The sequence below is a fragment of the Streptomyces sp. NPDC005393 genome, assembly GCF_040606675.1.
Taxonomy (GTDB): domain Bacteria; phylum Actinomycetota; class Actinomycetes; order Streptomycetales; family Streptomycetaceae; genus Streptomyces.
This window is the reverse complement of sequence record NZ_JBEXFG010000002.1, coordinates 379151-436589: the sequence shown is the minus strand read 5'-3', so window position 1 is coordinate 436589 and position 57439 is coordinate 379151. Positions and strand designations below refer to the sequence as shown.

The window sequence follows — 57439 nt, the reverse complement described above, 5'->3', positions numbered from 1 at the left end:
AGGGTTCCGAGGAACCCCTCACGGAACTGGGGCAAATGATCGAGGAGTACGTTCATCGATTCTCCGCGGTAGCGGTCAGGTCAGCGGCGTGCGGAGCGCACCGGCTTCGAGGGCGAACGGGGAACCTGCTCAGTAGCGGGGCAGGGGGGTCTTCGGCGCGACGTAGGAGGAGCCGGACTTGCCGAGCGTGCCTTCGTACGCCTTCTTGTAGTCACCGTTCTTGATGTGCTTCTCGAGCGAGTCGGTGATCGCGTTCCGCAGCGCCTTGTCGTTCTTGTTCATGCCGACGCCGTAGGGCTCCTCGGTGAACGGCTTGCCGACCACCTTGAGCTTGCTCGGACGCTGGGCCGCGTAGCCCTTGAGGATCGCGTCATCGGTGGTGACCGCGTCGACCTGGCCGTCGAGCAGCTGCTTGACGCAGAGCGAGTACTTGCTCAGCTCGGTGGTCTTGGCGCCGTACTTCGGCTTCTTGATCTCCTGGAGCGGAGTGGAGCCGACGATGGAGCAGACCTTCTTGCCCTTGAGGCTGTCCGGACCCGTGATGCCCTTCTCGTCCTTGCGGATCAGCAGATCGGCGCCGGCCTGGTAGTACGGGCCCGCGAAGCCGACCTGCTTCTTGCGCTCGTCGTTGATGGTGTAGGTGCCGACGTAGTAGTCGACCTGGCCCTTGGAGATGGAGGTCTCGCGGACGTTGGAGTCGACCGTCTTGAAGGTGATCTGGTCCGCGGAGAAGCCGAGGTCGGCGGCGACCATCTTGGCGATCTCGATGTCGAAGCCGGAGCGCTTGCCCTCGGTGTCCACGAAACCGAGGTAGGGCTGGTCGGCCTTGGCGCCGATGACGATCTTGCCGCGCTTCTGCGCCGCCTTCAGGGTCGGCGAGTCCAGCTTCACGTCCTTGGCGACGGTGTACTTGCCGCTGTGGACTTCGCCGCCCTTCGGCTTGTCGCCGGCGGCGCCCTTCTCGCCGCCACAGGCGGTCGCCGTCGCGGTCAGCGCGAGAATCACCGTGGCCGCCGCGGCCGTCTTACGAATGCTCATGGTGCCCATCCCTCTTGGTTCGGTACGTAGTGGCGGAACGTGGTGGCGGCCCGCTGAGCCACCGCGGGCTCAGTGGTGAAGGATCTTCGACAGGAAGTCCTTGGCCCGGTCACTGCGGGGGTTGTTGAAGAACTGGTCAGGCTCGGCCTCTTCGACGATCCGGCCGTCGGCCATGAAGACCACCCGGTTCGCGGCGGAGCGCGCGAAGCCCATCTCATGGGTGACGACGATCATCGTCATGCCGTCTCGGGCGAGCTGCTGCATGACCTCCAGCACCTCGTTGATCATCTCCGGGTCGAGCGCTGAGGTCGGCTCGTCGAAGAGCATCACCTTCGGGTCCATGGCCAGGGCACGGGCGATGGCCACGCGCTGCTGCTGGCCGCCGGACAGCTGGGCGGGGTACTTGTCCGCCTGGGCGCCCACGCCCACCCGGTCGAGCAGCGTGCGGGCCTTCTCCTCGGCGGCCTTCTTGTCCGCCTTACGGACCTTGACCTGGCTCAGCACCACGTTCTCGAGCACCGTCTTGTGCGCGAAGAGGTTGAAGGACTGGAAGACCATGCCGACATCCGCGCGCAGCCGGGCGAGCTCCTTGCCCTCCTGGGGCAGCGGCTTGCCGTCGATCGTGATGCTGCCGGCGTCGATCGTTTCCAGCCGGTTGATGGTGCGGCACAGCGTGGACTTGCCGGATCCGGACGGCCCGATGACGACGACCACTTCGCCCCGGTTTATGGTCAGATCGATGTCCTGGAGCACATGCAGCGCGCCGAAGTGCTTGTTGACTCCTGACATCGCGACCAACGCGTTCGCCACCGGTGTGGCGTCCTTGGTCACCGATACTTCGCTCATCGGCGTCTCGCTCCATCCTCCTCGGTTGGGAGGACCTTAATGAGCCGCCGCGACCAGCGTCATTACATCTGAGCTGAAATTGAGCATAACGATCTGGCTTCGACCTGGCACTCTGTGTAAACGAGGCGAGGGCGTGGCGTACCGGCTACATAACGGAAACCACCATGTGACCGAATGCGTCTTGACGGGTGCGCGCCGATCGGAGTGGATGCCCTGTGGCCATGAATCGTGGCCATGGAGTCCGGGGCGCGCGTCCCCCTGATACGGGAAGGTGGCGGAGGGCCGGTGAGACTGCTGCTCGTCGAGGACGACAACCACGTCGCCGCGGCCCTGTCGGCAGTGCTCTTCCGGCACGGCTTCGAGGTCACGCACGCCCGGAGCGGTGAGGAGGCACTGCAGGCGCTGCTGCCCGACTCGGGCGAGCCCTTCGGCGTCGTACTCCTGGACCTCGGGCTCCCGGACCAGGACGGTTTCGAGGTGTGCGGCCGGATCCGCAAGCGCACCGCCACGCCCGTGATCATGGTGACCGCCCGCGCGGACGTACGTTCCCGCATACACGGACTCAACCTCGGCGCCGACGACTATGTGGTCAAGCCGTACGACCCCATGGAGCTGCTGGCCCGCATCCATGCCGTCAGCCGCCGGACCGTCACCCACGACTCCGGTACGGGCGGCGACGAGCCGGCGGACGGGCCCGAGCCGCCGCTGCGGCTCGGCTCGGTGACCATCGAGCTGCCCACCCGCCAGGTCTCGGTCGACGGCGCGACCGTCTCCCTGACCCGTAAGGAGTTCGACCTGCTCGCGCTGCTCGCGCAGCGCCCCGGGGTGGTCTTCCGACGTGAGCAGATCATCAGCGAGGTGTGGCGCACCAGTTGGGAGGGGACCGGGCGCACCCTGGAGGTGCATATCGCCTCGCTCCGCTCCAAGCTGCGGATGCCCGCCCTGATCGAGACGGTCCGCGGCGTGGGCTACCGCCTCGTGGCTCCGGCCGGCTGAGCGGCCAGGGCCGACCCCGGTGCGTACTCGACTTCTCCCGCTGCTCATCGTCCTTATGGCGGGCGTGCTGCTCGCGCTCGGCTTCCCGCTGGCCGGGAGTCTGGCCGCACGCGAACAGCAGCGGGTGGTGGTCGACCGGATCGACGACACGGCGCGGTTCGCCGCGCTCGCCCAGTTCGTCACCGCGGGTCCGTCGGACACGGCCGCCGCCGACGGGGACGAGCGGCTGGACACCCTGCGCGCCGAGCTGGGGCGCTATCACGACCTGTACGGCATCCGGGCCGGCGTCTTCTACCGGGACCGGGACGCGCGGCCCATGGCCGAGGCGCCCACCGGCTGGCGGCTGCCCCGGGGCGGCGAGGGCGCCCAGGCGTTCGACGAGGCCCTCGCCGGCCGCCGCAGCCACGATCCGCACCAGGTGTGGCCCTGGCGGCGGGGCAGGATCACCGTCGCGTCCCCCGTAGTACGGGACGGCGATGTCGTGGCCGTCGTCGTCACCGACTCGCCCACCGGACAGATGCGGTCGCGCATTCTGCACGGCTGGCTGCTGATCGGCGCGGGTGAGTGCGCCGCGATGCTGGTGGCCGTGGGGGCAGCCTTCCGCCTCACCGGCTGGGTGCTGCGGCCCGTACGCGTCCTGGACACCGCCACCCACGACATCGCGACCGGGCGGATGCAGTCGCGGGTCGCGGCCGCCTCCGGGCCGCCGGAGCTGCGCCGGCTGGCCCGCTCGTTCAACGAGATGGCCGACAACGTCGAGGAAGTCCTCGAGCAGCAGCGGGCGTTCGTCGCCGACGCCTCCCACCAGCTGCGCAATCCGCTCTCCGCGCTGCTGCTGCGCATCGAGCTGCTGGCGCTGGAACTGCCGGACGGCCATGAGGAGATCGCCTCGGTGCGCGCGGAGGGCAAGCGTCTGGCCCGTGTCCTCGACGACCTCCTCGACCTCGCCCTCGCCGAGCACACCGCCGCCGACCTGCGGCTCACCGATATCGCGGAGCTGGCCACCGACCGGGTGGACGCCTGGCTTCCGGTCGCCGAGCGCGAGGAGGTCGGGCTCGCCTACACCGGCCCCGGGGCCGTGACCGGGTGGGCCGATCCGGTGGCCCTGTCCAGCGCGCTCGACGCCGTCGTCGACAACGCCCTGAAGTTCACGCCCGAGGGGGCGCATGTGGAGGTCTCGGCGCGGACCGAGGGCGACACCGTCGCCATCACCGTCGCCGACGGCGGTCCCGGCCTCACCGAGGACGAGCTCGCCCGGATCGGCGACCGCTTCTGGCGCAGCAACCGCCACCAGAACGTCTCGGGCTCGGGCCTGGGCCTGTCCATCACCCGTGCGCTGCTCACGGCGGGCGGGGCGACGATCGCCTACGCCCCCAACGAGCCGCGCGGTCTGCGCGTGACGATCAAGGTTCCCCGCACCAAGCCGCACCAGGTCGTCGTGGCGTCACCCGGACGCCGTGACGGCTACGGTTTGACCGAGCGGTAGTAGCGCGCGGCGCCCTTATGGAGGGTGAGGGGATCGGTGAAGATGGCCGTCCGCAGATCCACCTTCTGTGCGGCGTGCACCTTGGCACCGATGCGGTCCCGGTTCTTAATCACCGTGCGGGTGACGCCCTCCGCCAGATCGGGGTCCACCCGGTCCGTGGTGACGAGAAGATTCGGTACCGCGATCGTCTTGACGGGCTCCGGACGGCGTATCTCCTCGTACGCGTCGGCCGGCACGGTCGCCGCCCGGTAGTACCGCGTCACCCCACCCTGCCGGTGCAGCGGGCCGGTGAGATCGCCGAGCTGGACGAGCCGGATCGGATAGTGCCGGGCCAGGGTGCGCACCGCGGTGGTCGGCAGCCCGCCCGACCAGAAGAAGGCGTCGAGCTTCCCCGCCCTCAGCAGGCCCGGCATCTTGTCGATGCCGACGCGTTCCGCCCGGATGTCCCTGCGGAAGTCGAGCCCGGCGGCCTTGAGCAGCGCCCGGGTGATCAGCTGCACGCCGGAGCCGTCGTCGCCCACACCGACCCGCAGCCGCTTCAGGTCCCGGGCCGAGTGCACCTTCGAGCCCCTCGGGACGACCAGCTGCATGTAGTCGTCGTACAGCCGTGCGCAGGCGCGCAGCCGCTCCGCCCCCTTGCCGTGGTAGTCGGCGACCGCGTCGGTGGCGGCGATGGCGAAGGTGGCGCTGCCCTCGGCGAGCCGCTCGACGTTGTCGGGGGACCCCCTGGTCTGTATGAGCCGTACGTCCACGTCCGGCAGGCCCCGGGCGAGGTCCCGCTTGAGCATCTCGCCGTAGGTGTCGTAGACCCCGGTGGAGACGCCCGTCGCGAAGGTCACCCGCCCGCTGGGGGAGGGCCCGCCGCCCATCGACAGCAGCCACCACAGCAGCAGCGCGAGGGCGACGAGGCCCGCGGCCGCGGACTGCAGGGCGCGGCGCCTGCCGGGGCGCGGAAGAGTGACGGCCATGGCGAGGATCCTGCCAGTCCTCGTCCCCGGAAGGGAGGGGCGGGCTCCTGGGAAGGGAGGGGCGGGCGAGGGGACGAACACGTACCCTGGTCGATTGAGATGAGTGCGAAGACTTACGAGGTGCGCACCTACGGGTGCCAAATGAATGTTCACGACTCCGAGCGGCTTTCCGGCCTCCTGGAAGACGCCGGCTATGTCCGTGCGCCCGAAGGCACCGGTGAGGGCGAGGCCGACATCGTCGTCTTCAACACCTGCGCGGTGCGGGAGAACGCCGACAACCGCCTGTACGGCAATCTGGGCCGGCTCGCGCCGATCAAGGCGCGGCGGCCGGGCATGCAGATCGCCGTCGGCGGGTGCCTGGCCCAGAAGGACCGCGACACCATCGTCAAAAAGGCCCCTTGGGTCGACGTGGTCTTCGGCACGCACAACATCGGCAGCCTGCCGGTGCTGCTGGAGCGCGCCCGCGTCCAGGAGGAGGCCCAGGTCGAGATCGCCGAGGCTCTGGAGGCCTTCCCCTCGACGCTTCCGACCCGGCGCGAGTCCGCGTACGCCGCGTGGGTCTCCATCTCGGTCGGCTGCAACAACACCTGCACCTTCTGTATCGTCCCCGCGCTGCGCGGCAAGGAGAAGGACCGCCGTCCCGGCGACATCCTCGCCGAGGTGGAGGCGCTGGTCGCCGAGGGCGTCACCGAGATCACCCTGCTCGGTCAGAACGTGAACGCGTACGGGTCCGACATCGGCGACCGCGAGGCGTTCAGCAAGCTGCTGCGCGCCTGCGGGAGCGTGGCGGGTCTGGAGCGGGTCCGGTTCACCTCGCCGCATCCGCGCGACTTCACCGACGACGTCATCACCGCCATGGCGGAGACGGCGAACGTGATGCCGCAGCTGCACATGCCGCTGCAGTCCGGCTCGGACACGGTGCTGAAGGCGATGCGCCGCTCGTACCGGCAGGAGCGCTACCTCGGCATCATCGAGAAGGTGCGCACCGCGATGCCGGACGCCGCCATCTCGACCGACATCATCGTCGGCTTCCCCGGTGAGACGGACGAGGACTTCGAGCAGACGCTGCATGTGGTGCGCGAGGCGCGGTTCGCCCAGGCGTTCACCTTCCAGTACTCCAAGCGGCCCGGGACGCCCGCCGCCGAGATGGACGGGCAGGTGCCGAAGGCGGTCGTGCAGGAGCGGTACGAGCGGCTGGTCGCCCTCCAGGAGGAGATCTCCTGGGAGGAGAACAAGAAGCAGGTCGGCCGGACGCTGGAGGTGCTGGTCGCCGAGGGCGAGGGCCGTAAGGACGACGCCACACGGCGGCTGTCCGGCCGCGCCCCCGACAGCCGCCTGGTCCACTTCGCGCGGCCCGAGGAGCCGGTGCGCCCGGGTGATGTCGTCACCGTCGACATCACCTACGCCGCACCGCACCATCTGCTGGCCGAGGGCCAGGCGCGGGGCGTGCGGCGCACCCGCGCGGGCGACGCCTGGGAGCGGCGCAACGCGGCCGAGGAGAAGAAGCCGGCGGGTGTGATGCTGGGGCTGCCGACGGTCGGCGCTCCGCCGCCGGTGCCCGCGCCCGCCGCGGGCTGTGGCTGCGACTGATCGGGACCGATCACAGCCGGGCGCGCTCTGATCAGAGACGGAACACGTTCCGGCGGGGGACGCCATGACAACGGGGGACGGGGACGGCGTGGCGACGTGGCGGGGCCTGGAAGCCATGACGGGCACCTACTGCTACCGGTTCAGGGTTGCCGAGCTGCTGTGGGACTCGGCGCCCCGGCCCGAGCCCGCCGGATAGGCTGCCGATCATGCTGATCGCCGCCGCCGTCTGCCCGTGTCCGCCGCTGCTGGTGCCCGAGATCGCCGCCGGAGCCGCCCCTGAGCTGGACGGGCTGCGTACGGCGTGCGTCGAGGCCGTGGGCGTGCTCGCGGCGGCGCGGCCCGAGCGTCTGATCGTCATCGGGCCGGCCGAGCGCGCCGGGCGCGGACCTCATCCGCAGGGCACGACCGGCTCGTTCCGCGGCTTCGGGGTGGACGTGGAGGTGCGGCTCGGGGCGCCGCACGAGACGGCCGGTGGCGTCGGTGGCGAGGCGGCGGCTGGTGACGCCGCCGAACGGACGCTGCCGCCCTCGCTGGCCGTGGGGGCCTGGCTGCTGGAGCGCGCGGGGTGGGACGACGCGGTGGCCGTGGAGGGACTGGGTGTGGGGGAACCTCTCGCGGGCGAGCGGTGTATTGAAGTCGGAAGGGAGCTCGCCGCGCAGGCGGAGCGGGTCGCGCTGCTGGTGATGGGCGACGGCAGCGCGTGCCGGACGCTGAAGGCTCCGGGCTATCTCGACGAGCGGGCGGCCGCGTTCGACGCCGAGGTGGCGCGGGCGCTAGGGGCCGCGGACGCCGGGGCCCTCGTCGCGCTCGACGAGGAGCTGGCGTACGAGCTGAAGGCGGCGGGCCGCACGCCGCTGCAGGTGCTCGCGGGGGCGGCCGAGGGGGCGCGGCTGAAGGGGGAGTTGCGGTATGACGAGGCGCCGTACGGCGTGGGGTATTTCGTGGCGACCTGGTCGGCATAGCCCCGGGAAGGCGACCGGCGGGCACAGGCATGAGCCGAAGGGCGCGCCCGGAGGCACGCGACCGCGCACAGGGTGCCCTGGCCGCGAAGCCTCCGCTTCGCGGCCACGCGCCCACGGGGCTCAGACGCTCTCGCCGCCGGGGCTCCGGCCCCCGCCTGCGTCGCGGCTTCAGCTCCTTGGCTTGCCCTCGTCCATGTGGGAGAGGCGGTTGAGGGCGTCCTTCGCCTTGCCCGTGCCAGTTTCGATCTTGCCGCTGTATTTGCCCTTGGTCTTGGTGTCGACCGTCTTGGCGGCCTTCTCCAGACCCCGCTCGATCCTGGCCTCGTGCTGCTGCGCGAAGCTGCCGGCCTTGCCCTTCATCTGGCCGGCCTTGGCCTTGAGATTGTCCATCAGGCCCATGGGCCACCTTCCCTCGTCGGATGCCTATGTGCGGGCGCCCTCACCGGCCTCGCTGTCGGCCGCCTCGGCCGCGGACTGCTGCTTGGGGATCCCGGCGCTCTCGCCCGCCGGGGTCTCCTCCTCACCCCGCGCCGCCTCCGGCTCGTCAGCGGTCCCGGATTCCGGCTCCGCCGTCAGCGCGATGGCCGCGGCCTTCTCGGTCGGTGCCTTCTCGGACGAACGGCTCGTCTCCCTCGAAGCACGACGAAACCTGGAAAACACGCCCATATTTACTCCATACCCTACTCGTGTGGGCGAAATCCCGTGCCGCTCGGAGCGTCCCATTGCGCCGCTCGCGGAGACCGGTTTCCCGAACCGGTCCTCGGAACCTCGCAACAGGCAACGAACCCGGCGGTGTCCTGTCACGTCGCTCATTCGAGGAGGCCCCCCAGGGTTTGCGAGACTGGTCCGGTGAATACAGCAGGTGATCCGCCGCGAGTCATTGCCGTCGTCGGCCCCACTGCGGCCGGAAAGTCCGATCTGGGTGTCGCACTCGCCCGACATCTCGACGGCGAGGTCGTCAACGCCGACTCCATGCAGCTCTACCGGGGCATGGACATCGGCACTGCCAAGCTGACGGAGGACGAGCGGCAGGGAGTGCCGCACCGGCTGCTGGACATCTGGGACGTCACCCAGACCGCGAGCGTCGCCGAGTACCAGCGGCTGGCCCGCGCCGAGATGGACCGGCTGCTCGCCGAGGGGCGTACGCCCGTCCTCGTCGGCGGCTCCGGCCTGTACATCCGCGGCGCCATCGACGCGCTGGAGTTCCCGGGCACCGACCCCGCCGTCCGGGCCAGGCTCGAGGCCGAGCTGGCGGAGCACGGCTCGGGCGCCCTGCATACCCGGCTCGCGGTCGCCGACCCCGAGGCGGCGCGGGCGATCCTGCCCAGCAACGGCCGCCGGGTGGTGCGGGCGCTGGAGGTGATCGAGATCACCGGGCGTCCCTTCACGGCCAATCTCCCTGGCCATGAGGCCGTCTACGACACCCTCCAGATCGGCGTCGATGTCGAGCGGCCCGAGCTGGACGAGCGGATCGCCCTGCGGGTGGACCGGATGTGGGACGCGGGGCTGGCCGACGAGGTCCGCCGGCTCGAAGGCGCCGGGCTGCGCTCCGGTCGTACGGCCTCCCGGGCGCTCGGCTATCAGCAGGTGCTCGCCGCGCTCGCCGGCGAGTGCACCGAGGACGAGGCGCGGGCCGAGACCGTGCGCGCCACCAAGCGGTTCGCACGCCGTCAGGACTCCTGGTTCCGCCGCGATCCGCGGGTCCACTGGCTCAGCGGCGCCACCGCCCGCCGAGGGGAACTCCTGGCAAACGCGCTCGCGTTGGTTGAACGGGCGGTCACAGCCTGATCACGTGATGGCATCGGGACGCTCCGCTCGTCATTCGGGCCCCCGTGGGCATGCCATCATCAAGCACCGATCGTGCCGTGGTGTCTGGAGTTGGGAGGGCGTGTGGCGATGGAGGCCGGCCCTCGCGACGCATCGCAGCAATCGCCGCAGGGCGATCCGGAGCCGCTGACCCCGGACGGCCCCGACGAGACCGGAGTGGTCCACGAGCCCGGCGCCCCGGTCCTCGAGGACGGCTCCGAACCGGTCTCCGAGGAGTCCTTCCGCGAGCTGCGCCCGCCGCGCCGGCTGCGGATCTGGCAGATCGCGCCGATCGTCGGCCTCGCCATCCTCGGCTCGCTGATGTTCGCCTTCCCGCTCGCCTTCGAGTTCGGGGACGGCGGGGCGGTCGTGGCCATGCTCGGCCTGCTGCTCAGCTGCTGCGCGGCGGGCTGGGGTCTCATGGCCGCCCGCCGGGTGGGCTACACCTGGCCCGGACTGCCGCCCCGGGGCTCCGGCCGCCGCCCGGACTGGCGCTTCGTGGTGCTCTATGTGGTGATCGTGGCGCTGCTCGCGGCGCTCACCTTCTGGCGAGTGGCCCGCCTCCGCTAGGGGTGGGTGTCCGGCGGACCACCCGGCAGGGCCCCGGGCCCGCGCCCGGCACGGAGCGACGGCGTGCGGGGTGCCCCGTAGGATCGAGGGATGAGCACCGCGCCCCGGCCGGCCTTCCTCAAGGGTCACGGCACCGAGAACGACTTCGTCATCGTCCCCGACCTGGACGGCCGTCTCGATCTGTCCGCGGCGGCCGTCGCCCGGATCTGCGACCGCCGCGTCGGCATCGGCGGCGACGGTCTGATCCGCGTCGTACGGTCCTCGGCGCACCCCGAGGCCCGGGGCATGGCCGATGAGGCCGAGTGGTTCATGGACTACCGCAACAGCGACGGCAGCATCGCCGAGATGTGCGGCAACGGCGTGCGCGTCTTCGCCCGGTACCTCCAGCGCGCCCGGCTCGTCGAGGCGGGCGATCTCGCGGTCGCGACCCGGGCCGGAGTGCGCCACATCCACATCGCCAAGGAAACCGGGGACGCCGGTGTCACCGGTGACACCGGTGACACCGCTGACACCCCGGACGGCCTCGGCGCGATCACGGTCGTCATGGGCAAGGCCCTGCTGCCCGAGCCCGGCCCCGACGGCGCGATCACGGTCACGGTCGGCGAGCACAGCTGGCCCGCCCGCCATGTGAACATGGCCAACCCGCACGCGGTCGCCTTCGTGGACGACCTCGACCAGGCCGGGGATCTCCTCGCGGCACCCGCCGTCCACCCCGCCTCCGCGTATCCGCACGGCACCAACGTCGAGTTCGTCGTGGACCGCGGCCCGCGCCACGTCGCGATGCGGGTGCACGAGCGCGGCTCCGGCGAGACCCGCTCCTGCGGCACCGGTGCCTGCGCCGTCATGGTGGCCGCGGCGCGCCGCGACGGAGCCGACCCGGCGGTCACCGGCCGGCCCGTGACGTACACCGTGGACGTCCCCGGAGGGCGGCTTGTGATCTGCGAGCGGCCGGACGGTACGGTGGAGATGACCGGCCCTGCCGTGATCGTGGCCGAGGGGGATTTCGACCCCGCCTGGCTGGACACGGCCCTCGGCTGACACTTCCCTCGAATGGGTGATCCGTTTCACTCTGGGCGAGAGCCGGTCGGCCGTGCGTGATGGGCTCGATAGCATCAAGCACCGGCCCGGGGGAGTGCCCACGCCGGTTGACGCTCGACGCCGCCGGAGGTGCCCATGAGCGCAGAGGCCACCGATCAAGCCGCTCTCGGCCGCAGGCGCGGCCTCCCCCGCATCGACCTGCGCAATCTCCGCAGGTTCAGCCGGGCCGCCCTGCTCGGGCCGACGTCGCGCGGCCGACTGCCGGACGCGATCGAGCATGTGGCGAAGGTCCACCGGGCGTACCACCCCGGAGCCGATCTGGATGTGCTGCGCCAGGCGTATGTCCTCGCCGAGTCCTCCCACCGCGGCCAGATGCGCAAGAGCGGTGAGCCGTACATCACCCATCCGCTGGCCGTCACGCTGATCCTCGCCGAACTGGGCGCGGAGACCACGACCTTGACGGCCTCACTGCTCCACGACACCGTCGAGGACACCGATGTGACCCTCGATCAGGTGGGGGAGCAGTTCGGCGCGGAGGTCCGCTATCTCGTCGACGGCGTCACCAAGTTGGAGAAGGTCGACTACGGGGCGGCGGCCGAGCCCGAGACGTTCCGCAAGATGCTCGTCGCCACCGGCAACGACGTCCGGGTCATGTCGATCAAGCTTGCCGACCGGCTGCACAATATGCGCACCCTCGGGGTGATGCGCCCCGAGAAACAGGCCCGCATCGCCAAGGTCACCCGCGATGTGCTGATCCCGCTCGCCGAGCGGCTCGGGGTGCAGGCGCTCAAGACCGAGCTGGAGGACCTGGTCTTCGCCATCCTCCACCCCGAGGAGTACGCCCGCACCCGCGACCTCCTGCTGGCCCACGCGGGCCGCCCCGATCCGCTCGCCCGCGCCGCCGAGGACGTACGGGGAGTGCTGCACGAGGCGGGCATCGCCGCCGAAGTCCTGGTCAGGCCAAGGCACTTCGTCTCGGTCCACCGTGTCGGGCTCAAGCGCGGCGAGCTGACCGGCTCCGACCTCGGCCGGCTGCTCGTACTCGTCGGCGAGGACGCCGACTGCTACGCGGTCCTCGGCGAGCTGCACACCTGCTTCACGCCGGTCATCTCGGAGTTCAAGGACTTCATCGCCGTCCCCAAGTTCAACCTCTACCAGTCGCTGCACACGGCGGTGGCGGGGCGCGGCGGCGAGGTCGCCGAAGTCCTCATCCGTACGCACCAGATGCACCAGGTGGCGGAGGCCGGGGTGATCGCGCTCGGCAATCCGTACGCCCCCACGGAGACCGCCGACGCCCTCGACGGCGAGCGGGCCGACCCCACCCGCCCCGGCTGGCTGTCCCGGCTGCTCGAATGGCAGAGCGCCACCCCGGACCCCGATATCTTCTGGACCTCGCTCCGCGACGACCTCGCCCAGGACCGAGAGATCACGGTCTTCCGGTCCGACGGCGGCACGCTGGGCATGCCCGCGGGCGCGAGCTGTGTGGACGCCGCGTACGCCCAGTACGGAGAGGACGCCCACTCCTGCATCGGGGCCAGGGTCAACGGCCGGATCGCGACGCTGAGCACGGTGCTGCACGACGGCGACACACTGCAGCTGCTGATGGCGGGCGGCGCCCGGGACGCCGCCTCGCACGGACCCTCGCCCGAGTGGCTCGACCACGCCCGTACCCCCGCCGCGCGCATCGCCATCAACCGCTGGCTGGCCGCCCACCCGGCGCAGCAGCCGCAGCAGGCCCATGGCCCGGAGGGTGAACCCGCCGGGGAGCCCGCCGCAAAGGCCCCCGAGGCCGCCGAGCCCGCGCCGCACGGTGAGGGCGCCGCGCCGGCCCCCGCCGTCACCCCGGCCGCCCCGGCGGCCGGTGCGGGCGGCGCGGGCCGCCCCGAGGCGGGCATCGTGGCCGACCTGCCCGGCGCGACCGTACGGCTCGCCCGCTGCTGCACCCCCGTGCCGCCGGACGCGATCACCGGCTTCGCGGTCCGCGGCGGAGCCGTCACCGTGCACCGGGAGCGGTGTCCCGGGGTGGCGCGGATGACCGCGGCCGGGCGCGGCGCGGTCCCGGTGCGCTGGGCGGACGAGGACGACGGTGACGGGGGCGGCGACTACCGTGTGACCCTCTTCGCCGAGGCGTTCAGCAGACCGCACCTTCTCGCGGATCTCACCGAGGCCATCGCCGCCGAGGGCGCGGAGGTGGTGGCCGCCGCCGTCGAGCCGCCGCGTGAGCAGCGGGTCCGCCATACGTACACGCTCCAGCTGCCCGACGCGGGCCGGCTGCCGACGCTGATGCGGGCCATGCGGAACGTTCCCGGCGTCTACGACGTGACGCGCGAGGGCCGGCGGATGGCGGCGGCGCACTCCTGACCCCCTCGGCCGCGAGCGGCTTCGCCCAGCCGACCTGAACTCCTTCGGGTGGATCGGGCCAGGTGGGACTGCGCCCGCCCCGGGACGCTGGTAGCGGTAGGTCATGACGCATTCTTCGGGGCGCCGCCCCTGGTCTCCGCCGCGCACCGGGCGCCGCAGGACCGCTCTTGTGGCCGCCGCCATGGCGACCGTCTTCGTCGCGGTCGGCCCGTCCTCCGCCGCGGGGCCGGTGGCCGCCACGGGCCCGCGCCCGCTCGGCATCGGCGACCCCCTCTATCCGCAGCTCGGCAACCCCGGGTACGACGTCACGGCGTACGACATCGCTCTGGACTACCGCCGCCAGGACCAGCCGCTCGACGCCGTCACCACCATCGACGCCCGTGCCACCGCCTCCCTGCGCACCGTGAACCTCGACTTCACCCAGGGCAGCGTGCGATCCGTACGGGTCGACGGCACGCGGGCCGGCTTCGTCACCACCGGTGAGGACCTGGTGATCACCCCTTCCGGCCGTATCCGCCAGGGTGCCGCCTTCACGATCACCGTCCACCACACCAGCGACCCGCACGGCGGCTCGAGCGGCGGCTGGGTCCGTACCCGCGACGGGCTGGCCATGGCCAACCAGGCCAACGCCGCCCACCGGGTCTTCCCGTGCAATGACCACCCCTCCGACAAGGCGCGCTTCTCCTTCCGGATCACCGCCCCGAAGGCCCTCACGGTCGTCGCGGGCGGGCTGCCGGGGAAGCGCGTCCGCAAGGGGGCGCGGACCACCTGGACGTACCGCCTCGCCCACCCCATGGCCACCGAGCTGGCCCAGGTCTCCATCGGCCGCTCCGCCCTGCTGCACCGCACCGGCCCGCACCGGCTGCCGATGCGCGACGTCGTGCCCACGGCGGACCGCGCCCGGCTGGAGAAGTGGCTCGCGCGCACCCCCGGACAGCTGGCCTGGATGGAGAAGCGGGTCGGGCCGTATCCCTTCGAGAACTACGGTCTGCTGATCTCCAACGCCACCACCGGCTTCGAGCTGGAGACCCAGACGCTCTCGCTCTTCGAACGGGGTCTGTTCACCACCCATGAGCTGCCGCGGTGGTACATCGGCTCGATCATGGTGCATGAGCTGGCGCACCAGTGGTTCGGCGACAGTGTCAGCCCGCGCCGCTGGTCCGATGTCTGGCTGAATGAGGGCCACGCCACCTGGTACGAGGCGCTGTACGCCGACGAGCGCGGCAAGGCGAGCCTGGAGCGGCGGATGCGCCGGGCGTACGGGCAGTCCGACGCCTGGCGGGCCGCCGGAGGGCCGCCCGCCGCACCCAGGCCCGCCGATCCCGGCCAGCAGATCGGCATCTTCCGCCCGGTCGTCTACGACGGCAGCGCCCTGGTGCTGTACGCGCTGCGCCAGCGGATCGGGCGGGCCGCCTTCGAGCGGCTGGAGCGGCGGTGGGTGCTCCGCCACCGCGACGGCGTGGCCTCGACCGCGGACTTCATCCGGCTCGCCTCCGAGGTGTCGGGCCGTGACCAGGCCGGATTCCTGCATCCGTGGCTGTACGGGACGAGCACGCCGCCGATGCCCGGGCACCCCGGCTGGAAGTCCGACGAGAAGCGGAGCGCGAAAGGCGCCCCGCTGCCATCGGTGCGGCGCGCGATGCGCGACGTGCGGCATGCCGTACAGCCCGTCGCGAAACCCGAGTGACGGCCCGGCCGCCGCGTGCGACCATCGATGAGTCGGCAGCACGGCCGTCCCGGCGGGGAATCCCGCGGGCCCGTCGCGCGTTGTCGATGAAGACGATGTCCCACGACGTAAGGATTCCTTTGACCCACTCCTCTTCCCTTCCGCAGGACCGGCAGCACCTCGCCGAGAGCCTTCGGGCCGACGCCCTGATGGAAGAGGACGTCGCCTGGAGTCACGAGATCGACGAGGAGCGTGACGGCGAGCAGTACGACCGCTCCGCCCGCGCCGCGTTGCGGCGGGTCGTGGGGCTGTCCACCGAGCTTGAAGACGTCACCGAGGTCGAGTACCGGCAGCTGCGCCTGGAGCGCGTGGTGCTGGTTGGCGTCTGGACGTCCGGCACCATGCAGGACGCGGAGAACTCCCTGGCGGAGCTGGCCGCGCTCGCGGAGACCGCGGGCGCGCTCGTGCTCGACGGGGTGATCCAGCGCCGCAACAAGCCGGATCCCGCCACGTACATCGGCTCCGGCAAGGCCGAGGAGCTGCGCGACATCGTGGTCGAGTCCGGCGCCGACACCGTCGTCTGCGACGGTGAGCTCAGCCCCGGCCAGCTGATCCACCTCGAGGACGTCGTCAAGGTGAAGGTCGTCGACCGCACCGCGCTGATCCTCGACATCTTCGCTCAGCACGCCAAGTCCCGAGAGGGCAAGGCGCAGGTCTCGCTCGCCCAGATGCAGTACATGCTGCCGCGGCTGCGCGGCTGGGGTCAGTCGCTGTCCCGGCAGATGGGTGGCGGTGGCTCCGGTTCCTCGGGCGGCGGTATGGCCACCCGTGGTCCCGGTGAGACCAAGATCGAGACGGACCGGCGGCGCATCCGCGAGAAGATGGCGAAGATGCGTCGTGAGATCGCCGAGATGAAGACCGGCCGCGATATCAAGCGGCAGGAGCGCCGGCGCAACAAGATCCCCTCGGTCGCCATCGCCGGATATACCAACGCGGGCAAGTCCTCGCTGCTCAACCGGCTCACGGGCGCGGGCGTCCTGGTGGAGAACGCGCTGTTCGCCACCCTGGACCCGACCGTGCGCCGGGCCGAGACGCCGAGCGGACGGCTCTACACCCTGGCGGACACCGTCGGGTTTGTGCGCCATCTGCCGCACCACCTGGTCGAGGCGTTCCGCTCGACCATGGAGGAGGTCGGCGACGCCGATCTGATCCTCCATGTGGTGGACGGCTCGCATCCGGCGCCGGAGGAGCAGCTGGCCGCTGTCCGCGAGGTGATCCGCGATGTGGGCGCGGTCGATGTGCCCGAGATCGTCGTGGTCAACAAGGCGGATCTGGCCGATCCGCTCGTCCTGCAGCGGCTGCTGCGTCTGGAGCGGCGGGCGATGGCGGTGTCGGCCCGCAGCGGGCTGGGCATCGACGAGCTGCTCGCGGTGATCGACGAGGAGCTGCCGCGGCCCAAGGTCGAGCTCGAGGCGCTGGTGCCGTACACCCACGGCAAGCTGGTCTGGCGCACCCATGCCGAGGGTGAGGTGATCTCCGAGGAGCACACCCCGGAGGGCACGCTGCTCAAGGCACGGGTGCATGAGGAGCTGGCGGCCGAGCTGCGGCGGTTCGTACCGGCTGCCGCCTCCGCGTGGCACTAGGTCCCTGTCCGGGCGCCCGGCGCGCCCGATGACACACGATGAGGGCCCGCCCCCGGAATCCCGGGGACGGGCCCTTGAACGTGTGTGCCGACTACTGGCCGACCGGCTCCAGCGGCTCTGCTACTGGTTCGCGAACTTCTTGCTGACCGCGCTGTAGACGCCCTTCGCCTCCGGGCCGAGGTGCGGGCCCGCCAGCCAGGTCGCGTTGGAGGGGCCGATCGAGGTATTCGACACCAGCGTCGGCTTGCCGTCCGAGCCGTTCGCGACCCAACCGCCACCGGAGGAACCGGCGGTCATCGTGCAGCCTATGCGGTACATGGTCGGCTGCTTGGCGTCCAGCGAGAGCCGGCCCGGCTTGTCCGCGCACTGGTTCATCTTCTGGCCGTCGAACGGCGGGGCGGCCGGGTAGCCGGTGGCCGTGATCTGGTCGATGGACTTCACCGCCGGGGCGTTGAAGTCGACCGGCAGCGCGCCGCCGACCGTCTCCTCCAGCGACTTACCGCCGCTGACCTCCGGCTTCACATGCATCACCGCGAAGTCGTACGGGGCGCCCTTGCCGCCGGTGGCCGCGCCGCTGTCGATCCACTGCGAGGAGGTCTGCGCCCAGTCGGCCCACCAGACGCCCTTGGGCGCCAGCTGCTCCTTGGTGGCGTTCTTCAGCTCGGCCTCCGGCTTGCCGGCGTCGTTGTACGAGGGGACGAACATCAGGTTCTTGTACCAGCCGCCGCCCTTGCCCGCGTGGACACAGTGGCCCGCCGTCCAGACCAGGTTGGACTTGCCGGGGTGCGCGGGGTCCTCGACCACGGTCGCGGAGCAGACCATCGAGCCCTCGGGGCCGTCGAAGAAGACCTTGCCCGCGTAGGGGACCTTGCCACTGTACGGGCTGGTGACCTCCTTGGCCGCGACAGGCTGCGGATCCGGGTCGGTCACACCCTGGTCGTCCGCGATGTCACTGTCGTCGACCGGCTTGTCGGGCTCCTGCGCGTCCCGCATCCGGTCCGGCTTCCACAGGCCCTTGATGATCGGGTTGATGAAGTCACCTGCCTCGCGCAGCCAGTCGTCCCTGTCCCACTTGTTCCAGGCACCGTTCTTCCACTGGTCCAGATCGATGCCGAGGTTCTTCAACTTGTCGTTGAGGTGGTCGGGCAGCTTGATGTCGCCCGTGCCCTGCTGGTCCGACGACGCGGTCGACTTGGCCTCGGTCGTGTCGTCCGACGAGCCGCACGCGGTGGCGGTGAGCGCCAGGACGGCGGCGACGGCGGCCGCGGCCAGCGCGGGTCGGCGTGTGGATGGCATGGGCGGAACTCCCCCTGATGATCTGAGCTGCTCTACGGCCTGTGTGGAATTGTCATGCACCGCCCCGGCGATGGGGTGGGATCCCACTATGTCGGTGCCGCCTACGACGGCTGCAGCCGGGTCCTTGGTTCCCGGTCCGTAAGGATCTTCGGCCAGCCCGTGATCTCGGGGCTGACGCGTCGTTGGTACGTACGGGGGACAGCCGGAGGGTGTTCAGCACCAGGAGGACCGAGAGTCATGGCCGTGACCCAGCTCCCGCCGATGACCCTGTCCGCCGTGTCCGACGGCGGCGGGGCGGCCCAGGGCATTCTGCGGCGCCAGGCGCTGCGCGAGTCGGCCGCCCGCACCTATGCGCGGGCGCTGCCCATCGTCCCGGTGCGTGCCCGGGGGCTGACGATCGAGGGGGCCGACGGCCGCCGCTACCTCGACTGTCTCTCCGGGGCCGGGGCGCTGGCGCTGGGGCACAACCATCCGGTGGTGCTTGAGGCCGTCCGGGCGCTCCTGGACTCGGGGGCGCCCCTGCAGGTCCTGGATCTGGCCACGCCGGTCAAGGACGCCTTCACGGATGAGCTGTTCGCCACCCTGCCGCCCGCACTCGCCTCCCGTGCCCGGGTGCAGTTCTGCGGCCCGGCGGGCACGGACGCGGTCGAGGCCGCGCTCAAGCTGGTGCGGAGCGCCACCGGGCGCGACGGTCTGCTCGCCTTCTCCGGGGCGTACCACGGGATGACGGCCGGGGCCCTGGCCGCCTCCGGCGGCGCCCCGTCGCCCGGCGTGACCCGGCTGCCCTTCCCCTACGACTACCGCTGCCCGTTCGGCGTGGGCGGGCGGCGCGGCGCCGAGCTCTCGGCGCGCTGGACCGAGAGTCTCCTCGACGATCCCAAGAGCGGGGTGTCGACCCCGGCCGGGATGATCCTCGAACCGGTCCAGGGCGAGGGCGGGGTGCTCCCCGCACCGGACGGCTGGCTGCGCCGGATGCGCGAGATCACCGCGGCCCGCTCCATCCCGCTGATCGTGGACGAGGTGCAGACCGGCGTCGGGCGCACCGGGGCCTTCTGGGCGGTCGAGCACAGCGGTGTGGTGCCCGATGTGATGGTGATGTCGAAGGCCATCGGCGGCAGCCTCCCGCTGGCCGTCGTCGTCTACCGCGAGGAGCTCGACATCTGGCCCCCCGGCGCCCATGCGGGCACCTTCCGGGGCAACCAGCTGGCCATGGCGGCCGGTGCGGCCACCCTCGCCTACGTACGGCGGAACCAACTCGCTGAGCGGGCTGCGACCGTCGGCACGCGGATGCTGGGGCGGCTGCGCGAACTCGCCGCCCAGTGGCCGCATATCGGGGATGTACGCGGCCGCGGCCTCATGATCGGCCTGGAACTCATCGACCCGGAGGCCGAGGACGGACCAGCCCAGGGCGAACCGGTCCGGGGAGAACCGGTCTGGGGCGAGCCAGTCTGGGGCGAGCCAGTCCAGGACGAGCGGGCCCGGGAGGCGGGAGCCGGGCACGACGGTGGCGAGCCCGGCGACGCCGAGGGCGCCGGCCCGTCGGGCGGGCCCCGGCCCGCCGCACCGGCGCTCGCTGCGGCCGTCCAGCGGGAGTGCCTGCACCGCGGCCTTATCGTCGAACTAGGCGGCCGCCACGCCGCGGTGATCCGTCTCCTTCCCCCGTTGACCATCACCGACGAACAGGCGGAGGCCGTCCTCGACCGGCTCGCCGACGCCCTTGACGCGGCGATCCGCGCCACTGGAGCCCGCACCGTCACCGCCCCTGCCCCCGAACTCCCGCCGCCCGCAGTGCCGTTCGCCGAAGACCACCGGTGAGTCGTTCCGCTGCCGTACGACCGCACCACCACCGCACCACCGAAGGAGGCAGGCGCCAGGCTCACGGCGTGAACGCCGGGACGCCCGCGCCGCACCCACCATGCCGCACTCCCCCGGGGGAGCCCCGTTGTCTCCCCAGCCGGAACCAGAGGCCGGTGCCATGATGGACCGCGACGCCCCCGACCGCCGTCCCGGCCCCCCACCGAGCCTCCTCCAGCCACCCCCCGCGGCGCCGCCCGCGGCGGAGCCGGCAGAGCCACCCGCGGTGGTGCCGACGGTGGTGGTGCCGTCCACGGTCATGAGGCTCGCGGGGGAGCGGGCTGCCGTACCGCCCCCAGCCGGTCCACCCCCAGCGGCGCCGCCGGCGGTGGTGCCGCCCGAAGTGGTGCCACTCATGGTCGAGGCGGGAGCGGCCGAGTCGTCCTCACCGGAGCCACCCGTCGTCATGGCGGCCGTGCCCCGGCAGGACCGCGCCCGGCGCGGAACCCCCGACGACCGCACACCGGCGGATGGCCCCGACCCGCTCGACGACCCCGATCCGCAGACCGCGGCCGACGCGGCGGCCGTCGAGAACCTGCTGCGCTGCTGGGTCCGGGAGAGCGACATCGCGCGCCCCGGCGGGGACACCCTGCGCATCCCCCTCGCCGCGAGCGGAACCGTCCTGCTCGTCCCCGTGCACTACTGGTCGCCCACCGGCTGGCACCGCTTCGGCCCCCCGGTGCTGGAGCACGGCCCCCATGACGCCCCCACTGTCGGCGCGGTCACCCTCGCGGCCCTGCTCATCCGCGAGGCGGCGTACAGCGCGCGGCAGGACGACCCCGACCCGGACGCCACCGAACTCGTCGGCCGGGTCGCGGACTCCGTACGACGCACCGCCCTCTTCCTCGCCCACCGACGAGCCGCCCCCGCCGACCCGGGCGCGGGCACCCCGTTTCTCAGCGCGGAACAGTCCCTAGTCCTCGGCCACCCCCTTCATCCCACGCCGAAGAGCCGTGAGGGCCTCTCCGACACCGAAGCATCCGTCCTCTCACCGGAATCGCGCGGCTCCTTTCCTCTGCACTGGATCGCCGTCGACCGGTCCCTACTGGCCTGCGAGTCGGCCTGGACCGAGCGCGGCCGGACCGTGCCCGCCGAGCGGCTCGCCCTCTCGCTCGCGGGCAGCGGCCTCCAACTGCCCTCCGGCTCCGTGCCCTTGCCGCTGCACCCCTGGCAGGCCCGCGAGATCCGGCACCGGCCGGCCGTCGCCGGGCTCTTCGACGCGGGTCTGCTGCACGATCTGGGACCGTCCGGCGGGCACTGGCACCCCACCTCCTCCGTGCGCACCGTCTACCGGCCCGGCGCGCCCGCGATGCTCAAACTCTCCCTCGGTGTACGGATCACCAACTCCCTTCGTGAGAACCTCCGTAAGGAGCTCCGCCGCGGCGTCGAGGTGCACCGGCTGCTCCGCAGTGGCCTGGCCGAGCAGTGGCGGGCGGCCTTCCCCGGATTCCCGGGCTTCGACATCGTCCGGGACCCGGCCTGGCTCGCCGTCGACGGACCGGACGGCGAACCCCTGACGGGACTCGACGTCGTCATCCGGCACAACCCGTTCGGTCCGGGCGACGACGCCGTGTGCGTCGCCGGACTCATCTCGCTCCGCCCCTGGCCGGGGCAGCCGGTGATGCGCTCGCGCCTCGCCCATCTCGTCGCCCGGCTCGCCGCCCGCGCCGGCCGCTCCCCGGCGACCGTCGGCGCCGAGTGGTTCCTGCGCTATCTGCACACGGTCGTACGCCCCGTGCTGTGGCTGGACGGAGAGGCCGGGATCGCGCTCGAGGCGCACCAGCAGAACACCCTGGTGCTGCTGGACCCGGACGGCTGGCCGATCGGCGGCCGCTACCGGGACAACCAGGGCTACTACTTCCGCGCGTCCCGGCACGCCGAGCTCCAGCGCCGGCTGCCCGGCATCGGCGGCCGCAGCGACACCTTTGTGCCCGACGAGGTCACCGACGAACGGTTCGCCTACTACCTGGGTATCAACAACGTCCTCGGGTTGATCGGTGCGTTCGGGTCTCAGCGGCTCGTCGACGAGCGTGTGCTGCTGGCCGCGTTCCGCCGCTTTCTCACCGATGCCGCGTCCGGCCCCGGCAGGACCCGCTCACCGCTCCCCGCCCGGCTCCTGGACTCGCCCACCCTGCGCTGCAAGGCCAATCTGCTCACGCGGCTGCACGGCCTGGACGAACTCGTGGGACCGGTGGACACCCAGTCCGTCTACGTCACCATCACCAACCCCCTCGCCACCTGTGTCGCCTCCGTCACCACTCCTGGCACCCCCACGGCATGACTCCGTGTCCCCGCGATCACGCCACCACGATCACGCCCCTCACCTCACGCACTTGACCATCACGCTCCTCACGACATGCCTGAGACCCATGAGAGGAGAGCGTCGCCGTGCAGCACACCGACTCCAGTACGAGCTCCAGCACCGACGACACCATCGACCTGCGGCTGCGCCAGGAAGAAGACGCCGCACGACTCACCGACAAGCACTTCCCCGGCCCAGGGACCGGCGACTGGCCGGATCTGCTCGACCACATCGCCGAATGGGGCCCCACCAGCACCACGGCGGGCGCTTTCCAGCTCGTCCCGGTCCGCATGGGGCGCGATCTGCGGCTCATCGCCCGATGGATGAACGACCCGGCCGTCGCGGCTTTCTGGGAGCTCGACGGCCCCGACGAGGCCACCGCGAGCCACCTGGGCGGCCAGCTCGACGGCGACGGCCGGAGCGTGCCCTGCCTGGGCGTCCTGGACGGCGTCCCGATGAGCTACTGGGAGGTGTACCGCGCCGATCTCGACCCGGTCGCCCGGTACTACCCGGCCCGCCCGCACGACACCGGTATCCATCTGCTCATCGGCCGGGTCAGCGATCGTGGCCGGGGTCTGGGCTCGACCCTGCTCCGCGCGGCCGCCGACCTTGTCTTGGCACACCGTCCGTCCTGCCACCGTGTCGTGGCCGAACCCGATCTGCGCAACATCCCCTCCGTCGCGGCCTTCCTCGGCGCGGGCTTCCGCTTCTCCGCGGAGGTCGAACTTCCCGGTAAACGCGCGGCGCTGATGCTGCGCGATCGCGCCCTGCGCCACCTTCTGTGATGCTCCGTGACCATGAGTGACTCCCCTGGTGATGCGCCGGCCCGGATGCGCAGCGCTACTTTTCATACACCGCTCGCCCGGTCCGGGTTCCTGGCCCAGGAGTTCCGCGCGTGGCCGAAGCTGTCCGTCACCCACCAGCCGAGGAGAGTGATGTCGGTGCCGCCCCGTAGGCTGGCAGCCCTATGACTGAATCGTCCTCGCCTCCACTCGCCGACCTGCTGCGCGCCGCCGTCACCGCCGTCGGCGGCACCGAGCGCCAGGGCCAGACCGCCATGGCCGAAGCCGTAGCCGAGGCGATCGACGACACCTCCCATCTGCTGGTCCAGGCCGGCACCGGCACGGGAAAGTCCCTGGGCTATCTGGTGCCCGCCCTCGCCCAGGGCGAGCGCGTCGTCGTCGCCACGGCGACCCTCGCCCTGCAGCGGCAGCTCGTCGAGCGCGATCTACCCCGCACTGTGGACGCGCTGCATCCGCTGCTGCGCCGCCGCCCCGAGTTCGCCATGCTCAAGGGCCGCTCCAACTACCTGTGCCTGCACCGGCTCCGCGAGGGCGTACCGCAGGAGGACGCCGACGAATCCGGACTGTTCGACCCCGTCGAGGCCGCCGCGCCCACCAGCAGGCTCGGCAAGGATCTGCTGCGGATGCGTGACTGGGCCGATGAGACCGAGACGGGCGACCGGGACGATCTGACCCCCGGCGTCTCCGACCGGGCCTGGTCCCAGGTCTCCGTCACCTCCCGGGAGTGCCTCGGCGCGTCCAAGTGCGCCTACGGTGCGGAGTGCTTCGCCGAGGCCGCGCGCGAGCGGGCCAAGCTCGCCGAGGTCGTCGTCACCAACCACGCGCTGCTCGCCATCGACGCCATCGAGGGCGCCCCCGTGCTGCCCAGCCACGAGGTGTTGATCGTCGACGAGGCCCATGAGCTGGTCTCCCGCGTCACCGGTGTCGCCAGCGGCGAGCTCACCCCGGGCCAGGTCAACCGGGCCGTGCGCCGGGCCGCGAAGCTGGTCAACGAGAAGGCGGCGGACGCCCTGCAGACCGCCGCGGAGAGCTTCGAGCGGCTCATGGAGCTCGCCCTGCCCGGCCGCCTCGAGGAGATCCCCGAGGACCTCGGCTACGCCCTGATGGCGCTGCGCGACGCGGCCCGTACGGTCATCTCGGCGCTCGGCTCCACCCGTGACGCCTCGGTCCAGGACGAGGACGCGGTCCGTAAGCAGGCCCTCGGCTCCGTGGAGAACATCCACCAAGTGGCCGAGCGGATCGTCGAGGGCTCCGAGTACGACGTGGTCTGGTACGAGCGCCACGACCGCTTCGGCGCCTCGCTGCGCGTCGCTCCGCTCTCCGTGTCGGGGCTGCTGCGCGAGAAGCTGTTCGAGGATCGCTCGGTCATCCTCACCTCCGCCACTCTCAAGCTCGGCGGGGATTTCAACGGTGTGGCGGCATCACTCGGCCTCGCCCCCGAGAGCCCCCAGGACCCCGAGGGTGGCGAGGACACCGCGCCGCGCTGGCAGGGCCTCGACGTCGGCTCGCCCTTCGACTACTCGAAGCAGGGGATTCTCTACGTCGCCAAGCATCTCGCCCAGCCCGGCCGTGAGGGCAGCCGCAGCGACATGCTCGATGAACTCGCTGAGCTGGTCGAGGCCGCGGGGGGCCGTACGCTCGGGCTGTTCTCGTCCATGCGTGGCGCCCAGGCGGCTGCCGAGGCGCTGCGTGGGCGCCTGGACGTGCCCATCCTGCTCCAGGGCGAGGAGACCCTCGGCGAGCTGATCCGCGCCTTCGCGGCCGACGCCCGGACGTGTCTGTTCGGGACGCTCTCGCTCTGGCAGGGCGTCGATGTGCCGGGCCCGAGCTGTCAGTTGGTGGTCATGGACCGGGTGCCTTTCCCGCGCCCCGACGACCCGCTGATGAGCGCCCGCCAGAAGGCTGTGGAGGAGGCCGGGGGCAATGGCTTCATGGCCGTCGCCGCGACGCATGCCGCCCTGCTCATGGCGCAGGGCGCGGGCCGGCTCGTCCGGGCCTCGGGTGACCGCGGCATCGTCGCCGTTCTGGACCCGCGCGTCGAGCGGGCGCGCTACGGCTCATTCCTGCGGAAGTCCATGCCGGACTTCTGGTACACGACCGACCGCAACCAGGTGCGCCGCTCCCTGGCCGCCATCGACGCCGCCGCCAAGGCCGACGGGGCGTAGCGGGGGCGTCGGCGCGCACAGCAGGGCCCCGGAACCGGCGCAGTGGTCCCGGGGCCCGGTCGTTGGGTACGCTAGGGCGCACCTCGATCCGTCGCGCTCAGACGCGCCGCAGCACCGCCACCACCTTGCCCAGAATGGTCGCCTCATCGCCGGGGATCGGCTGGTACGCGGCGTTGTGCGGGAGCAGCCACACATGGCCGTCCTCGCGCTTGAAGCGCTTCACCGTGGCCTCTCCGTCGAGCATCGCGGCGACGATGTCACCGTTCTCGGCGACGGGCTGGCGGCGGACGGTGACCCAGTCGCCGTCGCAGATGGCCGCCTCGATCATGGAGTCGCCGACCACCTTCAGAACGAAGAGCTCACCGTCGCCGACCAGCTGCCGGGGGAGCGGGAAGACATCCTCGACCGACTCCTCGGCGAGGATCGGGCCGCCGGCCGCGATCCGGCCGACCAGCGGAACGTAGGAGGCGGCGGGCTTGCCGGTGGTGTCCGTCGGCTGGGCGCTGGGCTGGTCGGAGCCGCGGACCTCATACGCCCGGGGCCGGTGGGGGTCGCGCCGCAGGAAGCCCTTCCGCTCCAGAGCCATCAGCTGGTGGGCGACGGACGAGGTGCTGGAGAGGCCCACCGCCTGGCCGATCTCCCGCATGGACGGCGGGTAACCACGCCGCTGCACAGAGTCGCGAATGACCTCGATGACGCGGCGCTGCCGGTCGGTCAGTCCTGAGCTGTCCGCCCGGATTCCTGGAGGTCGGCCGGGTAGTGAGCGCGTGGGCTTCTGCCCCTCCGGGTTCGTGTCGGCGTCATTCATCGCGTGGGTCTGGTTCATCGCGTGCGTCTGTTCGAGTCGGCTCTGGGAGCGCTCCTGGGCGGTAACGGTGGCGCTCTCTGCGGTGGTGGTCACGACGGCCCCTCTCGAGATGTTCTCCCTAGTTGGACAACGGTAGTTGCTTTCGAAAGGTTGCGCCAAACACACGTTCGAGTGAAATTTCGTAGATGAGCTGACGTGATCACAGGGTTGGGTGTATGGGCCGGTTTCTACGGCCACCGTCGGGTGGGGGTCCAGTCTTGCATCCCCACCCCCTCGAATCCGGGACCGGTGGGGTTCGCGTACGCTCGTGCCTGCTCCCGAGCCGTGACACGCCCCCCGGTACGGTTGAGTGCCAGACACCAGATCTAGTGGTTAGATGGATGCGAGCCACCTACAGGTTGTGGTCTCTGGTCATTTGGTGCCACGGTTTTCGCCTATGCTTGTGGCCGCTTCACCGGGGCCTCGCGGCCGGGTCGAGGCTTGTCAGTCATGCGCCGTTCTTGAGGGTGAGGGAGGGTACGGAGCCATGCACTGCCCCTTCTGCAGGCACCCCGACAGCCGTGTCGTCGACAGCCGGACCACGGATGACGGCTGCTCGATCCGCAGGCGCCGCCAGTGCCCCGACTGTTCGCGTCGCTTCACGACCGTGGAGACCGCGTCACTGATGGTGATCAAGCGGAGCGGGGTCACCGAGCCCTTCAGTCGCGACAAGGTCATCTCCGGGGTGCGCAAGGCATGCCAGGGCCGGCCGGTGACCGAAGACGCTCTCGCCAAGCTCGGCCAGCAGGTGGAGGAGGCGGTCCGGGCCACCGGCAGCGCCGAGCTGTCCACCCATGACGTGGGGCTCGCCATACTCGGCCCGCTCCAGGAGCTCGACCTCGTCGCCTATCTCCGCTTCGCCTCGGTCTACCGCGCCTTCGACTCGCTGGAGGACTTCGAGGCCGCGGTCGCGGAGCTGCGTGATCGGCAACGGCCTTCCGCGCACGACCGCGGGTCCGGCGCCGACGGGGCCGCGGAGGCCCCCGCGCCGGCCATCGCCGCCGACTGACCGGCGGCCCAGACACCCGCCCGGGGCGCATCGCGCGGCCGGGTGAACGACAGACACCGTGCCTTGGGAAGAACTGGGCACATCAGGGCGTTTTCGCCCGTACAGGGAGGCGGAATGACAGAGACGACGAGCGGCCCCGCACGAGGCTCCCGCTCCAAGGGAAGCAAGCCGAACAAGGGTCTGCGTATCGAGCGCGTCCACACCACCCCTGGGGTGCATCCGTACGACGAGGTGGTCTGGGAGCGTCGTGACGTCGTCATGACCAACTGGCGCGACGGTTCGGTCAACTTCGAGCAGCGCGGCGTTGAGTTCCCCGATTTCTGGTCGGTGAACGCGGTCAACATCGTCACGAGCAAGTACTTCCGTGGCGCGATGGGCTCCCCGGACCGCGAGGCGAGCCTGAAGCAGCTCATCGACCGTGTGGTGCGCACCTACCGCAAGGCCGGTGAGGAGCACGGCTACTTCGCCTCGCCCGCGGACGCCGAGATCTTCGACCACGAGCTCACCTACGCGCTGCTGCACCAGATCTTCAGCTTCAACTCGCCGGTGTGGTTCAACGTCGGTACCAAGCAGCCGCAGCAGGTCAGCGCCTGCTTCATCCTCTCTGTGGACGACTCCATGGAGTCGATCCTGGACTGGTACAAGGAAGAGGGGATGATCTTCAAGGGCGGCTCCGGCGCCGGCCTGAACCTCTCCCGCATCCGCTCCTCCAAGGAGCTCCTCTCCTCAGGCGGCAATGCCTCCGGTCCTGTCTCCTTCATGCGCGGCGCCGATGCCTCGGCTGGAACGATCAAGTCGGGCGGCGCGACCCGCCGGGCCGCCAAGATGGTCGTTCTCGACGTCGACCACCCGGACGTCGAAGCCTTCATCGAGACCAAGGTCAAGGAGGAGGAGAAGATCCGCGCCCTGCGTGACGCGGGCTTCGACATGGACCTGGGCGGCGACGACATCACGTCCGTCCAGTACCAGAACGCCAACAACTCCGTCCGGGTGAACGACACGTTCATGCAGGCCGTGGAGTCGGGCTCGGCGTTCGGTCTGCGCAGCCGGCTGACCGCTGAGGCCATCGAAGAGGTCGACGCCAAGTCCCTCTTCCGCAAGATGGCCGAGGCGGCCTGGGCCTGTGCCGACCCGGGCATCCAGTACGACGACACCATCAACCACTGGCACACCTCGCCGGAGACGGGCCGGATCACCGCCTCCAACCCGTGCAGCGAGTACATGCACCTGGACAACTCCTCGTGCAACCTGGCCTCGCTCAACCTCATGAAGTTCCTGCACGACGACGGAGCGGGCACCCAGCGCTTCGACGCCGAGCGCTTCGCCAAGGTCGTCGAGCTGGTCATCACCGCGATGGACATCTCCATCTGCTTCGCGGACTTCCCGACCGAGAAGATCGGCGAGACGACCCGCGCCTTCCGCCAGCTGGGCATCGGCTACGCCAACCTCGGCGCCCTGCTGATGGCCACCGGCCACGCCTACGACAGCGACGGCGGCCGGGCCCTGGCCGGAGCGATCACCTCCCTGATGACCGGCACGTCGTACAAGCGCTCCGCGGAGCTCGCGGCCGTCGTCGGCCCGTACGAGGGCTACGCCCGTAATGCGGACGCCCACAAGCGCGTCATGAAGCAGCACTCGGACGCCAACGCCATCGCCAAGCGCATGGACGACCTGGACACCCCGGTCTGGGCCGCGGCCACGGAGGCATGGCAGGACGTGCTGCGCCTCGGCGACAAGAGCGGCTTCCGCAACGCCCAGGCGTCGGTGCTCGCGCCGACCGGCACCATCGGCCTGATGATGGACTGTGACACCACGGGCGTCGAGCCGGACCTGGCCCTGGTCAAGTTCAAGAAGCTGGTCGGCGGCGGCTCCATGCAGATCGTGAACAACACGGTCCCCAAGGCGCTCAAGCGGCTCGGCTACCAGCCGGAGCAGGTCGAGGCGATCGTCGCCTATATCGCCGAGCACGGCAATGTGATCGACGCGCCGGGGCTGAAGCCCGAACACTACGAGGTCTTCGACTGCGCGATGGGCGAGCGCTCCATCTCGCCGATGGGCCATGTGCGGATGATGGCCGCCGCCCAGCCGTTCCTGTCCGGCGCGATCTCCAAGACGGTCAACATGCCGGAGTCGGCCACCGTCGAGGAGATCGAGGGGATCTTCTTCGAGGGCTGGAAGCTCGGCCTCAAGGCGCTGGCGATCTACCGCGACAACTGCAAGGTCGGTCAGCCGCTCTCCGCCAAGAAGAAGGAGGAGAAGGCGGCGGAGCAGGCCGAGCCGGAGGTCGAGAAGGTCGTCGAGTACCGCCCGGTCCGCAAGCGCCTCCCCAAGGGCCGTCCCGGCATCACCACCTCCTTCACGGTGGGCGGCGCCGAGGGCTACATGACCGCCAACTCCTACCCGGACGACGGTCTGGGCGAGGTCTTCCTGAAGATGTCCAAGCAGGGTTCGACCCTCGCGGGCATGATGGACGCCTTCTCGATCGCGGTCTCGGTCGGACTGCAGTACGGCGTGCCGCTGGAGACCTACGTCTCGAAGTTCACCAACATGCGCTTCGAGCCGGCCGGCATGACGGACGACCCGGACGTGCGGATGGCGCAGTCGATCGTCGACTACATCTTCCGCCGGCTGGCGCTGGACTTCCTGCCCTTCGAGACCCGCTCGGCGCTCGGCATCCACTCCGCCGAGGAGCGCCAGCGCCACCTGGAGACGGGTTCGTACGAGCCCGCCGAGGACGAGGTGGACGTCGAGGGCCTGGCCCAGTCGGCGCCGCGTCGTGTGGACGTCCCGAAGAACACCACGTCCCAGCCGCAGGCCGCGTCCCCGGCGCCGAAGGAGGCGCACAGCTCGACCGAGCTGGTCGAGATCCAGCTGGGGCTGAACGCCGACGCCCCGCTGTGCTTCTCCTGCGGCACGAAGATGCGCCGCGCGGGCAGCTGCTACCTGTGCGAGGGCTGCGGCTCGACCAGCGGCTGCAGCTGATCGTCCGCCCCGAGGGGTGATGTCTGAGGCGGGGTGCGGGCCTTCGGGTCCGCACCCCGCCTTTGTCGGTGGCGTCCGGTGTCCGGTTTCGGTGCGTGGAACCGTGTCAGTAGTACTGCCGTCACTAGGACTGGAGTTCCACCAGGGTGCCGTCCGGCGTCCGCAGGTGGGCCGTGCGCAGCGAGGGGCCCCACTCCGGGCGGTCCTGAGGGTCGGCGACGATGGTCGCTCTGTGGATGGCGAGGCGGGCGGTGGCGTCGTCGACGTCGGATACGCGCAGGACGAGCATGGCCGCGTACTGGGCCGGCGCGTGGGGTGGCAGGACTGTAGCGGACCATGCAACCCCTGTCACTCGAGTTCTCACACGACTCATGAAACTCCTCAACCGGCCAATAGCCGGGGGAGCATGCGACACCCTCGGCACGAGGCCGGCCGCAGCGCGTGCCGGCACGGCCCATGTGACCGAGGAGGTCTTGCCGTGACCGTCGCCGCAATCGGCACCACAGGTAGTGCCGCACAGCTCTTCCGGGGCACCAACCACAGTCCGTCGTACTTCATGCTGAACCGGGCGGGGGTCTCGGGCGGCGGGCAGGACATCGTGGACTTCTGCATCCCCTGCAACCCCTATTTCCCCACCCCCGTCATGTTCGATGAGCTGTCGGCGAGGCTGCGGGACATCCTGACCTACTATCCGAGCCCGGCCGACACGATCACAGCCGAACTGGCGGGTCTGCTCGACCTCCAGCCGCAGACCATGGCGATGGGCAACGGTTCGACGGAACTCATCACCTGGATCGACCACTTGCTGGTGAAGGACAGTCTGGCCGTGCCGATACCCACCTTCGGCCGGTGGACCGACCAGCCGGAGGAGACCGGCAAGCGAGTGGACATGTTCCGGCTTCCGGAGGCGGAGGGCTTCGCCCTCGATCCCGCGGCCTTCGTGTCCTTCGTACGGCAGCGGGGCTCACGCACGGCCGTCATCTGCAACCCCAACAATCCCGACGGCGGCCTCCTCTCCTATGACACCGTGTTATCGATCATGAATGCCCTGTCCGACCTCGACCTGGTCGTCATCGACGAGTCCTTCCTGGAGTTCGCGGACCCCGAATCCGGTCCGTGGCCGAGCGTCGTGGACGAGGCCGTGGTGCGGCCCAATGTCATCGTCCTGCGCAGCCTCGGCAAGAACTTCGGCCTGCACGGTGTGCGCTTCGGCTACCTGGTCGCGAATCCGGCGCTCGCCCGCAAGGTCCGCTCCAGGCTGCCGAAGTGGAATCTCAACTCCTTCGCCGAAATCATCGTTTTCATGCTCAAGGACTATCAGCATGACTACGAGATGAGCCTGAGGATGCTCGCCCGCGACCGGCAGGTGATGACCTCGCAGCTGTCCTGCCTGCCCGGCATGACCGTCTTTCCCTCCCAGGGCAACTTCGTGTTCGCCAAGCTGCCGGAGGGCGCGAACGGCGCGGAGGTGCGGGACCGCCTCCTGTCCGAACACGGGGTACTGGTGCGCGAGTGCGGCAACAAGCTGGGCAGCAGCAGTCAGTTCACGCGGCTGGTGGTCCGGTCGGAGCCGGATGTGCAGCGCTTGCTGACCGGGCTGAGCGCTGTGCTGTACGGCAGTTCCTGGTACGCGCCCCTGCCCGGGGCGCAGCAGTAACTGCCGTCGGCCTGCAGGGTGCCGGGTCCCGGTACGGGACGTCGTCGGCGACGGTGACCGGGTACGCGCCGGGACGGTGAGGTGAGGCGGACCCTCCGGTATGTGATGCGGGCCACCGTGGGGCCGTAGGATAGCGCGGTGCTGGTCAAGTGGATTCGCTGCACCGTGGTGGACCGCCCGGGTTTCGAGCGGGGGCAGCGGAAGTGGGCGGGGTTGCCCGGCGAACCGGGATTCCGGGGGCAGGGCGGTGGCTGGAGCCGGGGGCGTCCGGACGTGGCGCATATCTTCGCGTTCTGGGAGAGCCGGGTGTTCTACGACTCCTTCATGGCGCGGTCGCACGACCGGCTGGCGGCCGCCCAGTCGGGCACGTACAGGGACATGCAGGTCCGGCTGTTCGAGCACCGCTTCGATGTGAAGGTCGGCTTCGAGCCGCGGTTCACGGACGTCGACGTGGTGCGGGTCGCGCACTGCCGGGTGCACGCGGACCGGGTGGACCACTTCACGCTGGTGCAGGAGAAGGTGTGGAATCCGGCGATGGCCGGGTCACCCGGGATGCTGCGCGGGGTGTTCGGCGAGGCGCCGGGGAACGAGTTCCTCGTGCTGTCCATGTGGGATTCGGCGGCCGAGCACGGGAAGTACCGCGTGGAGCGGGTGGAACGGCTTGGTCTGCGCGCCCAGATAGAGGCGGATGTGGCCGCGATCGCGGGTGATGTCGTGGGTGTCGAGCCCGCCTGGACGGTATGAGGGCGTCCAGGTCCGCCGCTGCCCCGGCCGCGGGCCCGATCATCAGTGGGCCGGGAGATACGCCCCGGCCCGTACGGCGGCGGCGACGGCTGCCGCCGACTGGTCGGCGAGCGGCGCGTCGAGGGGCTCACGGGTGATGAGCGCCCGGAAGAACAGCGGGGCGGAGACGGCCCGTACGACCGCCGCGGCGTCGGTGCCGGGCGGGGCCTCGCCGCGGTCGACGGCTCGCCGGACGACGGATTCGCAGCGGGCGAACCGCTCCGCGTAGAAGCCGCGCAGCGCCTCCGCCGCGCGCTCCGACTGGAACGCCGCCGCGATGAAGGCCGTCGGCGCGGCGGCGGCCGAGGCGTCGCGGAAGGTCTCGATGACCTCGCGGGCGAGGCCGCGCAGATCGCCGTCGAGACTGCCGGTGTCGGGGGGCGTCCAGGTGTCCTCGCCCGCGAGCTCGAGCGCGTCCGCCACCAGCCCCTCGACGCTGCCCCAGCGCCGGTAGACCGTCGTCTTGTGGACACCGGAGTGCTCGGCGACGTACTCGACCGTCAGGCCCGGGTAGCCGTGCTCCGCGAGGCCGGTGAGCACGGCGTCGCGGACGGCGGCGCGGGTGCGCGCGGTGCGCCCGCCGGGACGGACGGTGCCCGGCGTCTGGGTGGCGCTCTCTGCAAACAATTGCAACTCCAGTTGTGTTAGCGGGTTTCCCGTGTCATGGCGAGGGTAATGCAACTGTGGTTGTGTTTGTAGGTCGGTCCGGAAGTGGCCGCCCGTGATCCGGTCCGCCCGTGCTCGGAGGTTCACCCTTGCCCACTCAGATCTCACTGCGCGGCGTGACGCTGTCCCGGGGCGACCGGCTGCTGCTCGACGACGTGTCCTTCTCGGTACGGCCCGGTGAGCGGGTGGGCATCGTGGGGGAGAACGGTGCGGGCAAATCCACGCTGTTACGGCTGTTGGCCGGGGCCGAGCCGCCGGATGACGGCTCCGTCGTGGCCGTGGCCGACGGGGGCTTGGGGCATCTCGGCCAGACACCCGAGCTGCCCCGGGACCACACGGTCCGCGACGCCATCGGCGCGGCCCTGGCCGAGGTGGGTGCCATGGAGCGCAGGCTGCGCGAGCTGGAGGCGGAGCTCGGCGGCTGCGCCCCCGACGCGCTCGCCGCATACGGCGATCTGCTCACCGCCTTCGAGACGCGCGGCGGCTATGAGGCGGACGCCCGGGTGGACAAGGCCCTGCACGGTCTGGGGCTGGGCCGCCTCGGGCACGACCGGCGGCTCGGCAGCCTGTCCGGCGGTGAGCAGGCCCGGCTCGTGCTGGCCTGTCTGATCGCCGCGGCGCCCGAGGTGATGCTGCTCGACGAGCCGACGAACCACCTCGACGGCGCGGCGCTCACCTGGCTCGAGGACGCTTTGCGGGCGCATCCGGGCACCGTCCTCGCGGTCTCTCACGACCGGGTGTTCCTGGAGCGGGTGGCGACCTCGATCGTCGAGGTGGACGCCGATCGGCGCACCCTGGTGCGGTACGGCGGGGGCTACGGCGGATTCGTCGCCGAGCAGACCGCCGCCCGCCGCCGGTGGGAGCAGACGTACGAGCAGTGGTGTGCGGAGACAGCCGCGCTGGCCGAGGCCGCCACGACCGTCGCACGGCGGGTCGCCCCAGGCCGCGGCATGAAGGACGGCAACAAGGTGGCCTACGACCGGAACAAGGGCCGTGTGCAGTCCTCGGTGTCCAGCAGGGTGCGCAACGCCCAGGAGCGGCTGCGCAGACTCCGGGAGGATCCGGTGCCCCGCCCGCCGGAGCCGCTGCGGTTCGCGGCGCGGCCCGCGGCGGGCACCACGGGGGGCGTTCTCGTCGGGCTCCACGGGGTCCGGGTGGGCGACCGGCTGGCGGTGGACGGGCTCACCGTCGCGGCGGGCGAGAGACTGCTCGTCCAGGGCGCCAATGGCGCGGGCAAGTCCACCCTGCTGAGGGTCATGGCCGGGGTCGAGAAGCCGGACGCGGGCAATGTGGTGCGCCGCGGCCGGATCGGCTATCTCGCCCAGGAGATACCGGTCGCCCGGCCGAAGGAGCGGCTGCTGCCGGCCTTCGGGCGTGGACTGCCGGGGACACCGGAGGAGCACACCGCCCTCCTCCTGTCGTACGGCCTGTTCCGGCCGAGCGACCTCCACGTCCCGGTGGGATCGCTCTCCGCGGGGCAGCGCCGTCGGCTGGCCCTCGCCCGGCTGCTGGCGCGCCCCGCGGATCTACTGCTGCTCGACGAGCCGGCCAACCACCTCGCCCTCGGCCTTGTGGAGCAACTGGAGGAGGCACTGGCCCAGTGGGCCGGCGCCCTGGTGGTGGTCTCGCACGACCGGCGGCTGCGCAGCAGGTTCACCGGCCGGGTGTGCGAGATACGCGGCGGTCGGCCGATGGCCGAGGACGGGAGCGAGGCACGTGGCGCACGCTCGATCTAGGGTGGCGGCATGGCACGACCTCGGCGCATCGTTCTCATACGGCACGGAGAATCGGAGGGGAATGTCGATGACACGGTGTACGAACGAGTGCCCGACCATGCCCTGAGGCTGACCGATACCGGGCGGCGGCAGGCGCTGGAGGCGGGCAAGCGACTGCGCGCCACCTTCGCCGACGAGCGCATATCGGTGTATGTGTCGCCGTACCGCCGCACCCACCAGACCCTGAGGTTGCTCGGCCTGGACCCGTCCCGCACCCGGGTCAGGGAGGAGCCGCGGCTGCGCGAGCAGGACTGGGGAAACTGGCAGGACCGCGACGATGTGCGGAAGCAGAAGGCATACCGTGACGCCTACGGGCACTTCTTCTACCGCTTCGCGCAGGGCGAATCCGGCGCCGATGTCTACGACCGGGTGGACGCGTTCCTGGAGAGCCTGTGGCGCAGCTTCGAGGACCCCGCCCACCCGCCGAACGTCCTGCTGGTCACCCATGGGCTGACCATGAGGCTGTTCTGTATGCGCTGGCTGCACTGGAGCGTCGCGGAATTCGAGTCGCTGTCGAACCCCGGCAACGGCGAGACACGGGCCCTGCTGCTCGGCTCCGACGGTCGCTACCACCTCGACCGGCCCTTCGAGCGCTGGTGCACCCCCGAGCCCTACGGCCTCACCGGTTAGAGTGCGCAGCGATGACCGCTGACCGTTTCCACCGGGCCCTCGGGAGCCTGCGCGGACTGGCCGTGGGTGATGCCCTCGGCTCCCAGTTCTTCGTTCCCGCCAACTATCCGTTCCTCAAGCGCCGCGAACTGCCGCCCGCCCCCTGGCAGTGGACCGACGACACCGAGATGGCCTGCTCCGTGCTGGCCGTCCTGGTCGCACACGGCAGGATCGACCAGGACGATCTCGCCCGGTCCTTCGCCGAGCACCATGACTTCGACCGGGGCTACGGCCCCGCCGTGAACCGGATGCTCCGGCTGATCCGGGAGGGCGGCGACTGGCGCGACCTGGCCGCCGGCCTGTTCAAGGGGCAGGGATCGTGGGGCAATGGCGCCGCGATGCGGATCGCCCCGCTGGGCGCCTGGTACGCGGGCGATGTCGAGCAGGCGACCCACCAGGCCGAGATCTCGGCGTACACCACGCATCAGCACCGGGAGGCCGTGGCGGGGGCGATGGCGGTGGCCGCCGCGGCGGCGCTGGTGGCCGACCCCGAGGGCCACAGCGGGCCGGAGGACCTGCTGGACCGGGTGGTCGAGGCCGTGCCGCGCAGCGCCGTCCAGGCGGGGCTGCGCCGCGCCCGGGACATGCTCGACTACGCGAACGCGGGCACCGTTGCCGCGGTGCTCGGCTGCGGCCGTCGCACCAGCGCCCATGACACCGTGCCGTTCGCGCTGTGGGCGGCGGCCCGGCACCTGGGCTCCTTCGAGGAGGCGTTCTGGCGGACCGCCCAGGCGGGCGGGGACGTGGACACCACCTGTGCCATCGCCGGGGGAGTGGTCGCGGCCGGGGTCACGGGTGCGCCGCCCCGCGAGTGGCAGGACCGCACCGAGGCGCTTCCGGGGTGGCTCCCGGCATCGGTCGGCTGACCGCCGGCCGTGCCGCTCACTGTGCGGCGGCCGGTTCGCCGCTCCGTCCGAACCGGCTGTCCGTCGCGTCGGGTTGAGCGGATCGGCCGCCGGACCGGTCCGGGAAACGGCCGGCACCGCCGGCTGGAGGCCGTGGCCGTAGATCCGGGTTCCGAACGCCTGGAGCAGCGGCGTAATGTTGTCCTCGCCATGGCCTATGAACCGCCCACCCACAGTGTCGAGCGCTCGCTCCGCGCCACCACAGGAGCCAGGATCGTCGTCGGTGTCGACGAGGTCGGGCGTGGGGCCTGGGCCGGTCCGGTGACGGTCTGCGCGGCGGTCACCGGTCTGCGTCGTCCGCCGACCGGGCTCACCGACTCCAAGCTGCTCAGCCCCAAGAAGCGCACGGCGCTCGCACAAGAGTTGGAGACATGGGTCACCGCGCACGCCCTGGGTCACTCCTCACCCGAGGAGATCGACGACCTGGGGATGACGGCCGCCCTCCGGCTCGCCGCGACGCGCGCGCTCGACGGACTTCCGGTCCGTCCGGACGCGGTGATCCTGGACGGCAAGCACGACTACCTCGGCGCTCCCTGGACGGTCCGTACGGTGATCAAGGGCGATCAGTCCTGTGTCTCCGTCGCCGCCGCCTCTGTGCTCGCCAAGGTCCGGCGGGACGCGATGATGGTCGAACTGGGAGCCGCGCATGCGGACTTCTGCTTCGCTGACAACGCCGGATATCCGTCCCCCGTGCACCAAGCCGCACTGCAGGAGCTGGGGCCCACCCCCCACCACCGGCTGTCCTGGGCCTACCTGGACGGGCTGCCCCGGTGGCGGCACCTCAAGCGGGTCCGCAGCACACCTGAACCGGTCGAGCTGGAGGGCGAAGGCCAACTCGGCTTCGACTTCTGAGCAGACCAAGCGGTCAAGACCGCCACCCGCCGATGCGACTCGCACCGGCGTTTGATAGACATCAGCCCATGCCTCTCATCCCCGAGGAGCCTCAGATTCACGAGAGTGTCCCGGGTCCTCGCGCGACACCGGCCGCAGGCCGCACCGCGCCGACCCCTCGTCCTGTCCCTGGTCCCGGCCCCCGGCCCGCCCCGCGGCGGCCCGGAAGCCCCGGTCCCCACCGCGGCTCCGCCGGGACCTCGTCGGCTCCGTCGCAGCGCACCGCGAGCGATGCGACGAAGCCCGTGCCGACCGCTCCGGCGGCTTCGGCTGCCAAGGCCACCCCATGTGCCGCCGCGACGGCCGCCCCCCAGATCCAGCTGATCCCCGCCTCGGTGGACGGCGCCCTGGACGCGGCGGACGAGGCGGTCGACCTGCTGCTGGACTCCGGTCGAGCGCCCGGTGAGGTCCTGGTGCTGACCACTGGGGACCAGCACCCGTGGGCGGTACACGAGTTGTCCTTCGGCGAGGCGTCCTACTGGGCGCAGCACGACGCCGGTGACGACGTCTTCTACGCCGCCGCGGACGCAGACCGTGCCAAGAGCCGACCGGTCGTGGTCGTCGCCGTCAACGGCGGAGCGGACGACGCCGTCGCCCGTGTGCTGCCCAAGGCGATGAGCCGTGCCGGGGCGCTGCTGATCGTTTGCGGCGATCCGCAGCGCATCAACACCCTCATGGCCGCGGGCGTCTGATTCCGCACGACCCCGTACGCCCGGTGTCCGGCAGCCCCTGTCCCAGGTGACGGAGGTGTCCGGCGCCCGGACGGCCGGTGGTCGTGCGGCAGGTCAAACGGCTGCGGAGTGGCTCAGCGCCTCGTGCGCTCCGGCACGGGGCGGCGGCAGCGCCTGCGCGTCGCCGTCGCCCGTGGCGGCGACGTCCAGCGCGGTACGGAGTGAAGCGGAGTGCGGCCGGCGGCCGCCCCGCCCCTCGCCGAGGACCTGCCACCCGTCGCGGGTCAGGGTGATGTACGCGCCGCAGCGCAGGCCGTGCAGGGTGCAGGCGTCGCGCAGGCCCCACATCCAGGCGCCGTCCTCCTCCGTCCACCTGCTCTCGCCCTCACGGCAGTAGAGCAGCACAGCGGTGCGGACCGGGGTGCGGCGCCGCAGATCGTGCGGGATGACCCGGCGCAGCTGCGCCAGGAGCGCGTTGCGGAATTCCCAGCCGTCCGCGGCGGCGGCGCCGCGCCGGGGGAACGACGCGCTCGCCGTGAGCCGTTCCTCCGGGCCGAGGACCGCGACGACGGCCGTGGCGGGCCTTGGCAGATGGCGGCTGTGCAGCCCGGTGACGACCTCGCGTGGATTGCGCAGCAGCGGGATGCCCGCCGCCGCCCACTCGGCGGGTTCGAGCATCCGGCCCAGCCGGGAAGCGGGATCGGCGGACGGCGGCGGAGCGAAGCCGAAGGTCACGGTCCTCCTTCGTCTGCGCGCCCACGGTCCGGCGACGGGTCGGGCACGGGCGCACGCCACGACACGGCCCCAACGGGACCACAGGCGGGCCGGGGGCGGGGAGCTCCTGACAATTCTCGCGGTCGCGCCCCCGCGCGGCAATGAGCAGTTGGCGCGGCTGACCGGTTTGCGGCGGTGCGCCGTCTATATTCCTGACCGGCCCGCTGCCCGCCCCGACCGGCAGCGCTTATCCCTGCACGGCCAGGACCAGCGGAAACACATCCGCCGCCCCTGCCCGGCGGAGCAGCCGGGCGGCGACGGCCAAGGTCCAGCCGGTGTCCGCCATATCGTCCACCAGCAGCACCGGTCCGCCGGTCTCGGACAGGGCCGCCGCCAGCGCGGGCGGCACGGTGAGCGCACCGTGCAGCGCTCGCAGCCGCTGCGCGCTGTTGGTGCGCGGCACCCGGGTGTCCAGCTCGGCGTCGTGGTAGGCGACGGTGCCGAGCAGCGGCATCCGGCCGACGGCGGCGATCCGCTCGCCGAGCGTCTGGATCAGCCGCGGCCGGGTGCGCGAGGCGATGGTGACGACGCCCACCGGGCGGGCGGGGGCATCCGGCGCGCCCGAGGCCCAGCCGCCGGGGCCCTTGGCCCAGTCGGCGAGCACGGTCACCACCGCGTCGGCCACATCGTCGGGCACCGGCGCGTCCGGGCTCTGCGGGGCCAGCAGCGGGCGCAGCCGGTTTCCCCAGCCGATGTCGGAGAGACGGCCGAGCGCCCGGCCGGGAGCGGCCTGCTCTCCCGCCGGGATACGGCCCTTGAGCTCGACGCCCACCGCGGGCAGCCCGGTCGGCCACATACGGCGCGGCTCCACCTCGACACCGGGCCGGCCCAGCTCGCCACGCGCCGCTTCCAGCGAGGCGGCGGACACCTCGGCGGTGAACCGGGGCCCAGCGCAGTTGTCACAGCGACCGCAGGGCGCCGCCTTCTCGTCGTCCAGCTGCCGCCGCAGGAACTCCATCCGGCAGTCGGCCGTCGCGGCGTAGTCGCGCATGGCCTGCTGCTCCGTCTCCCGCTGCCGCGCCACCCACGCATACCGCTCCGCGTCATACGTCCAGGGCTGCCCCGTGGCGGTCCAGCCGCCGCGCACACGCCGCACCGCGCCGTCCACATCGAGCACCTTGAGCATGGTCTCCAGGCGCGACCGCCGCAGCTCGACCCGCGGCTCGAGCGCGGGCAGCGACACCGGCCGGTCAGCCGCCCCCAGCACGTCGAGTGTGCGGCGCACCTGCTCCTCGGCCGGGAAGGCGAGCGAGGCGAAATACCGCCAGATCGCCTCGTCCTCACGGCCGGGCAGCAGCAGCACCTCGGCGTGCTCCACACCGCGCCCGGCGCGCCCGACCTGCTGGTAGTAGGCGATGGGGGAGGAGGGAGAGCCGAGGTGCACCACGAAGCCGAGGTCCGGCTTGTCGAAGCCCATGCCGAGAGCGGAGGTGGCGACCAGCGCCTTGACCCGGTTGGCCAGCAGATCCTCCTCGGCCTGCTGACGGTCCGCGTTCTCGGTCTTGCCGGTGTACGAGGCGACGGTATGGCCGCGCTGCCGCAGGAACGCGGTCACCTCCTCGGCTGCGGCGACGGTGAGGCTGTAGATGATTCCGGAGCCCGGCAGCTCATGGAGGTGGTCGGCCAGCCAGGCCAGCCGGTGCGCGGCGTCCGGCAGCGGCAGCACGCCCAGGCTCAGGCTCTCCCGGTCCAGCGGGCCCCGCAGCACCAGCGCACGCTCCCCCTCGCCCGTGCCCAGCTGCTCGGCCACATCCGCCGTGACCCGGGCGTTCGCGGTCGCCGTCGTGGCGAGCACGGGCACACCCTGGGGCAGATCGGCGAGCATGGTGCGGAGCCTGCGGTAATCGGGCCGGAAGTCATGGCCCCAGTCGGAGATGCAGTGCGCCTCGTCGACGACCAGCAGACCGGTGGCGGCGGAGAGCTGGGGCAGCACCTGATCGCGGAAGTCGGGATTGTTCAACCGCTCCGGGCTCACCAGCAGCACATCCACCTCGCCCGCGGCCACTTCCGCCTGGATGGTGTCCCACTCCTCGGTATTGGCCGAGTTGATGGTGCGGGCGTGGATACCGGCCCGCGCCGCGGCCTCGACCTGGTTGCGCATCAGCGCGAGCAGGGGGGAGACGATCACGGTCGGACCGCTGCCGCGCTCGCGCAGCAGCGCGGTGGCGACGAAATACACCGCCGACTTGCCCCAGCCGGTGCGCTGGACCACCAGCGCCCTGCGGCGGTCGGCGACCAGCGCCTCGATCGCCCGCCATTGATCCTCCCGGAGCCGGGCGGAGCCGGTGGTGTCCCCGACGAGGCGGGCCAGGACGGTGTCGGCCGAGGTGCGCAGGTCTTCGTCGCTCATGCCCCCATGCAACCTGATCCCACCGACATTGCGCGAACGGACCCGGTGGCCTGTGGATAACGTTATCCACAGGGGTGGCGGAGGTCGCCGGAGCTGAGGGACCGTCGGGCCATGACTCGACACAACGAACCGGCCGGCACGTCCGGCGAAGAGCAGGTCACCCTCCGCAGCCCGGCCGAGCTCGCCGATGCCCTCCCGTATGTTCTGGGCTTCCATCCGGACGACAGCGTCGTGATGATCGCGCTGCACGGCCCCCGCGGCCGGTTCGGCGGCAGGCTGAGGCTCGGCATTCCCGGCGTCCGCGAGGAGTGGCCGGAGGTCTGCGACCAGCTCGCCGAGTGCCTGATCGGCGGCAGCGAGCGGCGTGGCGACCGGCCCGACGGAATCGTGCTGTTCCTGTGCCAGGAGCCGGCGGAGGGCGAGTCGGGCCAGGAGGTGATGGAGCGGCTGCGGCCCCTCGCCCAGCGCCTGCGCATCGCGTGCGGCGGGCTTGAGGTGCCGGTCTTCGAGGCGCTGTGCATCTCCGAGGGCCGGTTCTGGTCGTATGTCTGCCCCGACCGGCGCTGCTGCCCACCGGAAGGAGTTCCGCTCGCCCTGCCCGGCACCTCGGTGATGGCCGCGGCGGCGACGTTCGCGGGCGTTCATGTGCGCGGCTCGCTGCGCGAGATGGAGGCGAGGCTCGTGCCGCTCTGCGGCCCCCGGGCCGACGAGCAGGAGCGCGCGCTGGACGCGGCCGGGTGTGAGCTCGTGCCGAGGATCCTGGGCGGTGCGGACTGTGCGGCGGTGCGCGCGCAGACCCTCGTCCTCGTCGGCCGGATGCTGGAGCGCTTCCGGGCCGCGCCGCCGATCGCCGACCCGTGCGCGGCCGACGCCCGCGATGACGATCTGCTCGACGACAAGGACGCGGCCGCGGTGATCATCGGGCTGCAGGACCGGCTGACGCGGGACCGGGCCGCCGCGTGGATGGAGGGGCCGGACGCGGAGACGGCGCAGCGGCTGTGGCGTGCGCTGGCCCGCCGCTGCGCCGGCTTGTACGGGGAGCACGCCGCGGCGCCGCTCACCCTGGCGGGCTGGGTCGCCTGGTCGGCCGGTGACGAGCCCGCGGCACGGGTCGCGCTCGGCCGAGCGCTGCGGGTCGATCCCGACTATCTCTTCGCCAGGCTGCTGCACCAGGCGTGCAACGAGGGGCTCGATCCGGAGCTGCTGCGCGAGTGCCTTCGACAGGAGGGGGTGGACCGCGCGGTGCACGCCGCGCTGCACCAGGGGCTGGAGCGGGGCGGCGGTGCCGACGCCGCCGAGCCGGCCGTGTCGGCCGAGCCCGCCGGAGCGGCGGAGTCAGCGGAGGGGGAAGACGACGGTGAGCGGCAGCGCGAGGGACGGTCGCCGAGCGGTACGGCAGCCCCGGGTGGCCGGGGTGGATCGCGCGGCCCGAGCGGACCGACGGGGGCGGGTGTGCCGGGGGGCAGGCGCCGCCCCGAGGGCGGGCCGCGCGCCCGGCGCCGGAGCGGGGGACGGGGGACGCGCAGCCGCCGCTGACTCCGGCAGGCGCCGGCTGCCCGGGCGACCGGCGGGGGCACGGGCGGACGGGCCGTCAGAGCGCCTCGACGCCCTTCGGGAAGACGTGCGGGAGTCGTGCGGAGGAGCCCGTGAGAGAGCGATCCCAGGAACAGCGAAGATCATGCTCAAGAGCCTGTTTATCGTCAGGCAGACGACTATGATCGCGTTATGCCCTACGACCCGTCGTCCTTTCCGGCGTTCGCCGTCACCGTGGATCTGGTCGTGCTCACCGTGCGGCGGCATGCGCTGTGTGCGCTGGCCGTCCGTCGCGGAGAGCCGCCCTTCAAGGGGCGATGGGCGCTGCCGGGCGGGTTCGTACGGGCCGATGAGGACCTCTCCGCCGCCGCTGCCAGGGAGCTGGCCGAGGAGACCGGGCTGCTCGCCCATGACCCGACACTTCCGGCCCCGCCGAACGCCGCTCATCTCGAACAGCTCGCCACCTACGGCGATCCGAAGCGGGACCCCAGGATGCGGGTGGTGAGCGTCGCGCACCTCGCGCTCGCGCCCGATCTGCCGGCGCCCCGGGCCGGTGGCGACGCGCACAGTGTGCGCTGGGCCCCGGTCGAATCGCTGCTCGACCAGGAAGGAGCGTTCGGCCGCGACGCCGAGCTGGCCGCCCCGCTCGCCTTCGACCACGCCCGCATCCTCGCGGACGGGGTCGAGCGCGCCCGCTCCAAGATCGAGTACTCATCGCTGGCCACCGCCTTCTGCCCTCAGGAGTTCACGGTCGGCGAGCTGCGCCGGGTGTACGAGGCGGTGTGGGGTGTGGCGCTGGATCCGCGCAACTTCCACCGCAAGGTCACCGGCACCCCCGGATTCCTGGTGCCCACCGGAGGCACGACGACCCGTCAGGGCGGCCGCCCCGCACAGTTGTTCCGGGCCGGGGGTGCCACGCTGCTCAATCCGCCCATGCTTCGTCCCGAGGTGTGATGGCCTGTGACACGACGACCCATCAAGGGGTGTATGTGCTGACGAAATAGGACATAGCGGGTTACCGTGCTCCGGTACGTCACCAGTCCCCACGTGCCATCGAGCGGTTACATGCCCCGCGGGAGAAGCCATGATCCAGGCCACCGGACTGACCAGCACCCCCCGCCGCAACCAACCGCCCGTCATCGATGACCTCACCTTCGAGGCTCCACCGGGTCGTGTCACCGCCCTGCTCGGTGGCCCCGGCGCGGGGAAGACCAGCGCCCTGCGGCTTCTGCTGCAGCTCGACCGAGGTCATGGCTCCGCCTTCTTCCGGGGCCGCCCGCTGCACCGCATCCGGCGTCCGGCCCGCGAGATCGGCGTGCTTCTCGACGACGTCCCCGGCCATCCGGGCCGTACCGTGCGGGGCCATCTGAGGATGCTCGGTGCGGCGGCGGGGGTGCCCGCGGCCCGCGCCGACATCGTGCTCGATGTGGTCGGCCTCACCGATCTGGCGGACGAGCGGCTCGGTGATCTGGCGGTCGGCGCGGAGCGTCGTCTCGGGCTCGCCACCGCACTCCTCGGGGACCCGCACACCCTCGTTCTCGATGAGCCCGCACGAGGCCTCTCGGCTCGCGATACCGCCTGGCTCAACGGGCTGCTGCGCGGATTCGCCGACCAGGGCGGCGCCGTCCTCGTCACCTCCGGCGACCCCGAGGGCGTCACCCGTCTCGCCGACCAGCTCCTCACCCTGGAGGCGGGCCGGCTGGTGGCGGATCAGCCGGTGGACGAGTTCGCCCGCACCCGGCTGCGCCCCCGTGTCGTGGTCCGCTCACCACTGGCCGGCCGGCTCGCCGCCGTCCTGGAGGAGGAGGCCGGCGCTGCCCGGCAGGCCGCCGAGGCCGAGGCCCAGGCGGCAGCCCAGACACAGGCCGAGGTGGCGGCCGAGATGGCGGCCGAGGCTGAAACCGTGGCCGAAGAGGCCGGTGGCAAGAGCGGGAAGGCCGGGGCCGAGGTCCGGGGCGCCAGAGCCAAGGCCGAAGCGAAGGACGGCGCCGAGGACAAGACCGGGACCGAGGACGAAAAGGGTGGCGAGACCGGCGCCCCGGCCGAGGCCGCGGAGGAGGACGGGGGCGCGGTGGTCGCGGCCGCCGAACCGTTCTCGGTAGTGCGGGATGACGAGACCCATATCTCCGTCTACGGGCTCCCCACCGCCTGTGTCGGAGAGGCCGCCTACCGCCACGGCATCGTGGTCCACCGGCTGGTCGAGGAGACCGCCGACCTGGGCCCGGCGACCTCCGTCGGCGCCCAGGCCCGCGACCGCGAGGCATCGCTGCCCCGGCTGCTCCCCAGGCTCCGGTTCCCCGGCCCCGCCTGGCCGATGCGCTACGAGCTGCGCCGCGCCACCGGTGTGCGGACCGGCTGGCTGATCGCCGTCGCGGCGCTCGTCGCCTCGTTCGTCGCCTCCGTACTGCTGGCTCGCGCGGGCGGCGCCGGCGAGCTGCACCGGCTCACCGGCTGGCCTGCCGACCTTCCGCTGCCTCCCGTCGCGATCGCCTCCGGGCTGCTGGGGGCCCTGGCCTTCGGCGAGGAGTTCCGCTATCCCGCGCTCGCTGCCGCCCGGGACGCCGTGCCCCACCGCCTCGGCCTGCTCGCCGCCAAATTCGTCGTCTGCGCGGCCGGCGCGATCCTGCTGTCGCTCCTCATCATCGTTCTCGACAGCGCGGCGCTTCTGCTGCTCGTCGGCGGTAATGCCGTACCCCTGCCGAGCGACTGGCCCGAGCTGGTGGCGAGTGTCTTCGGCCTCGCCATCGGCTCGTCATGGGCCGGGCTGCTCGCCGCCGGGATCTTCCGGTCCACCGCGCTGGGGCTGGCCACCCTGCTAGCGGTGCCGGTCGTGGCGGTGCCCGTCGTCCAGCACGCGATGGCGGACCCCTCGCTGCGCTCGCTGGTCATGCTGCCGCACCGGCTGCGCGCGGCGGTGCTGGAGCGTCCGCCGTCCACGCTCGACCGGGCGTTCGCGGTCGTCCTGCGGCTCGCGGGTCAGCCCGTCGGGCAGGCCCTGATGCTGTCCGTGGCCGTCCTGCTGTGCGCGTACGCCCTCACCGGGCTGCGCGGCAGAAGGACGCGTCAGTAGTGCGGCACGGGCCGGGCGCAGGCGCACGGCCGGACGGCCGCCCCCGCGAAGCGGCGCCCGGTGGACCAGGTCGAGAGCGGTTTCGCAGGCCCATCGCGTGAAGTGGTCGCAACTCCTCGGAGGGTGCTGCTTTCTGTCCGATTGAGCGTCAATTATGAGGTAATGGGCGATCACCCTTTCGTGTGCTTTTCACCAAAGACCTCAAGGGCCTCCTGGGCGTCGCCGACAAAGGATGCGTGAGTACCCTTGCGCACACCACGATGACCGCGGCTCGTCCCGCCGACTCCGGCCTGGCCGGCTCGGGCGAGCTTGACCGCTACTCCTACGCCGACGCCCACGGCGCCGACCGCGGCAGCGCCCCTTCCTGGGACGGCGCCGACGCGGAGATCGGCCGGGTGGGCCGACGCACGGCCGGCAACCGGGGCCGCGGGCTGCACGGCCAACTCGTCCAGCAGCTGGGCCAGATGATCGTCTCCGGTGACCTGGGCGCGGACCGCCCGCTCGTCCCCGAGGAGATCGGACAGCGCTTCGAGGTCTCCCGCACCGTCGTACGGGAGTCGCTGCGCGTCCTCGAGGCCAAGGGCCTGGTCAGCGCCCGCCCCAATGTCGGCACCCGGGTCCGCCCGGTCAGCGACTGGAACCTCCTCGACCCGGACATCATCGAGTGGCGCGCCTTCGGCCCACAGCGCGATGATCAGCGCCGCGAACTGTGCGAGCTGCGCTGGACCATCGAGCCGCTGGCCGCCCGCCTCGCGGCGGGCCACGGCCGTGAGGAGGTGCAGCAGCGGCTGGCCGACATGGTCGAGATCATGAACCATGCGCTGGCGCAGGGCGACACCCTCACCTTCTCGCGCGCCGACGCCGAGTTCCACGGGTTGCTGCTGCAGGTCGCGGGCAACCGGATGCTGGAGCACCTGGCGGGCATCGTCGCCGCCGCGCTCCATGTCTCCGGCGCCCCGGTCACCAGCTGCGACCGCCTCACCGAGGCGGGCGTCGCCCACCACCGCCGACTCGTCGAGGCGGTCGCCGCGGGCGACGCCGGAGCGGCCGAGGCGGCGATGCGCCAGCTGCTGACCGTGCACCTGGATCTCGATCACGCCGAGGTCGGGGTGCCCGCGCCGCGCGAGCACTGATCCGCGGCGCGTTCGGCGTCCGGAGCGTAGGGCGTACGAAGCGTGCGGCCGTACGACGTACGGCGAGCGGCGGGCCGTGAGCTCGAGCGATGGTCCGGTGAGCGCTGTACGGCGTACGAGAGCGGCGTCGCCGGATCCCGCGCCGCGGGTTCGGCGGCGCGGCGCGATCCGTCGATCGGCGCCGCGCGATACCCGTACACGATCAACTCGGAGTTATCTGTCCCGTTGGATGGGTATTAAGACCGTTATGGGGTGTGACTCGGGCCACGAGGATTGGGCGTAACGCTCTTTGGGGCAGCGCGATGATTAAAGAGGTGGCAGCCGCGGAGGGCATACGGATGTCGCTCGCAGGCGCTGTACTCCTCCGCACTCCGCCCCGCGCCGTCGGTCATCCCTGCCGGCGGTCGTCGGCTCCGGTCCCCAGCGGACTGAGCCGGAAGCCGTTTCCAACGTTCCGAGAGGTTGTTCGTGTCGGCCAGCACATCCCGTACGCTCCCGCCGGAGATCGCCGAGTCCGAGTCTGTCATGGCGCTCATCGAGCGGGGAAAGGCTGAGGGGCAGATCGCCGGCGATGACGTGCGTCGGGCCTTCGAGGCTGACCAGATTCCGCCAACCCAGTGGAAGAACGTTCTGCGCAGCCTCAACCAGGTCCTCGACGAGGAGGGTGTGACGCTGATGGTCAGTGCCGCAGAAGCGCCCAAGCGCACCCGCAAGAGCGTCGCAGCGAAGAGCCCGGCAAAGCGTACCGCCACCAAGACCGTCGCGGCCAAGACGGTCACCGCCAAGAAGGCCCCCGCCGCCCCGGCCGCCCCCGCGGCCGACGCGGGTGGCGCCTCGGCCGACGAGGCCACGGCGGCGCCCGCGAAGAAGGCCGCCGCCAAGAAGGTCACGGCCAAGAAGGCCGCGGCCAAGAAGACCACCGCCGCCAAGAAGACGGTCGCCAAGAAGGCCACCGCCAAGAAGGACGCCACCGACGAGCTCATCGAGGGCGAGGACGCCATCGAGGAGGCACCGGCGGGCAAGCCCGGCGCCGAGGCCGCCGAGGGTGAGCCGGAGAACGCGGGCTTCGTACTCTCCGACGAGGACGAGGACGACGCCCCGGCGCAGCAGGTCGCCGCCGCCGGCGCCACCGCCGACCCGGTCAAGGACTACCTCAAGCAGATCGGCAAGGTCCCGCTGCTCAACGCCGAGCAGGAGGTCGAGCTCGCCAAGCGCATCGAGGCCGGTCTGTTCGCCGAGGACAAGCTCGCCAACTCCGACAAGCTCGCCCCCAAGCTCAAGCGCGAGCTGGAGATCATCGCCGAGGACGGCCGCCGGGCCAAGAACCACCTTCTGGAGGCCAACCTCCGATTGGTGGTCTCCCTGGCCAAGCGCTACACGGGCCGCGGCATGCTCTTCCTGGACCTCATCCAGGAGGGCAACCTCGGTCTGATCCGCGCCGTCGAGAAGTTCGACTACACCAAGGGCTACAAGTTCTCCACGTATGCCACCTGGTGGATCCGTCAGGCGATCACCCGGGCGATGGCCGACCAGGCCCGCACCATCCGTATTCCGGTGCACATGGTCGAGGTCATCAACAAGCTCGCGCGGGTGCAGCGCCAGATGCTCCAGGACCTGGGCCGCGAGCCCACCCCGGAGGAGCTGGCCAAGGAGCTCGACATGACCCCCGAGAAGGTCATCGAGGTCCAGAAGTACGGCCGTGAGCCGATCTCCCTGCACACCCCGCTGGGCGAGGACGGCGACAGCGAGTTCGGTGACCTCATCGAGGACTCCGAGGCCGTCGTCCCGGCCGACGCCGTCAGCTTTACGCTGCTGCAGGAGCAGCTGCACTCGGTGCTCGACACGCTCAGCGAGCGCGAGGCGGGCGTGGTCTCCATGCGCTTCGGCCTCACCGACGGCCAGCCGAAGACGCTGGACGAGATCGGCAAGGTCTACGGCGTGACGCGTGAGCGCATCCGCCAGATCGAGTCCAAGACGATGTCGAAGCTGCGGCACCCGTCCCGCTCCCAGGTCCTGAGGGACTACCTGGACTGACGGGCGGCAGCCTGAAGCGAACGGCACAGCGCGAAGGCCGGGCCTCTTCGGAGGGCCCGGCCTTCGCGCTGTCCGCCGGAGGCCCCTGACCCGCTTGGCCCACCCGGGATGCGCAGCGCACCGAACGGGGTGACGCTGGGTGCGCGACACGCTCCGTACGGTCAGGAGGCTGCATGCGTAGGTCGCTCCGCCCGCTCCTCGCCGCCCTCGCGGTTCCGCTGGCCGCTGCGCTCGCGCTGTTACTCCTCGCGCCCGCTCCCGCGACGGCCGACCGCGTCGTGGTCGGCGGGCACCCCGTCCGTACGGTCGAGGCTCCCTGGACGGTGGCTGTGGCCAGCCGTGAGCTCTTCGGGAAGAAGCGTTCGGGCCAGTTCTGCGGCGCAGCGGTGGTGAGCCCCACAACGGTCCTCACCGCGGCGCACTGCCTGAGCCGTGGCGTGCTCGGCGTGAACTGGTGGGAGGTGCGGGACCTCCGGGTGATCATCGGCCGCAACGATCTGCGAGCGAGTGACGGCATGGAGTATCCGCCGGTGCGGGTGTGGGTCAATCCGGCGTACGAGACCGACAACAGGGCCGGGGATGTCGCGGTGATCACCCTGGGCTATCCGCTGCCGTCGGCCTACATCATCCCCATGGCGGGCAGCGGCGACCGGGCGTACCAGCCCGGGGAGCGCGCCGCTGTGTACGGCTGGGGCGATACGGAGGGTAACGGCAGCTACGCGTCATCGCTGCGCACGACGACCGTGCGGATGCTGGCCGACGCGGCGTGCGAGGCGGCCTACCCCGGCAATGCGGATGGGGACTACGCTGCTGAGTCCATGGTCTGCGCGGGGATGCCGAAGGGCGGGCGGGACGCCTGCCAGGGGGACAGTGGAGGGCCGCTGGTCGCCGAGGGACAGCTGGTGGGCCTGGTGTCCTGGGGGAGCGGTTGTGCGGTGGCGGGCCGCCCGGGTGTCTATACGCGGATCTCGGCGGTGGCGCCCCTGGTGGCTGCCCATGGCTGACACGGGGCTCATGAGGCCGCTGGAGTCCAGGCCGATGTGGTCCGCGACACGAGCGTGGGCGGCCGCCCCGCACAGGGGGCAGACCGCCCGGGATCCGGCCCTGGGCCGGCATCGCTCGTCGTCGTGGGTGCGAGGCGTCAGCGTTAGTCGTCGGACGCGGACGCCGGAGCGGCGGTCAGTCGCTCGGTCTCGTCCTGTATTTCCGCGGCGATCTTCTTGAGTTCCGGCTCGAACTTGCGCCCGTGGTGGGCACAGAAGAGCAGTTCACCGCCGCTCAGCAGGACGACGCGCAGGTATGCCTGGGCGCCGCAGCGGTCGCAGCGGTCAGCGGCCGTCAGTGGGCTCGCGGGGGTCAGAACAGTAGTCACGTCGCCTCTTCTCTAGCTCGACGAGCTGTCGTACCAGGGTCAACATCCAACCAGCCCGATATCGTTCCCGCTCGTGGCTTTTTCTCAAAAATTGGATCTGAGTAGGCCGGATGATGACGGTTGGCGGCGAATGAGCCGTATTGCGTTGGTTTACGGATTCACGTCGCTTGTCGGGTTTGTCCCCCCGGCCGGGTTGCCGGTTGTGAATGAGGACGTGCCCGGAGCCTAAATGGTTCATGCCTCGAAGGGAACGTGATGTGTGCTTCACGTCAAACGGGCTATCGAACGTACGAGCGAAACTGGGGTGGCCTCGACTAGGATGGACGTTTCATGGGTGGCGGCACAAAGGCTCTATCAAGCCTCGGTACGCTCTGTCGGGCGACCATGCCACCATCGTGCCCACACTCGGGCCAACCAGAAATTCAGCGAGGAGCGAACCGCGTGACCGCCGACACGTCCGTGCCGTCCACTGCGCTGCTGACCGGAGCAGACCGGGGCGGCTCCAACTACACCGCGCGGCACCTTCTCGTCCTCGAGGGGCTCGAGGCAGTGCGCAAGCGCCCCGGTATGTACATCGGCTCGACCGACAGCCGGGGCCTGATGCACTGCCTCTGGGAGATCATCGACAACTCGGTCGACGAGGCCCTGGGCGGCCATTGTGACCACATCGACGTGATCCTGCACGACGACGGCTCCGTGGAGGTGCGGGACAACGGCCGCGGGATCCCCGTCGACGTCGAGCCCAAGACGGGGCTGTCGGGCGTCGAGGTCGTGATGACCAAGCTGCACGCCGGCGGAAAGTTCGGCGGTGGCTCGTACGCGGCCTCCGGCGGTCTGCACGGCGTCGGCGCCTCCGTGGTGAACGCGCTGTCCGCCCGTCTCGACGTGGAGGTGGACCGCGACGGGAAGACCCACGCGATCAGCTTCCGGCGCGGCGTTCCCGGGATCTTCACCGAATCCGGCCCCGACGCCCCGTTCGACCCGTCCAGCGGCCTCCTCAAAGGAAAGAGGGTCCCCAAGACCCGCACCGGCACCCGCGTCCGCTACTGGGCGGACCGGCAGATCTTCCTCAAGGACGCCAAGCTCTCCCTGGACACGCTGTACGCCCGGGCCCGCCAGACCGCCTTCCTGGTGCCGGGCCTGACCCTGGTCGTACGGGACGAGCGGACCTCCGAGGACGGGCCCACCGAGGAGACCTTCCGCTACGACGGCGGCATCAGCGAGTTCTGCGAGTACCTCGCCCAGGACAAGGCCATCTGCGACGTGCTGCGGCTGTCCGGCCAGGGCACCTTCAAGGAGACCGTCCCGGTCCTCGACGAGCGCGGCCATATGACGCCGACCGAGGTCACCCGCGAGCTCGGTGTCGACATCGCGCTGCGCTGGGGCACCGGATACGACTCCACCGTGAAGTCCTTCGTCAACATCATCGCCACCCCCAAGGGCGGCACCCACGTCTCCGGCTTCGAGCGCTCGATCGCCAAGACCGTCAACGAGGCGCTGCGCGCAACCAAGCTGCTGCGCGTCGCCGAGGACGACGTCGTCAAGGACGACGCCATGGAGGGCCTCACCGCGGTTGTGACCGTACGGCTCGCGGAGCCGCAATTCGAGGGCCAGACCAAGGAGGTGCTGGGCACCTCGGCCGCCTCCCGGATCGTGGCCAATGTGGTTGCCAAGGAGCTCAAGGCGTTCCTGACCTCCACCAAGCGGGACTCCAAGCAGCAGGCCCGCTCGGTCCTGGAGAAGGTCGTGGCCGCGGCCCGTACGCGCATCGCGGCGCGCCAGCACAAGGAGGTGCAGCGCCGTAAGACCGCGCTGGAGTCCTCCTCGCTGCCCGCGAAGCTGGCCGACTGCCGCAGCGACGACGTGGACCGCAGCGAGCTGTTCATCGTCGAGGGTGACTCGGCGCTCGGCACGGCCAAGCTGGCGCGGAACTCCGAGTTCCAGGCGCTGCTGCCCATCCGCGGCAAGATCCTGAACGTCCAGAAGTCGTCGGTCTCCGACATGCTCAAGAACGCCGAGTGCGGCGCGATCATCCAGGTCATAGGGGCCGGGTCGGGCCGGACCTTCGACATCGACCAGGCGCGGTACGGCAAGGTGATCTTCCTCGCCGACGCCGATGTCGACGGGGCGCACATCCGCTGTCTGCTGCTGACCCTCTTCCAGCGCTATATGCGGCCGATGGTCGAGCAGGGGCGGGTCTTCTCGGCCGTACCGCCGCTGCACCGGGTCGAGCTGGTCAACCCCAAGCGCGGCCAGGCCAAGTACATCTACACCTACTCCGACAACGAGCTCCAGGAGACGCTGCTGGACCTCCAGCGCCGCGGCGTCCGCTATAAGGACGGCATCCAGCGCTACAAGGGTCTCGGCGAGATGGACGCCGACCAGCTCGCGGAGACCACGATGGACCCGCGCCACCGCACGCTGCGGCGCATCAACATCAGCGACCTGGAGGCCGCCGAGCACGCCTTCGACCTGCTCATGGGCAATGAGGTCGCGCCCCGTAAGGAGTTCATCACCAACTCGGCGGCGACCTTGGACCGCTCGCGCATCGACGCCTGACGCACGCACCGCGCGCGAAGAGGAAGCCTCGGCGGGCTTCCGTCCACCCCTGGGTGGACGGACGCCCGCCGGCGTTTCCACCCCAGGACCCACCCTGGCTCCGATCCCCGTGGCGGGGCCCGTCCGTAGCGTCGGGAGTGTTGTCGCATCCCGCTGACGACCTCCGCCGACGACGACTCGCTCTTCCCCGCGCTACGGGCCGGTGCCCGCGGCTATCTGACGAAGGACGCCGACGCGGACGAGCTCGTCCGGGCCATCGAGGACGTGATGTCGGGGGACGCCGGGCTGTCCCCGAAGGCGCAGCGGCTGCTGCTGGAGCGGTTCGCGGCGCGGGACGAGCCCGGCGCAAGGGCCTCGGGAGCCCCCCACACCCCGCAGGCCTTTGCACCGCTGCCCGACGGGCTCACGCCCCGCGAGGCGGAGGTGCTCGCACTGGTCGCGGAGGGGCTCTCCAACGCCGAGATCGCGCGCGGGCCGCATGTCGCCCCCGCGACCGTGAAGACCCATATCAACAACCTCTTCGCCAAGACCGGGGTACGCGACCGCGCCCAGGCCGTGCGCTACGCCTACCGCCACGGCATCGCCCGCCCACCCGGCGCCGGTTCCGGGTCGTTCGTCACCTGAGTCACCTGATGGGGTGAACGTCCGGTATTGAAGGGTCCGGGATCTTCCTGATCTGTCCATCCTTGGGCACGCGGCCAATGCGGCAGTGAACAAGGAGTGTTCGGGTGGACATGCACAACGCGCGCGATACGGGAGCGGCTCGGCTGGACGATCCCTGGTACGACGCGCTCGCGTCCGGCTGGGGTGAGCCGGACGACACGGACAGCAGACCTCGATGCGCGAGCCCGCCCGCCGCGGAAGAGGTCTACACGGAGGTGCACGGCAGCGCCGCCTTCCAGGAAGTGCGCAGGCGCTACCGCAGGTTCGTGTTCCCGGCGGCCGCCGCGTTCCTCATCTGGTATCTCGTCTATGTCGTCGCGGCGACCACCGCCCCCTCTCTGATGGCCCGCCCCGTCGTCGGCGTGCTCAATGTCGCGATGGTCGCGGGGCTGGCCCAGTTCGCCACCACCTTTCTTCTGACCTGGGCGTACGCCCGCCATGCCCGGCTGCGCCGGGACCGGGTCGCGCTGGAACTCCGCTGGGTGACGCAGGAGATGATGCGGGGGCACGGGCGGTGACGGGCAATCAGCAGAGCCTGGCACTTCTGCTCTTCGGCGTCTTCGTGGCGGCCACGCTCGGGATCACCACATGGGCGGGGCGCAGACGGCACGGCTCCCCGGAGGAGTTCTACGCGGGCGGGCGGCTGTTCTCCCCGATGGAGAACGGCTTCGCCATCGCGGGTGACTACATGTCCGCCGCGTCCTTCCTCGGCATCTCCGGCGTCATCGCGCTCTTCGGCTATGACGGAGTGCTCTACTGCGTCGGCTTCTTCGTGGCCTGGCTGCTGGTCCTTCTGCTCGTCGCCGAACTCGTCCGCAACTGCGGCCGGTTCACCCTCGCCGATGTGCTGGCCGCCCGGATGCGCGAGCGTCCGGTCCGGATCGCCGCGGGCGTCTCCTCGGTCACGGTCTGCGTGCTCTATCTCGTCGCCCAGATGGTGGGCGCGGGCAGCCTGGTCGCGCTGCTGATCGGCGAGACGGGCGACCGGGCCCGCGCCTGGACGGTGATCGGCGTCGGCACCCTGATGGTGGTCTTCGTGGCGCTGGGCGGGATGCGCGCCACGACCTGGATCCAGATCGTGAAGGCCGTCTTGCTGATGGGCGGCGCGATCGGGCTGACCGTCCTGGTCCTCCTGCGCTTCCACGGCGACATCGACAGTCTGCTCAGCACGGCGGCGCGCCGCAGCGGACACGGCGCGGACTTCCTCGCCCCGGGCCTGAAGTACGGCGGCGACTGGACCGCCCGGCTGGACTTCGTCAGCCTCGGGCTCGCCCTGGTGCTGGGCACCGCCGGGCTGCCGCACATCCTCTCGCGCTTCTATACGGTGCCCACGGCCCGCGCCGCCCGCCGCTCGGTGATCTGGTCCATCGGGCTGATCGGCGGCTTCTATCTGATGACGATCGTGCTTGGCTTCGGCGCGGCCGCGGTGCTGGGCACCGATGCCGTACGGACCTCCAACGCGGCCGGGAACACGGCGGTCCCCCTGCTCGCGCTCGATCTCGGCGGCGGCGCCGGATCGACCGGGGGGACGGTGCTGTTCGCGATCGTCGCCGCCGTCGCGTTCGCCACCATCCTCGCCGTCGTCGCCGGGATCACCCTCGCCTCCTCGGCCTCCGTCGCCCATGACCTGTACGCCTCGCTGAGCCGCCGCGCGGACCGTACGCCGCGCAGCGAGGTCGCGGTGGCGCGGGTCGCGGCGGTCGGGATCGGGGCGGCAGCGATCGGCCTCGGGCTGCTCGCCGAGGACCTCAATGTGGCGTTCCTGGTGGGGCTGGCGTTCGCCGCCGCAGCGTCCGCGAATCTCCCGGTGCTGCTCTACTCGCTGTTCTGGCGGCGGTTCACCACGCGCGGCGCGGTGTGGTCGGTCTACGGGGGGCTGCTTCCGGCGGTCGCGCTGGTCGTGCTGTCCCCGGTGGTCTCCGGCGGTCCGGACGCGATCTTCCCCGGGGTGGACTTCCATGTCTTCCCGCTCCAGAACCCGGGCCTGGTCTCCGTACCACTCGGCTTTCTCGCGGGCTGGCTCGGCACGGTCACCTCACCCGCGACCGCGGACGCACGCGGGCACGCCGCCAAGCACGCGGAGACGGAGGTGCGGGCCCTCACCGGCGCGGGAGCGGCCTGAGGGCCGCCTCAGACCCAGGCGTAGCGATGCTCGGGGCGGCCGGTCTCGCCGTACTTGAGACTGAGCCGCACCCGGCCCGTGCGCTCCAGCAGCTTCAGATAGCGCTGGGCGGTCTGTCTGCTGAGCGAGGAACGCTCGGCGACCTCCTGCGCCGACAGCGGTCCCTCGGCGCCCCGCAGCACCTCCCGTACGAGATCGCCGGTGAGCGCGGAGTGGCTTTTGGGCAGCTCCGCGGGGCCGGCCGAGGCGCCGCCCAGGGCGTCGAAGATCCGGTCCACCTGGTCCTGACCGGCCTCGCTGCCGCCGTCCAGCGCACGGCGCAGCGCCGCGTACCCCTCCAACTTGGCGCGCAACCCCGCGAAGGTGAAGGGCTTGACCAGGTACTGCAGGGCGCCGTGGCGCATCGCCGCCTGGACGGTGGCGAAATCGCGGGCGGCGGTCACCATGATGATGTCGGTGTGATGGCCGAGCTGCCGCAGCCGCCGCACCAGCGCGAGCCCCGTCTCGTCCGGCAGATAGTGGTCGAGCAGCACCAGGTCCACCTCGGCGCGCTCCAGGAAGGCCAGTGCCTCGGCCGCCCTGTGTGCCTGCCCGGCGACGCGGAATCCGGCCACCTTCCCGGCGTACGCCGCGTTGACCCTGGCCACGCGCAGATCGTCGTCCACGACCAACACCTCAAGGGGGCCGCCCGGTTTGGTTCCAGCGGTCATCGCGGCTCTCGGGGCGAGGAAGAGGCCGGTCGCGAGCACGGTGACGCCCGTGGCGATGGCCAGCCGCATCAGCAGCACCTGGGAGAAGACGCGTCGGGGCCGGCAGATGCGCCACCTTGTGGCCGCAAGTCCCGGCCTCGGCGGTATCGCGGCGCTCAGGGCAACGAAGGGTAACCAAGGGCAGGCCGGAGGGACGGCGTCAGGACCCCGGGGCGCTGCCGCGGGGGCCGGCGCGGGCGAGGTGGCGGCCGGCTCAGGGGCGGCCGGCGGCCAGTGCGCGTACGCGGTGCGCGGGCAGCCGCAGCGCCCGGACCCCGACGACGTCCATCCGGGCCGGGGAGCCCAGCGCGGACCCGCAGCTCTCCGGCCGCGGCGGCGCCGAGGCGACCTGCGCGACGCTGACCTGCCAGGCCCGGCCGTCGGTGTGTGTGACGGTCACGGACCAGGCGGGAGCGGCGCCCTCGGTGCGTACGACGGTCAGCGCGTCGGCCCCGTCCTCGCCGGTCAGCTCGCGGACGGCCAGCTCCGCCGCCTGGCCGGGGCGCTCCCAGGCGGAGCGGCCACGGCAGCCGTCGGTGACGATACGGCCCTCCCGCAGCGCCTCCAGGACGTCCTTCACGCCCTGCGCGGTGGCGCGCCCGTAGGCGTACCCGTGCGGCAGCACGACGAGGGTCGGCGAGAAGCGGTGGCCGCCGATATGGGTGACCTCCCAGGTGCCGTGGACGCCGGAGGCGGTGAGATCGGCGGCCAGCGGGCGGCCGAGAAGGGCGCAGCAGCGATCGCGCTTGCCGTTGGTGCACACGAGGACCAGCGGATCGCCGGTGTACTCCTCCCACGGGGCGGGGACGTTGTGGGGCTCGAGAGCCAGGCAGCC

At 71.4% G+C, this 57439-nt stretch carries 47 protein-coding genes and 2 pseudogenes (2 of these 49 cut by a window edge); 34 read left to right on the top strand and 15 right to left on the bottom strand.

Annotation, left to right across the window (positions count from 1 at the left end; translation table 11 throughout):
• The 3 genes from ABZS71_RS04360 to ABZS71_RS04350 all read right to left on the bottom strand — a co-directional run.
• Positions 1–56 carry the start of an amino acid ABC transporter permease gene (locus tag ABZS71_RS04360; protein ID WP_356207505.1) on the bottom strand. 592 nt of this gene lie to the left of the window's left edge, so only the first 56 of its 648 coding nucleotides appear in the window; its start codon is at positions 54–56; the stop codon falls past the left edge of the window.
• 73 nt (positions 57–129) lie between these two features.
• Entirely contained in the window at positions 130–1038 is a 909-nt protein-coding gene (locus ABZS71_RS04355; protein WP_355846160.1) for a glutamate ABC transporter substrate-binding protein, read from the bottom strand.
• A 69-nt stretch (positions 1039–1107) separates the two neighbouring features.
• Positions 1108–1884 carry an amino acid ABC transporter ATP-binding protein gene (locus tag ABZS71_RS04350; RefSeq protein WP_356207503.1) on the bottom strand — a complete coding sequence of 259 codons (777 nt, stop codon included), beginning with the start codon at positions 1882–1884 and terminating at the stop codon, positions 1108–1110.
• 285 nt (positions 1885–2169) lie between these two features.
• Here ABZS71_RS04350 and ABZS71_RS04345 point away from each other — a divergent pair, with 285 nt between their 5' ends.
• Both ABZS71_RS04345 and ABZS71_RS04340 read left to right on the top strand, forming a co-directional pair.
• Positions 2170–2880, top strand: a complete 711-nt coding sequence (locus ABZS71_RS04345; RefSeq protein WP_355846154.1) for a response regulator transcription factor — start codon at positions 2170–2172, stop codon at positions 2878–2880.
• Between the two features lie 19 nt (positions 2881–2899).
• Positions 2900–4366 (top strand): HAMP domain-containing sensor histidine kinase, encoded by a 1467-nt coding sequence (locus tag ABZS71_RS04340; RefSeq protein WP_355846152.1) that lies wholly within the window; start codon positions 2900–2902, stop codon positions 4364–4366.
• Here ABZS71_RS04340 and ABZS71_RS04335 read toward each other — a convergent pair.
• Positions 4345–5334, bottom strand: coding sequence for a TAXI family TRAP transporter solute-binding subunit (locus ABZS71_RS04335; RefSeq protein WP_356207502.1), 990 nt, complete (start codon positions 5332–5334; stop codon positions 4345–4347). The two genes, ABZS71_RS04340 and ABZS71_RS04335, sit on opposite strands and share 22 nt — an antisense overlap.
• A gap of 99 nt (positions 5335–5433) precedes the next feature.
• Between ABZS71_RS04335 and miaB the strand changes: the two genes are divergently transcribed.
• The 3 genes from miaB (at position 5434) to ABZS71_RS04320 (ending at position 7886) form a co-directional block, all read left to right on the top strand.
• On the top strand, positions 5434–6924 hold the full coding sequence (gene miaB / locus ABZS71_RS04330) for a tRNA (N6-isopentenyl adenosine(37)-C2)-methylthiotransferase MiaB (RefSeq protein WP_355846146.1): 1491 nt from the start codon (positions 5434–5436) through the stop codon (positions 6922–6924).
• 64 nt (positions 6925–6988) lie between these two features.
• Positions 6989–7120 (top strand): hypothetical protein, encoded by a 132-nt coding sequence (locus tag ABZS71_RS04325; protein WP_356207501.1) that lies wholly within the window; start codon positions 6989–6991, stop codon positions 7118–7120.
• 10 nt (positions 7121–7130) lie between these two features.
• Positions 7131–7886: a class III extradiol dioxygenase subunit B-like domain-containing protein gene (locus tag ABZS71_RS04320; RefSeq protein WP_356207499.1), complete on the top strand. Its 756-nt coding sequence runs from the start codon at positions 7131–7133 to the stop codon at positions 7884–7886.
• A gap of 168 nt (positions 7887–8054) precedes the next feature.
• On the opposite strand, the gene ABZS71_RS04315 is transcribed toward ABZS71_RS04320, so the two are convergent.
• Both ABZS71_RS04315 and ABZS71_RS04310 read right to left on the bottom strand, forming a co-directional pair.
• Positions 8055–8285 carry an antitoxin gene (locus ABZS71_RS04315; RefSeq protein WP_356207498.1) on the bottom strand — a complete coding sequence of 77 codons (231 nt, stop codon included), beginning with the start codon at positions 8283–8285 and terminating at the stop codon, positions 8055–8057.
• A 24-nt stretch (positions 8286–8309) separates the two neighbouring features.
• Positions 8310–8552, bottom strand: coding sequence for a hypothetical protein (locus tag ABZS71_RS04310; RefSeq protein WP_356207496.1), 243 nt, complete (start codon positions 8550–8552; stop codon positions 8310–8312).
• A 183-nt stretch (positions 8553–8735) separates the two neighbouring features.
• Here ABZS71_RS04310 and miaA point away from each other — a divergent pair, with 183 nt between their 5' ends.
• From miaA to hflX, 6 genes are all read left to right on the top strand, one after another.
• A complete protein-coding gene (gene miaA, locus ABZS71_RS04305; protein WP_356207495.1) occupies positions 8736–9674 on the top strand; it encodes a tRNA (adenosine(37)-N6)-dimethylallyltransferase MiaA in 939 nt (312 codons plus the stop codon).
• 108 nt (positions 9675–9782) lie between these two features.
• Positions 9783–10262, top strand: a complete 480-nt coding sequence (locus ABZS71_RS04300; RefSeq protein ID WP_355846129.1) for a hypothetical protein — start codon at positions 9783–9785, stop codon at positions 10260–10262.
• Positions 10263–10352: 90 nt separating this feature from the next.
• Positions 10353–11300: a diaminopimelate epimerase gene (gene dapF, locus ABZS71_RS04295; RefSeq protein ID WP_356207494.1), complete on the top strand. Its 948-nt coding sequence runs from the start codon at positions 10353–10355 to the stop codon at positions 11298–11300.
• A gap of 135 nt (positions 11301–11435) precedes the next feature.
• A complete protein-coding gene (locus tag ABZS71_RS04290; protein WP_355846123.1) occupies positions 11436–13661 on the top strand; it encodes an HD domain-containing protein in 2226 nt (741 codons plus the stop codon).
• Between the two features lie 181 nt (positions 13662–13842).
• The gene (locus ABZS71_RS04285; RefSeq protein WP_356207550.1) at positions 13843–15348 is read left to right on the top strand and encodes a M1 family metallopeptidase; all 1506 of its coding nucleotides are present in this window, start codon (positions 13843–13845) and stop codon (positions 15346–15348) included.
• A 119-nt stretch (positions 15349–15467) separates the two neighbouring features.
• Positions 15468–16970, top strand: coding sequence for a GTPase HflX (hflX, locus tag ABZS71_RS04280; RefSeq protein WP_356207492.1), 1503 nt, complete (start codon positions 15468–15470; stop codon positions 16968–16970).
• Positions 16971–17090: 120 nt separating this feature from the next.
• Here hflX and ABZS71_RS04275 read toward each other — a convergent pair whose 3' ends face one another.
• Entirely contained in the window at positions 17091–18266 is a 1176-nt protein-coding gene (locus ABZS71_RS04275; protein ID WP_356207489.1) for a hypothetical protein, read from the bottom strand.
• Between the two features lie 261 nt (positions 18267–18527).
• On the opposite strand from ABZS71_RS04275, the gene ABZS71_RS04270 reads away from it, so the two are divergent.
• From ABZS71_RS04270 to ABZS71_RS04255, 4 genes are all read left to right on the top strand, one after another.
• On the top strand, positions 18528–20081 hold the full coding sequence (locus ABZS71_RS04270; protein ID WP_356207548.1) for a diaminobutyrate--2-oxoglutarate transaminase family protein: 1554 nt from the start codon (positions 18528–18530) through the stop codon (positions 20079–20081).
• A 394-nt stretch (positions 20082–20475) separates the two neighbouring features.
• Complete coding sequence (locus ABZS71_RS04265; protein WP_356207487.1) at positions 20476–22401, top strand: IucA/IucC family protein; 1926 nt, start codon at positions 20476–20478, stop codon at positions 22399–22401.
• A 107-nt stretch (positions 22402–22508) separates the two neighbouring features.
• Positions 22509–23207 (top strand): GNAT family N-acetyltransferase, encoded by a 699-nt coding sequence (locus ABZS71_RS04260; RefSeq protein ID WP_356207484.1) that lies wholly within the window; start codon positions 22509–22511, stop codon positions 23205–23207.
• 182 nt (positions 23208–23389) lie between these two features.
• A complete protein-coding gene (locus tag ABZS71_RS04255; RefSeq protein ID WP_356207481.1) occupies positions 23390–25390 on the top strand; it encodes an ATP-dependent DNA helicase in 2001 nt (666 codons plus the stop codon).
• Positions 25391–25487: 97 nt separating this feature from the next.
• Here ABZS71_RS04255 and lexA read toward each other — a convergent pair whose 3' ends face one another.
• Positions 25488–26291, bottom strand: a complete 804-nt coding sequence (gene lexA, locus ABZS71_RS04250) for a transcriptional repressor LexA (RefSeq protein ID WP_355846095.1) — start codon at positions 26289–26291, stop codon at positions 25488–25490.
• A gap of 433 nt (positions 26292–26724) precedes the next feature.
• On the opposite strand from lexA, the gene nrdR reads away from it, so the two are divergent.
• The gene (gene nrdR / locus ABZS71_RS04245) at positions 26725–27246 is read left to right on the top strand and encodes a transcriptional regulator NrdR (RefSeq protein ID WP_355846092.1); all 522 of its coding nucleotides are present in this window, start codon (positions 26725–26727) and stop codon (positions 27244–27246) included.
• A gap of 114 nt (positions 27247–27360) precedes the next feature.
• Complete coding sequence (locus ABZS71_RS04240) at positions 27361–30228, top strand: vitamin B12-dependent ribonucleotide reductase (RefSeq protein ID WP_356207478.1); 2868 nt, start codon at positions 27361–27363, stop codon at positions 30226–30228.
• A gap of 124 nt (positions 30229–30352) precedes the next feature.
• On the opposite strand, the gene ABZS71_RS04235 is transcribed toward ABZS71_RS04240, so the two are convergent.
• The gene (locus tag ABZS71_RS04235; RefSeq protein WP_356207476.1) at positions 30353–30601 is read right to left on the bottom strand and encodes a VOC family protein; all 249 of its coding nucleotides are present in this window, start codon (positions 30599–30601) and stop codon (positions 30353–30355) included.
• Between the two features lie 183 nt (positions 30602–30784).
• Between ABZS71_RS04235 and ABZS71_RS04230 the strand changes: the two are divergent.
• Both ABZS71_RS04230 and ABZS71_RS04225 read left to right on the top strand, forming a co-directional pair.
• Positions 30785–31852: pseudogene (locus ABZS71_RS04230) on the top strand (histidinol-phosphate transaminase); the annotation flags it as partial.
• 171 nt (positions 31853–32023) lie between these two features.
• A complete protein-coding gene (locus ABZS71_RS04225; RefSeq protein WP_355846083.1) occupies positions 32024–32629 on the top strand; it encodes a YdbC family protein in 606 nt (201 codons plus the stop codon).
• A gap of 42 nt (positions 32630–32671) precedes the next feature.
• On the opposite strand, the gene ABZS71_RS04220 is transcribed toward ABZS71_RS04225, so the two are convergent.
• A complete protein-coding gene (locus ABZS71_RS04220; RefSeq protein WP_355846080.1) occupies positions 32672–33295 on the bottom strand; it encodes a TetR/AcrR family transcriptional regulator in 624 nt (207 codons plus the stop codon).
• Between the two features lie 128 nt (positions 33296–33423).
• On the opposite strand from ABZS71_RS04220, the gene abc-f reads away from it, so the two are divergent.
• The 5 genes from abc-f (at position 33424) to ABZS71_RS04195 (ending at position 38266) form a co-directional block, all read left to right on the top strand.
• Positions 33424–35070 carry a ribosomal protection-like ABC-F family protein gene (gene abc-f / locus ABZS71_RS04215; protein ID WP_356207473.1) on the top strand — a complete coding sequence of 549 codons (1647 nt, stop codon included), beginning with the start codon at positions 33424–33426 and terminating at the stop codon, positions 35068–35070.
• A 9-nt stretch (positions 35071–35079) separates the two neighbouring features.
• Complete coding sequence (locus ABZS71_RS04210) at positions 35080–35739, top strand: histidine phosphatase family protein (RefSeq protein ID WP_356207471.1); 660 nt, start codon at positions 35080–35082, stop codon at positions 35737–35739.
• 11 nt (positions 35740–35750) lie between these two features.
• A complete protein-coding gene (locus ABZS71_RS04205) occupies positions 35751–36644 on the top strand; it encodes an ADP-ribosylglycohydrolase family protein (protein ID WP_355846074.1) in 894 nt (297 codons plus the stop codon).
• 189 nt (positions 36645–36833) lie between these two features.
• A complete protein-coding gene (locus tag ABZS71_RS04200; RefSeq protein ID WP_355846072.1) occupies positions 36834–37535 on the top strand; it encodes a ribonuclease HII in 702 nt (233 codons plus the stop codon).
• Positions 37536–37603: 68 nt separating this feature from the next.
• Complete coding sequence (locus ABZS71_RS04195) at positions 37604–38266, top strand: hypothetical protein (RefSeq protein WP_355846069.1); 663 nt, start codon at positions 37604–37606, stop codon at positions 38264–38266.
• 93 nt (positions 38267–38359) lie between these two features.
• Here ABZS71_RS04195 and ABZS71_RS04190 read toward each other — a convergent pair whose 3' ends face one another.
• Both ABZS71_RS04190 and ABZS71_RS04185 read right to left on the bottom strand, forming a co-directional pair.
• Complete coding sequence (locus ABZS71_RS04190) at positions 38360–38923, bottom strand: hypothetical protein (RefSeq protein WP_355846210.1); 564 nt, start codon at positions 38921–38923, stop codon at positions 38360–38362.
• A gap of 283 nt (positions 38924–39206) precedes the next feature.
• Entirely contained in the window at positions 39207–41369 is a 2163-nt protein-coding gene (locus tag ABZS71_RS04185; protein ID WP_356207468.1) for a RecQ family ATP-dependent DNA helicase, read from the bottom strand.
• Between the two features lie 111 nt (positions 41370–41480).
• Here ABZS71_RS04185 and ABZS71_RS04180 point away from each other — a divergent pair, with 111 nt between their 5' ends.
• From ABZS71_RS04180 to ABZS71_RS04155, 6 genes are all read left to right on the top strand, one after another.
• Positions 41481–42905, top strand: coding sequence for a DUF4192 domain-containing protein (locus ABZS71_RS04180; RefSeq protein WP_356207465.1), 1425 nt, complete (start codon positions 41481–41483; stop codon positions 42903–42905).
• Between the two features lie 189 nt (positions 42906–43094).
• Complete coding sequence (locus ABZS71_RS04175; RefSeq protein ID WP_356207463.1) at positions 43095–43856, top strand: NUDIX domain-containing protein; 762 nt, start codon at positions 43095–43097, stop codon at positions 43854–43856.
• Between the two features lie 130 nt (positions 43857–43986).
• Complete coding sequence (locus tag ABZS71_RS04170) at positions 43987–45972, top strand: ABC transporter ATP-binding protein (protein WP_356207460.1); 1986 nt, start codon at positions 43987–43989, stop codon at positions 45970–45972.
• Between the two features lie 182 nt (positions 45973–46154).
• Entirely contained in the window at positions 46155–47105 is a 951-nt protein-coding gene (locus ABZS71_RS04165; protein WP_356207457.1) for an FCD domain-containing protein, read from the top strand.
• A gap of 468 nt (positions 47106–47573) precedes the next feature.
• A complete protein-coding gene (locus ABZS71_RS04160; RefSeq protein ID WP_356207455.1) occupies positions 47574–49139 on the top strand; it encodes an RNA polymerase sigma factor in 1566 nt (521 codons plus the stop codon).
• Positions 49140–49312: 173 nt separating this feature from the next.
• A complete protein-coding gene (locus ABZS71_RS04155) occupies positions 49313–50143 on the top strand; it encodes a serine protease (RefSeq protein WP_355846048.1) in 831 nt (276 codons plus the stop codon).
• 143 nt (positions 50144–50286) lie between these two features.
• Here ABZS71_RS04155 and ABZS71_RS04150 read toward each other — a convergent pair whose 3' ends face one another.
• Positions 50287–50511: a hypothetical protein gene (locus ABZS71_RS04150; protein WP_355846045.1), complete on the bottom strand. Its 225-nt coding sequence runs from the start codon at positions 50509–50511 to the stop codon at positions 50287–50289.
• Positions 50512–50952: 441 nt separating this feature from the next.
• Here ABZS71_RS04150 and ABZS71_RS04145 point away from each other — a divergent pair, with 441 nt between their 5' ends.
• The 4 genes and pseudogenes from ABZS71_RS04145 (at position 50953) to ABZS71_RS04130 (ending at position 55855) form a co-directional block, all read left to right on the top strand.
• Positions 50953–53070, top strand: a complete 2118-nt coding sequence (locus ABZS71_RS04145) for a DNA topoisomerase IV subunit B (RefSeq protein WP_355846042.1) — start codon at positions 50953–50955, stop codon at positions 53068–53070.
• A 153-nt stretch (positions 53071–53223) separates the two neighbouring features.
• Positions 53224–53694 (top strand): annotated as a pseudogene (locus tag ABZS71_RS04140) (response regulator transcription factor); the annotation flags it as partial.
• A 110-nt stretch (positions 53695–53804) separates the two neighbouring features.
• The gene (locus ABZS71_RS04135; RefSeq protein WP_356207546.1) at positions 53805–54251 is read left to right on the top strand and encodes a DUF485 domain-containing protein; all 447 of its coding nucleotides are present in this window, start codon (positions 53805–53807) and stop codon (positions 54249–54251) included.
• Positions 54248–55855 carry a cation acetate symporter gene (locus ABZS71_RS04130; protein WP_356207453.1) on the top strand — a complete coding sequence of 536 codons (1608 nt, stop codon included), beginning with the start codon at positions 54248–54250 and terminating at the stop codon, positions 55853–55855. Before ABZS71_RS04135 ends, ABZS71_RS04130 begins: the two co-directional genes overlap by 4 nt.
• An 8-nt stretch (positions 55856–55863) precedes the next feature.
• Here the strand turns inward: ABZS71_RS04130 and ABZS71_RS04125 are convergent, their stop codons facing one another.
• Both ABZS71_RS04125 and ABZS71_RS04120 read right to left on the bottom strand, forming a co-directional pair.
• Positions 55864–56565, bottom strand: coding sequence for a response regulator (locus ABZS71_RS04125; protein WP_356207544.1), 702 nt, complete (start codon positions 56563–56565; stop codon positions 55864–55866).
• Between the two features lie 253 nt (positions 56566–56818).
• A protein-coding gene (locus tag ABZS71_RS04120) for a sucrase ferredoxin (RefSeq protein WP_356207451.1) crosses the window boundary here: on the bottom strand, positions 56819–57439 show its 3' portion. 357 nt of this gene lie beyond the right edge of the window; 621 of the gene's 978 nt are visible here — the last part of the coding sequence; its start codon lies beyond the right edge, outside the window; the stop codon is at positions 56819–56821.

Bases quoted from the DNA above. Each gene is read 5' to 3' on its own strand.
- ABZS71_RS04355 (WP_355846160.1), bottom strand. From the start codon at position 1,038: ATGAGCATTCGTAAGACGGCCGCGGCGGCCACGGTGATTCTCGCGCTG.
- ABZS71_RS04350 (WP_356207503.1), bottom strand. From the start codon at position 1,884: ATGAGCGAAGTATCGGTGACCAAGGACGCCACACCGGTGGCGAACGCG.
- ABZS71_RS04335 (WP_356207502.1), bottom strand. From the start codon at position 5,334: ATGGCCGTCACTCTTCCGCGCCCCGGCAGGCGCCGCGCCCTGCAGTCC.
- miaB (WP_355846146.1), top strand. From the start codon at position 5,434: ATGAGTGCGAAGACTTACGAGGTGCGCACCTACGGGTGCCAAATGAAT.
- ABZS71_RS04325 (WP_356207501.1), top strand. From the start codon at position 6,989: ATGACAACGGGGGACGGGGACGGCGTGGCGACGTGGCGGGGCCTGGAA.
- ABZS71_RS04320 (WP_356207499.1), top strand. From the start codon at position 7,131: ATGCTGATCGCCGCCGCCGTCTGCCCGTGTCCGCCGCTGCTGGTGCCC.
- ABZS71_RS04315 (WP_356207498.1), bottom strand. From the start codon at position 8,285: ATGGGCCTGATGGACAATCTCAAGGCCAAGGCCGGCCAGATGAAGGGC.
- ABZS71_RS04310 (WP_356207496.1), bottom strand. From the start codon at position 8,552: ATGGGCGTGTTTTCCAGGTTTCGTCGTGCTTCGAGGGAGACGAGCCGT.
- ABZS71_RS04300 (WP_355846129.1), top strand. From the start codon at position 9,783: ATGGAGGCCGGCCCTCGCGACGCATCGCAGCAATCGCCGCAGGGCGAT.
- dapF (WP_356207494.1), top strand. From the start codon at position 10,353: ATGAGCACCGCGCCCCGGCCGGCCTTCCTCAAGGGTCACGGCACCGAG.
- ABZS71_RS04290 (WP_355846123.1), top strand. From the start codon at position 11,436: ATGAGCGCAGAGGCCACCGATCAAGCCGCTCTCGGCCGCAGGCGCGGC.
- ABZS71_RS04285 (WP_356207550.1), top strand. From the start codon at position 13,843: ATGGCGACCGTCTTCGTCGCGGTCGGCCCGTCCTCCGCCGCGGGGCCG.
- ABZS71_RS04275 (WP_356207489.1), bottom strand. From the start codon at position 18,266: ATGCCATCCACACGCCGACCCGCGCTGGCCGCGGCCGCCGTCGCCGCC.
- ABZS71_RS04270 (WP_356207548.1), top strand. From the start codon at position 18,528: ATGACCCTGTCCGCCGTGTCCGACGGCGGCGGGGCGGCCCAGGGCATT.
- ABZS71_RS04265 (WP_356207487.1), top strand. From the start codon at position 20,476: ATGGTCGAGGCGGGAGCGGCCGAGTCGTCCTCACCGGAGCCACCCGTC.
- ABZS71_RS04255 (WP_356207481.1), top strand. From the start codon at position 23,390: ATGACTGAATCGTCCTCGCCTCCACTCGCCGACCTGCTGCGCGCCGCC.
- nrdR (WP_355846092.1), top strand. From the start codon at position 26,725: ATGCACTGCCCCTTCTGCAGGCACCCCGACAGCCGTGTCGTCGACAGC.
- ABZS71_RS04240 (WP_356207478.1), top strand. From the start codon at position 27,361: ATGACAGAGACGACGAGCGGCCCCGCACGAGGCTCCCGCTCCAAGGGA.
- ABZS71_RS04235 (WP_356207476.1), bottom strand. From the start codon at position 30,601: ATGAGTCGTGTGAGAACTCGAGTGACAGGGGTTGCATGGTCCGCTACA.
- ABZS71_RS04210 (WP_356207471.1), top strand. From the start codon at position 35,080: ATGGCACGACCTCGGCGCATCGTTCTCATACGGCACGGAGAATCGGAG.
- ABZS71_RS04205 (WP_355846074.1), top strand. From the start codon at position 35,751: ATGACCGCTGACCGTTTCCACCGGGCCCTCGGGAGCCTGCGCGGACTG.
- ABZS71_RS04200 (WP_355846072.1), top strand. From the start codon at position 36,834: ATGGCCTATGAACCGCCCACCCACAGTGTCGAGCGCTCGCTCCGCGCC.
- ABZS71_RS04195 (WP_355846069.1), top strand. From the start codon at position 37,604: ATGCCTCTCATCCCCGAGGAGCCTCAGATTCACGAGAGTGTCCCGGGT.
- ABZS71_RS04190 (WP_355846210.1), bottom strand. From the start codon at position 38,923: ATGCTCGAACCCGCCGAGTGGGCGGCGGCGGGCATCCCGCTGCTGCGC.
- ABZS71_RS04185 (WP_356207468.1), bottom strand. From the start codon at position 41,369: ATGAGCGACGAAGACCTGCGCACCTCGGCCGACACCGTCCTGGCCCGC.
- ABZS71_RS04180 (WP_356207465.1), top strand. From the start codon at position 41,481: ATGACTCGACACAACGAACCGGCCGGCACGTCCGGCGAAGAGCAGGTC.
- ABZS71_RS04175 (WP_356207463.1), top strand. From the start codon at position 43,095: ATGCCCTACGACCCGTCGTCCTTTCCGGCGTTCGCCGTCACCGTGGAT.
- ABZS71_RS04170 (WP_356207460.1), top strand. From the start codon at position 43,987: ATGATCCAGGCCACCGGACTGACCAGCACCCCCCGCCGCAACCAACCG.
- ABZS71_RS04155 (WP_355846048.1), top strand. From the start codon at position 49,313: ATGCGTAGGTCGCTCCGCCCGCTCCTCGCCGCCCTCGCGGTTCCGCTG.
- ABZS71_RS04135 (WP_356207546.1), top strand. From the start codon at position 53,805: ATGCACAACGCGCGCGATACGGGAGCGGCTCGGCTGGACGATCCCTGG.
- ABZS71_RS04125 (WP_356207544.1), bottom strand. From the start codon at position 56,565: ATGACCGCTGGAACCAAACCGGGCGGCCCCCTTGAGGTGTTGGTCGTG.